This is a genomic window from Dechloromonas sp. ZY10, from assembly GCF_041378895.1.
GTDB lineage: Bacteria > Pseudomonadota > Gammaproteobacteria > Burkholderiales > Rhodocyclaceae > Azonexus > Azonexus aquae.
On record NZ_CP144212.1, the window covers coordinates 275001 to 331711 of the forward strand.

Below are 56711 nucleotides of genomic sequence, written 5' to 3' on the forward strand. Positions count from 1 at the left end.
GATCGGTGAGAAATTCAATAATGAATCGGCTGAGCAGGTGGTGCACCGCTTTGCCCGGATCGGAACCATCGACTTGCGCGTTGATTACCTGCGTCCTGGCGTTGGCGACCGCTTCGAGGCCACTGCGCAGGTAACCCGCCTGGGCGGACGGATTGCCTCCACGCAAATGTCCCTGCTCGATCAGGAAGGCCTGGTGATTGCCACCGGTGCTGCTGCCTACGTGGTCAGCTGAGGGCGCTTAAAGCAGGTCAGTCGGCAGGGCGGCGCGTAACACAGTCTGGGTTTCGCCACGGCGAACCCGGTTGCTCAGCCACCACAGCGCGCCCTTCTTGATGCTCCAGTCGGCTTCCGCTCCTCCCAGGAGCAGCGCGGCAAGGCGGCCCAGGCTGGGTTGGTGGCCAATGATCAAGGTGGCACCTGCGGCGGTTGGCCAACCCGAGGCAGCGATCAATTCTGAAACGCAGGCTTCGGGGCCGATGCGGCGGATGGTTTCAAAAGGCAGGCTGAGGGCTGCCGCAGTCTGTTGGGTGCGTACTGCCGGGCTGACCAGAATGCGCATGTCCTTGGGGGCATTGTGCTTGATCCATTCCGCCATTTGTCTGGCCTGACGCTGGCCGCGCTCGGTCAGCGGGCGGTTCAGATCATCACTCCCTTCTTCAGCTTCGGCATGGCGCCACAGCAGCAATTCCATCGCAAGACTCGCAAAAAAGCGGCATCTTAGCGCGATGAAATTACATTGAGATTAAATTTTCTACTGCTGCCAGTACCTGCACGGCCAATCATCGTCTCCAGGCCGGAACCGTCGACAGCCAAGGGTATAATTCCCGGCCAACGATTAGAACGTCTCTGGATAGACCATGCTTTTTTCTCCCCGCCGAATTCTTCCCCTGTGTTTTCTGATGCTTGCCCCGCTGCACGCAGTGCTGGCGCAAACCCCGGCCGCTGTGCAAATGCCGGTGCCGCCGACGGTCGCCGCCAAGTCCTGGTTGCTGCTGGAAATGGGCTCCGGGCAGACCCTGACGGCTGAAAAGCCTGATGAACGCCTGGAGCCAGCCTCACTGACCAAGCTGATGACGGCCTACCTGACCTTCTCGGCGATTCGTCAGAAGACGTTGGGGCTGCAACAGCCTTTGCCGGTTTCCCAGAGGGCCTGGAAGACCGGCGGCTCGAAAATGTTCATCAAGGTCGACACGCAAGTGCCGGTTGAAGATCTGATCAAGGGGATGATCGTTCAGTCTGGCAATGATGCTTGTGTTGCGCTGGCCGAGGGGATTGCCGGTAGCGAAGAAAACTTTGCCCAGTTGATGAATCGCGAGGCTCAGCGGTTGGGCATGAAGGCGTCGAGCTTCCGCAATTCGACTGGCCTGCCTGACCCCAATCACTATACGACTGCCCGTGATCTGTCGCTTCTCGCCGCTGCGCTGATTCGCGATTTCCCCGAGGAGTACAAGAAGTACTACTCGATGAAGGAATTCCGCTACAACAACATCACCCAGCCCAACCGCAACCGTCTGCTTTTCATTGATCCCACGGTTGATGGTGTCAAGACCGGCCATACCGATGCCGCCGGTTATTGCCTGATTTCTTCGGCATTGCGCGACAAGCGTCGCCTGTTGTCGGTGGTGCTTGGCACCAGTTCCGACAGCGCCCGCGCCTCCGAGTCGCAGAAGCTGCTCAACTGGGGCTTCCTCTCTTTCGACGGCGTGCCCCTGTACGCCAAGGATCAGGCTGTGGCCACGCCGCGTGTCTGGAAGGGCGCGCAGAGTCTGGTCAAGGCCGGGTTCAGCAGCGATCTGCTGGTCGCCTTGCCCAAGGGCTATGCTGACAAGGTCAAGAGCGAATTTGTCGCCAGCGGCCGGCTGATTGCACCGATCCAGGCCGGGCAGCAGGTTGGTACGCTCAAGGTCAGCGTCGATGGCAAGCCTTATGCCGACTATCCGGTCGCTGCGCTGGAAAGCGTGCCGGCAGCTGGCATCGTTGGGCGGACCATTGACGGCGTCAAACTCTGGTTTAACTAAGCTTACCCTCAGCCGGGAGTCCCCATGAGCCCCTACGTTGCCGATCCGATTTACCTCAATGGTCGCTTCCTGCCCCTGGCAGAAGCCGGCGTCTCGCCGCTCGACCGGGGCTTTCTCTACGGCGATGGGGTCTATGAGGTGATCCCGGTCTATTCGCGGCGCGCTTTCCGTCTCGACGAGCACCTCGCGCGTTTGCAGGCGACGCTGAAGGGCATTGCCTTGCCCAACCCGCTCCCGCTCGACGCCTGGCGCGGGGTGGTTGAACAACTGATCGCCGCCGCGCCCTGGGACGATCAGTCGATCTACCTGCAGGTCACGCGCGGCGCTGACAACAAGCGCGACCACGCCTTTCCGTCGCCCGCAGTGCCGCCAACGGTCTTCGCCTACGCCGGCCCGCTGGTGACGCCCGATGCGGCCACCCGCGCCAGCGGCGTGGCGGCGATCACGGTGCCTGATCTGCGCTGGTCGCGTTGCGACCTCAAAGTCATCTCCCTGCTGCCCAATGTGCTGGCCCGCCAACTGGCGGTGGCACAGGGCTGTGCCGAAGCCTTGCTGATTCGCGACGGTTACCTCAAGGAAGGTGCGGCATCGAACATTTTCGTCGTGCGCGACGGTGTGTTGCTGGCCCCACCCAAAACTCACCTGATGCTACCCGGCATCACCTACGACGTGATCCTCGAACTCGCCGAACGCCACGGTCAACCGCTGGAAATCCGCGAAATCAGCGAAGCGGAACTTCGCGGCGCCGACGAGGTCTGGATGACGTCTTCGACCAAGGAAGTCCTGCCGATTGTCACGCTTGACGGCCGGCCGGTCGGCTCCGGCGTTCCCGGGCCACTCGCCGCCCAGATGTGGCAGTACTACCAGGACTTCAAGAACTCCGTAATGCGTCAGGCCTGAACCCTGGCGGAACAGAAAGACCCATGGCTGAACAACCTGAAACCCTGCTCGAATTTCCCTGCAACTTCCCGCTCAAGATCATGGGCAAGGCCGATGATCAACTGGCGCAAGTCGTCCTTGAAATCGTCACCCGGCATGCCCCGGGCTTTGACGGCGCGACCATGGAAATGCGCGCCAGCTCGGGCGGCAAGTACGTCGGTTTGACCTGCACCGTGGTGGCCACCTCCAAGCCGCAGCTCGATGCGCTGTATCTGGAGTTGACCGCGCATCCGCTGGTCAAGGTCGTTCTCTAAGCCGGCCCGGCCAGCGTGGAGCAGCCAGCCGCCGGCGGCCCGCCGCCATTGATCGTCAAGCGCCTCGGGCGGGTTGAGTACGAGCCGACCTTTGCCGCGATGCAGGCGTTCACCGCCAGTCGCGACGAGCACACCCCGGACGAGTTGTGGATCGTCGAACATCCGCCGGTCTATACCCTGGGCCAGGCCAGCAAGCCCGAGCACCTGCTGCGCGATAACGGCATCCCAAGAGTCCAGATCGACCGGGGCGGCCAAGTCACCTACCACGGCCCCGGCCAAGTAGTGATTTACCTGCTGCTCGATCTGCACCGGCGCAAGATCAAGGTGCGCGAACTGGTGACCGCCATCGAGCAGGCGGTGATCGACCTGCTCGCCGTCCACGGCGTCAGTGCCGAGCGCCGAGACGGCGCGCCCGGCGTCTATGTCGGCGCCGCCAAGATCGCCGCCCTCGGCCTGCGCATCCGCAACGGCCGCTCCTACCACGGGGTCTCGCTCAACGTCGATATGGACCTCACCCCCTTTGCCGCAATCAATCCCTGCGGCTACCCCGGTCTGCAGGTCATCCAGACCCGCGACCTGAATCTTCCGCTCACCGCTCACGAGGCCGGCGAGCAGCTTTGCCAACACCTGCTACAGCAACTGGAACCCCATCATGGCTGACGACAACTCCGCAGACCGCAGCGCCAAACCAAAGACCGCCAAGGAAGCCGGCGTCAAACAAAAAGGCGAACTGAAGACGGCGCGTATCCCGATCAAGATCGTCCCGGTCGACACCCCGCTGAAAAAGCCGGACTGGATTCGGGTCAAGGCCGGCAACAGCGCCGGCCGCTTCGGCGAAATCAAGTCGATGCTGCGCGAGAGGAAGCTGCACACTGTCTGCGAAGAAGCCACCTGCCCCAACATCGGCGAGTGTTTCGGGCGCGGCACCGCCACCTTCATGATCCTCGGCGACATCTGCACCCGCCGCTGCCCCTTCTGCGACGTTGGCCACGGCCAGCCGCTGCCGCCCAACCCCAACGAGCCGCAGGAACTCGCCGAGTCGGTTGCCGCGCTCAAGCTGCGTTATGTGGTGATTACCAGCGTCGACCGTGACGATCTGCGCGACGGTGGTGCCCAGCACTTCGTCGACGTCATCCGCGCCGTCCGCGCCGCCTCGCCGACCACCACCATCGAAACCCTGGTCCCCGATTTCCGTGGGCGCATGGACGTGGCACTCGACATCCTCGGCCAGGCCCTGCCCGACGTGCTCAACCACAACATGGAAACCGTGCCGCGCCTCTACAAACAGGCCCGCCCCGGCGCCGACTACGCCCACTCGCTGGAGTTTCTCAAGCAGTTCAAGGCCCGCTACCCGCAGGTCAACACCAAATCCGGCCTGATGGTCGGCCTCGGCGAAGAAGACCCCGAAATCCTCGACGTCATGCGCGACCTGCGCGCCCACGACGTGGACATGCTGACCATCGGCCAGTACCTCGCCCCCTCCGGCCACCACCTGCCGGTCAGCCGCTACGTCCATCCCGACGTGTTCAAGATGTACGAAAACGAAGCCAAAGCCATGGGCTTCTCCGGCGCCGCCTGCGCGCCGATGGTCCGCTCGTCGTATTGGGCAGATCAGCAGGCGCACAACGCCGGAGTTTGATTGCTTCGATCAAGGCCGCTGCCGGGCTCGTTCCGGTCCCGGCTTGAGGAAAAAAGCCTGTTTTCACGGTCGACCGTGGAAATGGGCTTTTTTGCTGTTGGCGGGGTTGCCGGTAGGCCTTGAGCCTGGGGTCCCGGCTGTGGGCTGGTGCGATTGCTTTGAGGCTGTTTTCCGCCGTTGACCGGCGGGCGTACTTTTCTTGTCTTGCCAAGAAAAGTAGCCAAAAGAAGGCGCGCCCACTGCGGCGCCCGGCTGCGCCGGGTGCTCTGCGCTGCTCGACGCCGCAGAGGGCCGGGGAAACCGTCGCGAATTTACGGTCGACCGTAAAAATGGGCGGTTTTCAGGTTGACCGTGGGAATGGTTTTTTGCGGGTTTCGGTTTGCGGGAGTGGCGGTAGGGCCTGACCTTGGCGGTCGGCTTGTTTGATTGATTTGAGGCCGCTTTCCGCCGTTGACCGGCGGGCGTACTTTTCTTGTCTTGCCAAGAAAAGTAGCCAAAAGAAGGCGCGCCCACTGCGGCGTCCGGCTACGCCGGGTGCTCTGCGCTGCTCGGGAGTGCGGGCGGTTCGCATGAACTCGCCTGCGGCTCAAACAATGCGAACCGACACCCCCCGCCCGCCCTGCGCTGCTCGACGCCGCAGAGGGCTGAGGGAAAAACGTCTCGAATTCACGGTCGACCGTAGAAAATAGCGTTTTTGCCGGTCGACCGTAAAAGTCGATATTTTTTTGAGCAAACTAATCCGTTGCGACGCCTTTGGGTCCCATGTGGAGCGCCGAGCAACGCAGGCGGGCCGGGGGGGCGGCGAGGACTGTTTGAGGCCCGCAGGGCCGAGTTCCGCAGCCGCCCGGCTCGGCGAGTAGCGCAGGGGAGTCGGCGCAGCCGACCGCGTAGCCTGGGTCGCCTTTTAGCTGCGCTAGCAATAGCCTTTGGCTACTTTCTTTTGGCGAAGCACAAGAAAGTACGCCCGCGCGTCAGGCGCGGAACCCAGCGGTAAAGCCAACGGCAAAAAACTGCCACCCTGGCTGACGAAACCCACATGACTGATCCTGCCCGGCAGGCGAGCGATCAGCCGTGAGCTCTCGCCAAACGACTGGCGAGCCACCCCTCCGTCAATACGCCCGCAAAGTCCTGACCTTGCCTCGGCAAACCTCATCCAGACATTCCCGCAGTTCCTCGATATCCGGCTTGCGCCGGGAGTGGAAGCGCAGGGTCGGGTAGCCGGCGCTGCGGGTGATGGCGTCGCGGGCGAGGTCGCGTTCGAGGCTGTGGGTACGGTCGTCGAGTTCGACGATGGCGATGATTTCCAGCGTGTCGGCGGCGCAGAGCAGGAAGTCGACGTGTTTTTGCGCGAAGGTGGCGCGGGCGGCGGCGTAGCGTTTGCCAGTTTCACCGGGACCGGGCTTGATGAATGCGTTCATCGCGACTTGCGGCAGGACGACGATGCCGTCGTCGGCAAAGGCGGCGCACAGGGTGTGGTAGAAGCCGAGTTCGTTGTCGGTGAGGATGGGTTTGCCGGCGTAGCTGTAGCCGTCGCTGCGTAGTAGCCAGTAGGCGAGCAGGAGCAGTAGCGGCAGTGCGAGCAGGGCCAGTTGTTGCGGCGAGAGGTCGAGGGGCATGCGGCGAGTGCGGCGGGCACCGGACCGAGAGCGGCGGCCCGGCTGGCTGCCGGGCATTGGCCGGGGTGAGCCCGGGGTTAGCCCATTTCGCAGCGGTTGCGGCCGTTTTCCTTGGCGCGGTAGAGGTTGGCGTCGGCAGTACGGAAGAGGTCGGCGATTCTACCCGAAGCCTGGGCCAGCCAGGCGCCGCCGAGCGAGGCAGTGACGATGCCCCAGTCGCCGTTTTTCTCGTGCGGCAGGCGGCGTGCGCGCAGTGTCGCCAGGACTTGTCCGGCGACCCGCTGGCAATCGTCCGCCGTGTAGCCGGGCAGGACGATGGCGAATTCCTCCCCGCCGTAGCGAGCGACGATACGGGCCGGGTTTTCGTTGCGGGTGCCGGCTTCGAGTGCCGCAGCGACGGCGCGCAGGCAGTCGTCGCCGGCCTGGTGGCCATAGTGGTCGTTGTAGCGCTTGAAATTGTCGACATCGAGCATCAGCAGACCGAATGGGGCCTGCTGCTGATTGGCTTGCGCCCAGGCTGCATCGGTCAGGCTATCCATGCGGCGGCGGTTGGCAAGGCCGGTGAGGCCGTCGCGATGGGCCATCGCCTGCAATCGCAGGTTGGCCTCGGCCAATTCGCGGCGTAGCGCGGCGATCCGGTTGAGCGCCCTCATCTTGGCCTGCAGCACGTTCTCGGGAACGGTCTTGGAGAGAAAGTCGTCAGCGCCGGCGTCGATGGCCATGACCAGATTGTCCGGGGTGTCGGACGCGGTCAGGAAGATGATCGGGGTCCATACCTGGCCGGCTTCGAGTGCCCGAATCCGGCTGGTGGCCTCGATCCCGTTCATCACCGGCATTTCGAGGTCCATCAGGACCAGGTCGGGGGCCTCGCGGCGAAAGGCTTCGACCGCCAGCTGGCCGTTTTCGGCGTGGCACACCTCGTAGCCAAAGGCGATCAGACGCGCGGTCATCAGCGCAGCGACCGCGCGCATGTCTTCTACCAGCAGGATTTTCATGGGAGGCAAGCGGCTGTTTCTTATCCCGCCCACGATAGCCGAAATGCTCCTAGGCGGAAAGCCATACCTCGGTAGGGGGTAAGCTTATTGGCGCTCGCCTTCCGGCTTGCGCGTTGGCGCCGGCGGAGCGGGCGGCTTGCCCGGCGGTGGTGGCGGGATGCCCAGTTCGGCGGCACTGCGGGGGGCGCTTGGGGGTTGGGCAGAGACGGTGGCTTTGCCTGCCGGTGCTGGAGGTTTGGCGGCAGAGGTCGGTGGAGGGGGGGGCATGGCCGGGGCGGGTGGTTGGACATAGCCGCCGGCCACCGGTTGTGCCTGCGTTTGCAGGGAACGGGCGGTTTCTGCTGCCATCGGCACGCGATGGCCTTTGGCGTACATGCACTGGATATAGGCTTGGTCGTACTGGCGTTGTGAGCCATAGCCGCTTTGCCGCGCCTGCTCGCTGCCGCTGGCGCCGCCGGCCAGCAGGCCGACGCCGGCGCCAACGGCGGCGCCGTCGCGGCCGCCGAGGGCAGCGCCGGCGACCGCACCAATCGCCGTGCCGACTGCAGCACTGCTGACTGCGGCCTCATTGGCGCGTTGCTCGGCCGATTTGCCGCCGATCAGGCGCAGTGCTTCCTCGCGGCACCAGGCATCGTCGCTGCGGAAACTGTTGAGGGTCTGGCCGCTGCCGGGCAGCGCCATCACGCTCGGTCCACTGGGCAGGCTGCTGCAGGCCCCGAGGGCAAGTACCACGGTCAACAGCGCTAACAGGCGTTTTTTCCCGGCCTTCATCTCATTGCTCCTGCGGCAGCACGCGCAACCATTCTTCCGGGCAGTTCGGCACATGCGGGTAATAGGCCTTGCTGCTCGGGCAGTAGTACCAGTATTGCTGTACCGGTGGTGCAGGTGGTGCGCTGACTGGCGGGGTGCGCTCGACATAGACCGGCGGCGCCTCCTGGCGAATCACGATGGGCGGCTGATAGATCACCGGCGGCGCGGTGTACCAGGGCTGCCAGAAGGGGTTGTAGTAACTCGGGCCGTAATACGGGCCAAAGGCGGGGCCGACATTGACCCCGATGCCGAACTGCACGCGCGGGCGATGCGCCCAGGCGGGCGTGGCTGCCGTTACGGCCAAGAGCAGGGCGCAAAGGCCCAGGCGACAGAGGTGCCGGGCGGAAGGAACAACAGAAAAGAGAGGCATGAGACGGCTCGCAAAAGCGGTGGAACCGTCTTCAAGATAGCCGAAAGTTCGGCCTTGCGGCCGAACTCTTTTGCTACAAGATGTATCGGCTGCTTACAGCAGGTTCATCTTCTTGGCGGCTTCGCGCAGTTCGGCGCGGAAGTTGGGGTGGGCAATCGCGATCAGTGCTTCGCAACGCTGCTTGGCGGTCTTGCCGCGCAGCTGGGCGACACCATGCTCGGTGACGACGTAGTTGATGTCGTTCTTGCTGGTACTGACGTGGGTGCCCGGGGTCAGCGTCGGCACGATGCGGGAAATGGCGTCGTCCTTGGCGGTCGAGGGCAGCACGATGAAGGCCTTGCCGCCGTTGGAGCGGTTGGCGGCGCGCACGAAGTCGGCCTGGCCACCGGTGCCGGAGTAGGGCTTGGAACCCAGGCTCTCGGAGCCGCACTGGCCGAGGAAGTCGATCTGCATGGTGGCGTTGATGCAGTGCAGGTTGTCGTTCTGGCCGGCCAGGTAGGGGTCGTTGGTGACATCGACCGGGTGCATTTCGAGCGACGGATTGCGGTGCATGAAGTCGTACAGTTTCTTCGAGCCGAGCGCGAAGGTGGCGAGCATCTTGCCGCGATTGACGTTCTTCTGCGAGTTGTTGACCACGCCGGCTTCAACCAGGGTCATGATGCCGTCGCCAACCATTTCGGTGTGGATACCGAGGTTGTGCTTGTTGGTCAGCTGCATCACCACTGCGTCGGGGATGCCGCCGTAGCCGATTTGCAGGGTAGCGCCGTTGGGGATCATTTCGGCGACATAGCTGCCGATGGCTTCCTGCACGGGGCCGATCTTGGGCAGGCCGACTTCGAGCAGCGGATCGCTGCTTTCGGTCAGGGCATCGACTTCGGAGATGTGGATGTGGCAGGCGCCGAAGGCGAAGGGCACGTTCGGGTTGACTTCAAGGACCACGGCACGGGCTTTTTCAATCGCGGCCATGGTGTAGTCCGGCGCCAGCGCCAGCGAGAAGTAGCCGAATTCGTCCATCGGCGATGCCATCGCGAAAACCACGTCGGCGGGGGTCAGACCACGGCGGATCAGTTGCGGCAGTTCCGAGAAGTAGGCGGGAACGAAGTCCACCCAGCCCTCCTGGCCGCCCGGACGGGTCGCGCCGCCGAAGAAATAGGCGTCGTGACGGACATGCGAGACGGTTTCCGGGTCAAGGTAGCCGTACTTGCGCAGCGGCAGGATCTGCGAAACCTTGACGTCGCGGTATTTGCGGCGGGCGTCGGACAGGGCGGTCAGCAGCGCGGGCGGCTCGCCGACGCCGGTCGGGATGACGATGGTGTCGCCATCCTTGACCACGTGAATGGCGTCGGTCGCGGACATACGCTTCTGCTGATAAAGAGCCTGGACGGACATCTTGCTTTCTCCTTGTTTTGTTTTATAAAAATCTAATATTGGCACGTCGGGTCAGCATGATAGCTGACCAAGATCAAATCTCAATGCTTGTTGCATTGCAGCAATGTCAATCGCCTGAAGCGGTCGGTGCGGCCCCCTTGCGGTTGCTGCCGGCGACCATTTCGAAACGGAACAGGCGGCATTCGAGCGGGCCGTTGTAAAGCGGCGTCTTGCGGCTTGGCTGCAGGCGGATCAGTTTGGGCAGGCGCAGGTCGGCGGTAAAGAACAGGCAGTGCCAGCCAGCCCAGTGGCGCTTCAGGGCGCTGCCCAGTTGCGGGTAGAAAGCGGCCAGTTCTTCCTGCTCGCCGATGCGCTCGCCGTAAGGGGGATTGGCCAGCAGTACGCCGGGGGCGCCGGCCGGCGGCTCGATTTCCAGCACATTGCCGTGGTCGACCGTGGCAAATTCAGCAAAGCCGGCTTCCTGCAGGTTGCGGCGGGCGGCGCGCACGGCGCGCTCGTCGAGGTCGTAACCGCAGATGGCCGCTGGCAGCGACTTCTTGACGCGAGCTTCGGCGGCACTGCGCAGGGTTGCCCATTCGAGCGCCTGGAAGGAGCGCAGGCGTTCAAAGCCGAAATGCCGGTCGAGGCCGGGGGCGCGGTCGAGCGCGATCTGCACTGCTTCGAGCAGGAAGGTGCCGCTGCCGCACATCGGGTCGACCAGCGGCTGCTCGGGCTGCCAGCCGGAGAGTTTGAGGATCGCGGCGGCGAGGTTTTCCTTGAGTGGTGCCTCGACGCTGGCACGGCGGAAACCGCGCTGCCACAGCGGCTGCCCCGAGGTGTCCAGGTAGAGTGTGCACTCACGCTCGCTGAGAAACAGGTGGATACTGACATCGGGGTGACGGGTGTCGACATTCGGGCGTTCGCCAAGGTCTTCGCGGAAGCGGTCGCAAACGGCGTCCTTGACGCGCAGGGTGACGAAATCGAGCGACTTGAGCGGTGACTTGATCGCGGTGGTGACGACGCGGATGGTGCTGCTGACCGCGAAGTGATTGGGCCACAACTGGCGCACCGCCAGCCGATAGACATCCTCTTCGCTGGTGTACGGGCCTTTGACGATGTGCCACAGGATGCGGGTGGCGAGCCGCGATTCGAGGTTGGCGCGGTAGCAGGTCGCCCATTCGCCGGAAAAGAAGACGCCGCCGTGGGTCGGCGCCACGTCTTCGCCGCCGAGGGCGGTCAGTTCGTCGGCGAGCAGGGGTTCGAGGCCGCGCGGGCAGATGGCAAAAAATTTCATGGCGTAGGCCTTCAGAAGGGCTTGAGAACAACGAGGAAGAGAACGGCGAGCAGCACCAGCACCGGGACTTCGTTATAGAAGCGGAACCAGACGTGCGAACGGGTATTGTGGCCGTTGCGGAAGGCTTGCAGCAGACGGCCGCAATGCCAGTGATAGGCGATCAGGCCGGCGACCAGCGCGGTCTTGGCGTGCAGCCAGCCGCCGCCAAAGCCGTAGCCGAACCACAGCCAGAGGCCGAGGAGCACGGCGAAGGCGGCGAGCGGGGTCATGAACTTGTAGAGCTTGCCGGCCATCAGCAGCAGGCGGTCGCGCTCGGCGACGCTGTCGGCGGGGACCATCGCCAGATTGACGAAAATGCGCGGCAGGTAGAACAGGCCGGCGAACCAGGAAATCACCATCCACAGGTGCAGGGTTTTGACGATCAGCATGGGCGAGTCGCTTGTTGAAAGATTAATCGGATGAGTTGGCTGCGGGGGCGGCGCTCAGCGCGGCGCGGGCGGCGGCAATGCCGGCCTCGACCGTCGGATAGCGCAGGCGCAGGCCGAGTTCGCGGGTCAGCCGGCGGTTGCCGATGCGCCGCGATTCGCGCATGAACGACAACTGGACTGGCGACAACTGTTGCTCGGCCTCGGCACGGCTCAGGCGCGGCGGCGGCGGCAGGGAGAAAGCGGCAGCGACGCGGTCGAAATATTCGGCCATTTTCATCTCCGAGGCATCGACCACGTTGTAGGCGCGGTTGGCGCCGCCCCGGCGCAGGGCGGCGACGCAGGCGGCGGCGAGATCGTCGGCATGGATGTGGTTGGTATACACATCGTCACGGTCGACCAGCGCTGGCGTGCCTTTTTGCAGACGTTCAAGCGGCAGGCGGTCGGCCGCGTAAATCCCGGGGGCACGCAGGATGCTGACGCTGATGCCGCAGGCCGCGCCCCATTGGCGCAAGGCCTGCTCGGCATCGACGCGGCGGCGGGCGCGGGCATTCTCCGGGCGGCAGCGCCGGGTTTCGTCGATCTCGGCGCCGGCGCAATCGCCGTAAACCCCTGTCGTGCTTACGTAAATCAGGCGCCGTGGTAGACTTTCGCGCTGCTTTTTCCCGCCGCTCAAGGCGGCCAGCAGGTTGCGCGTACGCGGGTCACGTTCGCCGTGGCCGGGCGGTGGCGCCAGGTGCAGCACGCAGTCGGCGAGGCCGGTCAGGCGCTGCAGGCTGCGCCGGTCGTCGAGGTCGCCGCGCAGCGGCATCGCGCCGGCGGCCCGCCAGGCTGCGGCCTGGGCCGGATCGCGCACCAGCGCATAAACGCGGGCGCGGCGGTGAAGCAGGGAGAGGATGCGGCGGGCAACGTCCCCGCTGCCGACGATCAGGATTTTTTGCATCTCGGCATTTTAGCCGAGCCTATAGGGGAACAAGAGGAAGCCATGAGCTATCAAGTCACTGTCCAGCCAAGCGGCCGCCAGTTTACGGTTGAGGCCGAAGAAACCCTGCTCGATGCCGCCCTGCGCCAGGGCCTGACGTTGCCCTACGGCTGCAAGGACGGCGCTTGCGGCGCCTGTCGCGGCAAGGTGCTGTGCGGCGAAGTCGACCACGGCAAGGCGCAGCCGCACGCGCTGAGCGATGCCGACAAGGCCGCAGGGACCACACTGTTCTGCTGTGCGACGGCGCGCAGCGACCTGAGCATCGAATGCAAGCAGGTCGGCGCCGCCCGCGACATCCCGGTCAAGACCCTGCCGGCGCGGATCGAGCAGCTCAACCGGCTGGCCGCCGACGTGATCGAACTCAAGCTGCGCCTGCCGGCCAACGAGCGCCTGCAGTTCTGGGCCGGCCAATATGTCGACATCCTGCTCAAGGATGGCAGGAAGCGCAGCTTCTCGCTGGCCAACGCGCCGCACGACGACGCCCTGCTGCAACTGCACATCCGCCACGTGCCGGGCGGTGCCTTTACCGATCCGCTGTTCTCGACCATGAAGGTCAAGGACATTCTGCGCCTCAACGGGCCGCACGGCAGTTTCTACCTGCGCGAGGAATCGACCAAACCGGCGATCCTGCTGGCCGGTGGCACCGGCTTTGCGCCGATCAAGGCCATTGTCGAACACGCGCTGGCGGAAAACTGCCAGCGCCCGCTCTACATCTACTGGGGCGCCCGCGCCCGTGCCGACCTCTATCTGCCGGAGCTGCCGGCGAGCTGGGCGACAGCGCACGCGCACGTCAGCTACGTGCCGGTACTCTCCGAGCCGGCGGCTGGCGATGCCTGGGATGGCCGCACCGGTTTCGTGCACCGCGCGGTGCTCGCCGATTTTGCCGACCTCTCGGGCTTCCAGGTCTATGCCTGCGGCGCGCCGGTGATGATCGACGCCGCCCGCCAGGACTTCGTCGCCGCCGGCTTGCCGGAAGAAGAGTTTTTCGCCGACTCCTTCACCTTCGCCGCCAACTGATTTTCTCTCTGCTCCCGGTCCTTGCACCGGGGGGGCAGGCAAAAAAGCCGGAATTCACGGTCGACCGTGAATTCCGGCTTTTTCTCATTCAGGAAAGAACAGGGGCTTGCCCGTGGCGAGAGCGATGCTGGCCTGTCGGCGAAGGGCGGATGGCTCGGTAGCGAGCGGCGAGGCGTTGGCGTCAGGAGCGGGAGCTCCCGGCAGGTGCGTCGGCAACGCCAGTCCAGGCGCTGGGCCGGTCCGGGGCCGCGTCGAGGCTGCGGACCGGGCCGCTTCCCGTCGGCTTCCCGCTGGTGCCCCGTGGTGCGGGGCGGGGTGATACGGTGCTGCGGGCCGCTTCAGCGCCGCTGGCCGAGGGCGGCGAGGAACTCGTTGCGCAATTGTTCGCTGGTGGCGAATTCGCCGGCAAAGGCCTGGGTCACCACCCGTTCGTCGCCGCGCCGGTCTTCGCCGAGCAGCAGGCACAGCTGCTCGGCCTCGATCACGCAGGCGGCACCGGCAGCCTGGCCGTGGATGACCAGCGCGTCGGCAATGTCGCGGGTCATCCATTCCTGGTAGGTGAAGCGGTGGCCGATCGCGTCGACCATCCGCGCGATGCGGCCGAAACCATGCAGGCGGCCGCCGGGCCGGTAGGCAACGTGGGCAACGCCGCGAAACGGCACCAGATGGTGCGGGCAGACGCCATGCACGGCGATGCCGCGAATCACCACCAGATCCTGGCGTTCGTCGGCGAAACCTTCGCCGAGCGCGGCGGCCGGGTCGAGGTCGTAGCCGCCGAGCAGGCGCTTTTGCCATAGCTCGCGCACCCGCTGTGCGGTGCGCCCCATGTGCGGTGAATCGGCGGCAATGCCGCAGGCTGCGAGCAGGTCGCCGATGGCGGTTTCGAAGGCGCCCGGGTCGAAGCTGCCGGCGCGGGGAATGCCGATCTCGTCGCGGGGGCGGGGCTGGTCGTGGTCGTCGCAGATCATGGGCGGAGGCTCGGGTGGGGGCGGGAAAAAGGCCAAACGGCGGGGTTGACCGTGGCCATGGCGAAAGGTTTGGGCGGGCGGGGCAGTCCGGGCGGCGCCGCCCTCAAGCAGCGCCCCCGGGCTGACGAGTTTAGCGGTCCTCGCCCTTCTCTGTCTTTTCTGCCTTGTTTTCCTGCAGCTGCCGGCGGTAATGCGCCGGGGCCATGCCGGTCCAGTCGACGAAGGCGCGGTAGAAGGCCGAGGTGTCGGCGTAGCCGAGGTCGGCGGCGAGCTGGGCAATCGAGTCGTCGCTCTTGGCCAGCCGCGCCAGTGCCAGATCGCGGCGCAGCGCGTCCTTGATCCCGCGGAAGCTCGAACCTTCTTCTTCCAGCCGGCGGTGCAGGCTGCGCCCGGAAAGATGCAGGCGGCCGGCAATTTCTTCCAGCGACAGGGTCGCCGGCAGGGCGGCGCGCAGCAGGTCGCGGACGCGGATCACCATTTCCCGGTCGCGCCGGTAGAGCGTGGTGATCTTGCCCGGCGCGCCGTCGAGAAAGGCGGTCAGCGCCGCTTCGTCGCGGCGGATCGGCAGTTCGAGCAGATTGGCGTTGAAGCTCGCAACCAGCGTACCCATGCCGCCCGGCACGGTCGGCGCAAAGCGCGAATCTTCGGTGAAGATCAGCGGATAGTCGGCGGCATGCGGCGGCCGCCGGTAGGGGAAGACCACGCTGTCGAGGCCGAGGCCGCGCCCGGCCAGCCAGCAGGCCAGGCCGTGCAGCAGGCGCAGCAGCCATTCAAAAGCGAAAACCCGCCCGGGATCGTCGGGGTGCTCGGCAAGATGCCGGGTTTCGGCAATCACCAGTTCGGCGCGGCCTTGCTGGCGGCGAATGCTGACCGCCAGATCGGGCAGGACCAGTTTCAGGAAACGGCAGGCGCGGGCCAGCGCTTCGGCCAGGGTCGGTGCGCTGAGTACGCTGCGGCAGAGAAATTCAAAGCTTCCCGGCGGCATTGGCTGCGAGAACAGGGCGAAGCCTTCGTCATGCAGCTGGCCGGTCGCGCGGTTGTACAGCGCGGCATAACTGGCAATCGGTACGCGGCTGGCGGGGTCTGCAAGGTCGATCCCGCTATTACGCAGCAAGGCGGTGCAATCCTCGCCACGGCGCTGCATTCCGGCGAGCATTCCGGTCACGAAGCCCATCGAAACCGTTGCTTTGGTGCGTTGCAGCATTTTTTGCCCTGTAAACAAGTTGACCGTGGCAGCTTAACAGGTTGGCGGAATTTGCACGATGGGCGGCATTCGCCACAATGGTGCAAGGGATAAAGCGGCCTAACATGCGGTTCTGCTTTCAACTCATCTCTCTCGACTGGAGTTGCCATGACCGATCTTTCCGTTGCCAAGAAACTGGCGCCGTACAAGCCCAAGAACAAGGTCCGTTTCGTTACCGCCGCTTCGCTGTTCGACGGTCACGATGCGTCGATCAACATCATGCGCCGCATCCTGCAATCGACCGGCTCCGAAGTGATCCACCTCGGCCATAACCGCTCGGTGCAGGAAATCGTCAACGCCGCGCTGCAGGAAGACGCCCAAGGCATCTGCATCACTTCCTACCAGGGCGGCCACGTCGAGTTCTTCAAGTACATGATCGACCTGCTGAAGGCCAACGGCGGCGAGAACATCAAGGTCTTCGGCGGCGGCGGCGGTGTCATCGTGCCGGCCGAAATCCGCGAACTGCACGCTTACGGCGTGACCCGCATCTACGCGCCGGAAGACGGCGTCAAGATGGGCCTGCAAGGGATGATCAACGACGTCGTCGAGAAGTCCGACTACAACGTCGCCAACGAAGGCGTGCCCAGCGCCGAGCAAGTGCTGGCCGGGCTCAAGGCCGGCGACCGCCGCCTGCTGGCGCGGGTCATCACCCTGCTCGAAAACGGCGCCGCGCCGGAACTCAAGGAGCCGCTGCTCAAGGCCGCTGCCGCGACCGAAATTCCGGTCCTCGGCATCACCGGCACCGGCGGCGCCGGCAAGTCCTCGCTGACTGACGAAATCGTCCGTCGCTTCCGCCTTGATCAGGAAGACAGCGTCAAGATCGGCCTGATTTCCATCGACCCGTCGCGCAAGCGCACTGGCGGCGCCCTGCTTGGCGACCGCATCCGGATGAACGCGATTGAGCATCCGAACGTCTTCATGCGTTCGCTGGCCACCCGCGACACCGGCTCCGAAATTTCCGCCGCGCTGCCGGAAGTGATCGCCGCCTGCAAACTGGCCGGCTTCGATCTGGTGATCGTCGAAACCTCCGGCATTGGCCAGGGCGACGCCGCCATCGTGCCCTTCGTCGATGTCTCGATGTACGTGATGACTCCCGAATTCGGCGCTGCCTCGCAGCTGGAAAAGATCGACATGCTCGACTTTGCCGACTTCGTCGCGATCAACAAGTTCGACCGTAAAGGCGCAGAAGATGCGCTGCGCGACGTGCGCAAGCAATACCAGCGCAACCGCGAAGCCTTCAACCAGCCGACCGATGACATGCCGGTCTTCGGCACCATGGCTGCCCGCTTCAACGACGACGGCGTCACCGCGCTGTACCAGGCGCTGGTTCCGGCGCTGACCGCCAAGGGGCTCAAGCTCAAGGGCGGCAAGCTGCCGCTGGTCACCGTCAAGCAGTCGTCGGCCAGCCGCGCCATCGTCCCGACCGCCCGCGTCCGCTACCTGGCCGAGATCGCCGACAGCGTCCGTGGCTACCACGCGCACACTGAACAGCAGGTCAAGATTGCCCGCGAACGTCAGTCGCTGCGCATCGCCAAAAACATTTTTGCCGGTTGCGACAAGTCGACCGTGGATTTCGACGAAATGCAGGCCTACAAGGATGGCGAGCAGGATGCCAAGGCCAAGAAGCTGCTCGACATGTGGCCGCAAACGCTGGAAGCCTATTCCGGCGACGAATACGTGGTGAAGATCCGCGACAAGGAAATCCGCACCAAGCTGACCACCGAATCGCTGTCCGGCACCAAGATCCGCAAGGTGATCCTGCCCAAGTACACCGACGACGGCGAAATCCTGCGCTTCCTGATGAAGGAAAACGTCCCCGGCTCCTTCCCCTACACCGCTGGCGTCTTCGCCTTCAAGCGCGAAGGCGAAGACCCGACCCGGATGTTCGCCGGCGAAGGCGATGCCTTCCGCACCAACCGCCGCTTCAAGAAGGTCTCCGAGGGCATGCCGGCACACCGCCTGTCGACTGCTTTCGATTCGGTCACGCTGTACGGCTGCGACCCTGACGAGCGCCCGGACATCTACGGCAAGATCGGTAACTCCGGCGTCTCGATTGCGACGCTGGACGACATGAAGGTGCTTTACGACGGTTTCGACCTGGTTTGCCCGACCACCTCGGTGTCGATGACCATCAACGGCCCGGCGCCGATCATCCTGGCCTGCTTCTTCAACACCGCCATCGATCAGCAGATCGCCAAGTTCAAGGCCGACAACGGTCGCGAGCCGACCGAGGACGAAGCCGAAAAGATCCGCGAATGGGTGCTCAAGTCGGTGCGCGGCACCGTCCAGGCCGACATTCTCAAGGAAGATCAGGGCCAGAACACCTGCATCTTCTCGACCGAGTTCGCGCTCAAGATGATGGGTGACATTCAGGAATTCTTCGTCCATAACCAGGTGCAGAACTTCTACTCGGTGTCGATCTCCGGCTATCACATTGCCGAAGCCGGTGCGAACCCGATCAGCCAGCTCGCCTTCACGCTGGCCAACGGCTTCACCTATGTCGAGTCCTATCTGGCGCGCGGCATGCATATTGACGATTTCGCGCCCAACCTGTCCTTCTTCTTCTCCAACGGCATGGACCCGGAGTATTCGGTGATCGGCCGCGTTGCCCGCCGTATCTGGGCGGTGGCGATGAAGAACAAGTACGGCGCCAACGAGCGCAGCCAGAAGCTGAAGTACCACATCCAGACCTCCGGCCGTTCGCTGCACGCGCAGGAAATGGACTTCAACGACATCCGCACCACGCTGCAGGCGCTGATCGCGATCTACGACAACTGCAACTCGCTGCACACCAACGCCTACGACGAAGCGATCACCACCCCGACCGAGGAATCGGTGCGCCGCGCGATGGCGATCCAACTGATCATCAACCGCGAATGGGGTGTCTCGAAGAACGAAAACCCGAACCAGGGCGCTTTCGTGATCGATGAGCTGACCGATCTGGTCGAAGAAGCCGTGCTCAAGGAATTCGAAGCCATCGCCTCGCGCGGCGGCGTGCTCGGCGCGATGGAAACCGGCTACCAGCGCGGCAAGATCCAGGAAGAGTCGATGTACTACGAGCACAAGAAGCACGACGGCTCCTACCCGATCATCGGCGTCAATACCTTCCTCAACCCGAAGGGCATGGCGCAGCAGGAAATCGAACTGGCCCGTTCGAGCGAGGAAGAAAAGCAGTCGCAAATCCAGCGTCTGCGCGACTTCCAGGCCCGCAATGCGGACCAGGCACCGGCCATGCTGGACAAGCTGAAGCAGACCGTGATCGACAACGGCAACGTCTTCGCCGTGCTGGTCGAGGCGGTGAAGTACTGCTCGCTCGGCCAGATCAGCTCGGCGCTGTACGAAGTCGGTGGCCAGTATCGCCGCAGCATGTAAGCGACAATAAAGGAGCGCAGCAACCCGAACCCTAAGGGGTGGAGGAGCCAAAACGACGGCGGGGCCAAGACCCCGCCGTTTTCTTTGGGATTGGCTCCGCGAGCCAGTCGGCGCAGTCGGCCATTTCGGTCCGCGAGGGGAGTGGACCGTGGTCATCGCGATCAGAAAGCCGTATTTCGGCAGGTATGCCGAGTGGTCATGCGGAAAGCATTTTCTACGGCAGTATTACTTTTGTACTATGATGCTGAATCATGGGGGGCGATGGACGGTTTCCATTGCATCCTGCCCGAATTGCCGGAGCCTGGTGCGTGCGTCTGATTGCTGATGAAAAAACGGTTCCTCGTATCCATCTGATCGGAACCTTGGTCATTGTGCTGCTGCTGACCCTCGGGTTGGGGGCCTTCTTTTCCTGGCAAAGCCTGGAAGAGCAGCGGGCGTCGCTGGCGCGGATCGAGAAGACGGCGCGCGAGCAGGTGCAGGCGCGGCTCAAGGCGGAAACCGAGAATGCGGTCAGCTTTGTCGAATTCAACCGTTTGCGGACCGAGAGCGTGCTGCGGCGCAGCCTGGTCGAGCAGGTCGATACCGCATTCCAGATTGTTGAAGCGATTTACCAGCGCGAGTCGTCGCGCCGGCCACCGGCCGAGGTCAAGCGGTTAATTGTCGAGGCGCTCCGCCAGGCCCGTTTTTACGACGGGCGCGGCTATTACTTCATCGACAGCATGCAGGGCGAGTTCATTCTGCTGCCGACCGCACCGCAGTTCGAGGGCAAGGTGATCCTCGATAACCGCGACGATACCGGGCATTACATCATGCGCGGCCTGATCGAGGCGGCCCGCCGGCCGCAGGGAGAGGGCTTTTCGCGCTACCGTTGGTATTCGCCGGACAATCCCAAACAGATGTCGGACAAGCTGGCTTATGTCCGTTATTTCGCGCCTTTTGACTGGCTGATCGGCACCGGCGACTATCTCTACAAGTGGGAGCAGTTGCAGCAGCGCGAAACCCTGGAGCGCCTGCGCTCGTTGCGCTTTGGCGAAAGCGGTTACGTCGGGGTGTTGGGTATGGACGGGACCAGCCTGCTATCGCCTTCGGACGAGGGGCTGGAAGGAACGCATTTCAACCGCATGGCCGACCTGCAGAAGGCGGGGCTGGAAGTGATCCACCGGCAGGCCCAGGCCGGGGGCGGTTATGTCAGCTATCCCTGGCCGCATCCGAAAACCGGACTGCCAGAGATCAAGCAGGCGCTGATCACCGTGGTTCAGCCGTGGAACTGGGTGCTGGTGGCGACCGTTTTCGAGGATGAGTTCAGCAATACCGTCGAGCGCGAGGTGGCAGCCTATGCCTCCGGCGGAGGTGGCCGCCTGTGGCGCCTGTTTTGGGTCGGGCTGGGGGCGCTGGCGCTGGGGTTGCTGGCTTCGGCACTGTTTTCCTATTGGTCGCAGGCGTTGTTCCGGCGCTATCACGCGCAAAACCAGCAACAGGCCGAGCAGTTGCTGGCGCAGGCTGAACAGTTGCAGACCCTGTCGCTGGCCATCGAACAGAATCCGGCCTCGATCATGATGACCGATACCGAGGCGCGGATCACCTATGTCAATCCCAAGTTCGAGTCGCTGACCGGTTATCCGCGCAGCGAGGTGCTTGGCCACAATCCGCGCTTCCTCAGCGGCGGCAACCTTGCCCCGGAGAGCTACCGCGCGATGTGGCAGGCACTGGTGGCGGGCGAAACCTGGCACGGCGAATTCCTCAACCGGACCAAGGACGGCCGCTTGTTCTGGGAGCGGGCCTCGATTTCGCCGATTGTCGATGCCCAGGGTCAGATTCGCCAGTACATCGCGATCAAGGAGGACATCACCCAGCGCAAGCAGGACGAGGCTGCGCTGCGGGCCAGCGAGTACAAGATGGCGACGATTCTCGACACGGTCGATGCCTTCATCTACATCAAGGGTCCGGATTATTGCTACCAGTACGCCAATCGCCGGGTGCGCGAACTGTTTGGCTGCGAGCTGGAGGAAATCATCGGCCAGCCCGACGAATGCTTCTTCGATGCGGCGACGGTGGCCAATCTGCGGCACAACGACCGGCGTGTGCTGGAAAACGGGGAGCGGGTGGTCGAGGAGGAGGTGAATACCAGCACCGATGGGCAGATCACTTCGGCCTATCTGTCGATCAAGATTCCCTTGCGCGATGATCACGGGCAGGTTCAGGCTTTGTGCGGGATTTCGACCGACATCACGACGCGCAAGCAGGTTGAATCGGAGCTGGAGCAATACCGTCATCATCTGGAGGCGCTGGTCGAGTCGCGCACCACCGAACTGTTGCAGGCCAAGGAAGCCGCCGAGGTGGCCAGCCGGGCCAAGAGCGCCTTCCTGGCCAACATGAGCCACGAGATTCGCACACCGATGAACGCGATCATCGGCCTGACCCATTTGTTGCAGCGCGATGTGCCGGACGCGGCAGCACAGGATCGCCTGGGCAAGATCGCCTTTTCGGCCCAGCATCTGCTGAACGTGATCAACGACATTCTCGATTTCTCGAAAATCGAGGCCGGTCACCTCAGTCTCTGCGAGCAGGTTTTCCGCCCGCGCGAAATGCTCGATCAGGCCTTGAGCCTGTTGCAGGAAAAAGCCGAGGCCAAGGGACTGCGCTTGCGTGGCGAGGTTTCCGGGCAGGTGCCGCAAAGCCTGTATGGTGATTCTTTCCGCCTCGGGCAGGCCTTGCTCAATTACCTCGGCAATGCGGTCAAGTTCTCCGAGCAGGGGGAAATTGTGGTGTCGCTGACGGTCGACCGTGAACTGGCCCCCGGTCGGGTGCTGTTACGCCTCGCCGTGCGCGACCAAGGGGTGGGTATTGCCCCTGACAAGCTGGGTCGCTTGTTCCAGCCTTTCTCGCAAGCCGACGATTCGACCACCCGGCGTTATGGCGGTAGCGGTCTGGGGTTGGCGATCAACAAGCGGCTGGCCGAGTTGCTGGGGGGCGAGGTCGGAGTCGAGAGCGACCCCGGTCAGGGGAGTTGTTTCTGGCTGACAGCGGCTTTCGCGGTCAGCGAACCGATGCCCGAGGACAGCGCCAATGCCGGAGCGGCCGGTTCGCCACTGGAACAACTGCTGCAGCAAGCAAGCGGTTGTCGGGTGCTGCTGGTCGAGGATGAGCCGATCAATCAGGAGGTTGCCCGCGAATTGCTCGAAATGGCCGGTTTGCGGGTTGAGCTGGCCAGTGACGGTGCCGAGGCCGTGGCGCGGGTGAGGGATGAGGCGTTCGCGCTGGTACTGATGGACATGCAGATGCCGGTGATGAGCGGGGTCGAGGCGACGCGGGCGATTCGCGCCTTGCCCGGACGGGCTGAGCTGCCGATCCTGGCGATGACCGCCAACGCTTTCGAGGAAAACCGCCGTGAGTGCCTGGCGGCCGGGATGAACGACCATATCGGCAAGCCGGTCGATCCCGACCTGCTCTATCAGGTCTTGTTGCGCTGGTTGCCGACGACGCCGTCTTGAGCCGTTGTCGCACTCCGGCGCCAGGCGCGCAGGAAATTCAGCGAATGACCATAGGCGTGGGCGATCTGGGCTTGCGGGTAGCGATGCTGGCGCCCGACCGGGCAAGCCTCGCGGGCGTGGCAGGTGACGGCGCAGGGCGAGTCCGCTTGCAGCCGGTAATCGAGGCAGGTCGCCAGTTGCAGTTCGCCGCTGGTTAGCGCGCCGGCTGGGCAGGCATCCAGGCAGGGGCGCTCGCGGCAGGCGGCGCAGGGATGTTCACGGTCAACCGGCGGCGTCGGCAAAAAGCCGCCGGCAGTCAGCAGCAGCGCGCGGTAGGCAAACCAGGTGCCGTATTCGGCGTCAATCCCGACCATGAACGGTGCTGCCCGGTGCCAGCCGGCCAGTTGCCCGAGCGCCTGCAGGCCGGGAGCCTGCGCGCCGGGATAGAGAATCTGGCGCAGGCAGCCGGAAAATAGCCGCTTGACGCAGTCGACCGTGTAAGCGTCGATCGGATCGTCGCCGCCGACGGTGCCGGCCTGCTGTGCTGCGCTCACCTGTTGCCAGAGCAAAGGTCCGGCATGCGCCAGCAGCACCAGTTCCTGCCAGTCACTGGCCGGCAATTGCGCCAGTAGCGCGGCCGGCAGTTCGCTGCGGCGGAAGATCGCGTGCCGGTTGAGCCCGGCGGCGGCCAGCCCGGCGGCAGGGAAGGGCTCCGGGGGATGGGCAGCGGCGGCTATTTCAGTCGCCACGCCGGCCCGTCTCGGCTTTGTCGCGCCGTTGCGCCAGCCACAGCAGCAGCGCGTCGATCGCGGTACTGCCGGCCTGGGCCTTGGGGTGATTGATCAGGAAGCTGACGCTGTAACGCCGGCCTTGCGCGTCGAGCGCGTAGCCGGCGGCGGTCTTGACCCCGTCGAGGGTGCCGGTCTTGATGTGGGCGCGGCCAGTCGCAGCGCTGTCCTTGAGCCGCCGTTTCATCGTCCCGTCGATGCCGACAATCGGCAGGCTGGCGATGAACTCGGGCATGGTCGGGCTGCTCCACGCCGCCAGCAGCAGCCGGTTGAGGCTGTCGGCGCTGATCCGTTCCTGGCGCGACAGGCCGGAGCCGTTATCGACTACCAGTTCGGGAAAGTCGAGCCGTTGCTGGCGCAACCAGTCGTCGAGACGCTGGCGCGCACGCTCGGTGGTGGCCGCTTCGCCGTTGCCGTTGCCGAGCGCCAGGTAGAGATGGCGGGCCATCACGTTGTTCGAGAACTTGTTGATGTCGCGCACCGCATCGGCCAGCGGCGCCGATTCGTGTTCGCTGAGCAGGCGGGCGCCGGGCGCCAGCGTGCCGCTGCGGACACGGCCGCCGAGGCTGCCGCCGAGTTCGCTCCACAGTGCGCGGAGCAGGCCGTCGGCCTGGGCGTCGGCGGCGAGTGGGGCCAGATTGAGCGTCTTTTCGCCGCACTGGCGGCTGTAGCTGCCGGTGAACACCAACCGCCAACCGCTGCCGCCCGGCTCGGCCTGCAGCTTGGTCAGAATCTGGTCCGGCCACTGGCGCGGACAGGGGCCGTCGCCGTAGCGCAACTGGTTGTCGAGGCGCAGGCCTTCGCTCGGGGTTTCCTGCAGCAGGCGCGGTTGCGGACCGCCGTCGGCGATAAAGCTGAAGCGCAGCGCGCGGAAGTTGAGCAGCAGCGCGTCGGGGCCGACGTTGTAGGGGCGCATCGGCTTGTCGTCGAACGCGCCGGGGTCAGTCTCGGGAAGGGCAAAGGCGCTGCGGTCGAGCACGATGTCGCCGGCGATGTGGCGGATGCCGCGAACCCGCAGCTGGCGCAGCAGCGACCACAAATGCTCGATGGCAAAGCGCGGGTCGCCACCGCCCTTGAGGGTCAGATTTCCGTTCAAAACGCCGTCGACCGTGGACGCCTCGCTCCAGGCGCCGGTTTTCCAGGTATGTGCCGGGCCGAGCAGTTCGAGCGCGGCATAGGTGGTGAGCAGCTTCATCACCGAGGCCGGATTCATCGCGGCGCGGGCATTGTGACTGAGCAGCGGCGCGCGGCCATCGACCGGCTGGACGACGACGGCGACGTGGCTGGCCGGTATTTGCGCTGCCTGCAACGCTTGCTGTACCGGGGGCGGCAGTTCGCCACGGGCACCGCTGGCGAACAAGGCCAGCAGCAGCGCCGCCGTTTTCAAGCTGAAGCGCTTCATGCCGGGCTTTGCGCCAAGGTCGGGTAGTCGAGATAGCCGTGTTCGCCGCCCTGGTAGAAGGTGTCACGGTCGACCGGGTTGAGCGCGGCATTTTGCCGGAAACGCTCGACCAGATCGGGGTTGGCGATCCAGGCCGTACCGTAGGCCACGGCATCGCACAAGCCGGCCTGCAGCCGGGCTTCGCCCTTGTCGCGGGTCATGCTGCCGTTGGTGATCAGCGGCATGCTGGCGAGCGGGCGGAAGTGGGCGCCGACATCGGCCAGCGCGCCCTCGGTATCGGCGATCTGCTTGGGATGCAGCGGTTCGGTCAGGTGCAGATAGGCAAGGCCGTAGGCATTGGCGTCGCGCACCACCTGTTCCCACATCGGCACCGTGTCGGCGTCGACGTGCAGGCCGTGGAAACGGTTGAGCATCGGATTGAGGCGGAAACCGACGCGGTCGGCCGGGATCGCGCTACAGATCGCATCCAGGGTTTCGCGGAAGAAGCGGGCACGGTTGGCGTGGCTGCCGCCGTATTCGTCGTCGCGCTGGTTGGACTGGGCCGAGAAGAACTGGTGGAAGAGGTAGCCGTTCGAGGAGTGGATTTCGACGCCGTCGAAACCGGCGGCCAGCGCATTGCGCGCGGCCTGCGCAAAGTCAGCGACGATGCCGCGAATCTCTGCCTTGCTCAGCGCCTGCGGAGTTACGGTATCCGGCTGGCCGCTCGGCGAGAACATCTGCCACAGCGGGTTGATCGCTGAAGGAGCGACCGGCGGCAGGCCGTCGTGGAATTCAGGCAGCGACAGGCGGCCGCAGTGCCACAGCTGGCAGACAATGCGCCCGCCGCGCTGGTGCACCGCGTCGGTAATCAGACGCCAGCCGGCAATCTGCTCGGCCGACCAGATGCCCGGGGTGTAAGGGTAACCACGGCCGCGCGGCGAAACGATGGTGCCTTCGGAAATGATCAGGCCGGCGCCAGCGCGTTGCGCGTAGTACTCGGCCATCATCGGCGTCGGGACGTAGCCGGGGTTGTCGCAGCGGCAGCGGGTGAGCGGGGCCATGACGATGCGGTTGGCCAGTTCGAGGGCGCCGAGCCGGACCGGCGTCAGCAGTTGCAACGGAGGGGAGGCTGTCATCGCAAATGAAAATGGGGAGCTCGAAAGCTCCCCATTCTACGGAGTGGTGCCGTTCAGCGGTAGAGGCGGAAGGTTGCGATCAGGCGATCGAGCTGGGCCGCCGTCTGCAGCAGTTCGTCGGCCGCCTGTTTGGCTTGCTGCGCCGAATTGGCGTTGCGGTTGATCAGGTCGCTGACCCGCTGCATGCTGTTGGCAACTTCGGCGCTGGCCGTGCCTTGTTGGGTTGCTGCATCGGAAATATGCACCGCCATGTCGGAAACCTGGCGCGACGATGCGGTGATGTCGGTCAGCCCTTCGACGCTGGCGCGCAGCTTGTCGATCCCGGTTTCGACCTCGCGGGCGGCGAGGTCCATGCTGTGCACCGCCTGCGCGGTGACCGACTGGATTTCGGCAACCGTGCTGTTGATGTCGCCGGTCGAGGTGGTGGTGCGTTCGGCCAGCTTGCGCACCTCGTCGGCCACCACCGCGAAGCCGCGCCCCTGTTCGCCGGCCCGGGCGGCCTCGATTGCGGCATTGAGCGCGAGCAGGTTGGTCTGGCTGGCAATGTCGGCAATCACCTGGGTCATGTCGCCGATCTTGGCAATCGACTGGTTGAGTTTTTCGATGGTTGCATTCGACGAATGCACGGCATCGACGACGCGCGAGGTCGCCGCCATGCTCTGGTTGATGTTCTGATTGCTGCGGTCGACCTGCTCTTGCGAGGCCCGGGCGGCGCCAGCCGTCTCCTGCGCATTGAGCGCCACTTCCTGTACCGACTGGCTGAACTCTTCAGTGGCGGCGGCGACGCTTTCGACGCTCGCCTGCTGTTCAAAGCTTTGCGCCGAAACCTGCTGCATCTGGTGTTCCAGCTGGTCGCAACGCTGGTCGATGCTGCGCGAGGCGGTGCTGATCTCGTCGAGCATGGCTTTCAGTGTCGCCTGCATGGTGGCCAGGTTGCAGAGCAGCAGGCCGGTTTCGTCGCGTCCGGAGATGTCGATGTTTTCGGTCAGGTCGCCCTCGCTGATCCGCTCGAAATGGCCGATCGCGGTACGGACCGAGCCGACGACGCTGCGGCTGACCAGGGTGCCGGCAATGCCGGCAATCGCCAAGGCCGCGAGGAGCAGGCCGAGATCGATATTGCGGGCTTGCTGGTAGGATGCTTCGGCGGCGACATAGGCCTGTTCAGCGTCCTTCGCCAATGCAGTGATCAAGGCCTCGCCATCCTTGCGCATTTCACCGTAAAGCGGGTTGATCTTCTGCAGCAGGGTCAGGTTGGCGGCGCCGAATTGCCCTGCCTTGAGCTGTTCGCGTGCAGCGTTAACCCCCTCGCGGGAAAAACGTTCGCGGGTTTCGCTGAACTTCGCGAGCAATGCCTGTTGGCTGGCGCTCAGCGGTATTTTTTTCAGCTCTTCGAGCAGGGTGTTGATTTCCTGGCGGTTGTTCAGCGTGTTCTGGATGTGCATGTCGAGCGGATGATCATGCATGCTGACAAACGGGCTGCCCGGGTCGTGCTGCAACGCGAGCATGATCTGCGAGCGGTTGTCCGAAAGCAGGAACATCATCCGGTTGACCAGGTTCGACGGCTGCAGTTGCTGCTGATACATCAAGCGCAGCTTGTCGTCGGTGCTGCTCATCTCGCTGAGGCCAAGCCCTCCGACCAGGATCAGCATCAGCACCAGCGCCGCCATCGCGGCCCACAGACGGGCGCCCAGCGACAGGATGCGGCGGCCGGTGGTCGGCAGCTTGCCGTCCAGTCCGCTTGCCTTGTAGAGGGCTTCGGCGGCCGCCTTGCGGTCTGCGCTGGGGGGCGTGCGTACCGACATGTAACCGGTGGTCTGGCCATTCTTCTTGATCGGCACGACAAATGCCTCGACCCAGTAGTGGTCGCCATTCTTGCAACGGTTCTTGACCAGACCGCGCCAGGGGGTGCCGGATTTGACGGTTTGCCAGAGGTCGGCAAACGCGGCCTTGGGCATGTCCGGGTGGCGGACGATGTTGTGGCTTTGACCGATCAGTTCGTCACGGGTGAAGCCGGAAATCTCGACAAAGGCATCGTTGCAGTAAGTGATGCTGCCTTTGAGATCGGTACGGGAAACCAGGTAGGTGTTCGGAGGAAAGGGAACTTCGCGTTGGGTGACCGGCTGATTGTTCTTCAAGGCATCGCTCCGCGCAGACCTTGGTGGCGGTCGCCACACAAGCGTCAGTAAATTGTAATAATCCCAGCGATTCTAGCCGGAACTATGTCTTTTGTGGCGGCTGAAAGCTCTTGAATTACTTGTGATTTTTGTTGTTTTTGTAAAATCCATGCTGTTCTTAATGTTTTTGTATTGGCTCAGTGGCGCTCTTCGCGGAAGCGTTGCCGGATTTCGGCAATTTCCGGTAGCAGCCCAAGAAACAGCTCAATCAACGTCGGGTCGAAATGCCGCCCAGCCTGCTCGCGCATGAAGGCCACCGCTTCGGCTTCCGGCCAGGCTTTTTTGTACGGCCGCTCGGAGGTCAGCGCGTCAAATACATCGGCAATGGCGGTAATGCGGCCAACCAGTGGGATTGCTTCCCCGGACAGACCGTTGGGATAACCGCTGCCGTCCCATTTTTCATGATGGGAGAGGGCAATGGTGTGCGCCATCTCCAGCAGTTTGTTGCCGCTGGCACTTGCCAGAATGTCGGCGCCGATACTTGCATGGGTTTCCATGACGGTCCGTTCTTCCGGACTCAGGCGGCCTGGTTTGAGCAGGATCAGGTCGGAAATCCCGATTTTCCCGACATCGTGCATCGGGCTGGCGTTGAGTACCAGTTCGCATTCGTCGCGTGCCATGCCGCAGGCCTTGGCCAGCAGTTCGGCAATGTGGCTCATGCGCATGATGTGGGCGCCGGTTTCGTTGTCGCGATATTCCGAGGCGCGACCGAGGCGGCGGACGATTTCCAGCTGCGATTCCTGCAAGGCGCGGGTGCGGGCCCGCACCATGTCTTCGAGTACGCTGTTTTGCTCATGGACGAAACGGTGGGCCATGTGGGCGTGCAGCATGTTGCGGACGCGGGCCAGCAATTCGTAACGGTCAAAGGGTTTGCCAAGGAAATCGCGGGCGCCGGCGGCGAAAGCACGCAGCATGATCTCGCTGCGTGCCTGGGCGGTCAGGATGATGATCGGTGGTAGCAGCGGGTCGTTGAGCGCGGCCAGTTGCTCCATCACCTGAAATCCGTCGAGATAGGGCATGTTGATGTCGAGCAGGATCAGGTCGGTGCGTGCCTTGCGATACAGCGGCAACACATTGCGCGGGTCGTCGATCAGTTCGAGATTCTCGTAGCCGTCGGTTTGCAGCATCTTGTTGAGCAGCTTGAGATTGGCCGGCTCGTCGTCAACGACCAGGATGCGGGCGGCTTTGGTTTCGATCATCATGGAGCGGGCAGGCATGGTGCTGGCAGAAGCTGGTTCACGGTCGACGCGCAGATATTAGCTTTTTTCCGAAGCTGCCGCTTGGCCCCTGCGGCTGGCAAAAGGGTGGGGCGCGAGTTTGTCGACAACCGGAGGCTAGTGGTGTCGTTGTACACTGACTTTGAGAGCCACTAGCACGCAACCATGGGGGTTTTGACACTCTCAATTTGTACCCGCCGTGCCTAGTTGTTCACTGAAAATGGGAGTTTCTGGACGATTGATCACTCAAGTTGAGAGTCTTTTGAAGCAACTGATGATCTCTTTATCGCGGGCGTGTAAGAATTTTTGTGTAAACGGTCATTTGGCAGGAAACTGCCACGCCCCAAGGAGCGATGATGGCCGTAGCAAGGAAAGCAGTACCCAAGGAGTTGCTGGACAGCCTGTTGGCTGACTATCGGAAGCCTGAAGACCTGATTGGCGAGAACGGCTTGCTCAAGCAGCTCACCAAGTTGCTGGTCGAGAAAGCGTTGGAAGCGGAGATGGCCGACCATCTCGGCCGCGGCAAGAATGAGCCGGTGGGGAATCCGGCGGGCAATACGCGTAACGGAAAGAGCCGTAAGACGCTCAAAGGGGAATTCGGCGAACTACCGATAGAAATTCCCCGCGACCGCCACGGCACCTTCGAGCCGCAGTTGATTCCCAAGCACCAGACCCGCTGGACGGGCTTCGACGACAAGATTCTGTCACTGTACGCTCGGGGCATGACGGTCCGCGAAATCCAGTCGCACCTGGAAGAGATGTATGGCGCCGAGGTCTCGCCAACACTGATTTCATCAATCACCGATGCCGTGGTTGATGAGGCCAAAGCCTGGCAGTCACGGCCGCTGGACAGCATCTACCCCATCGTTTATCTGGACTGCATCCACGTCAAAGTCAGGGATGGCAGCGTACGGGTCAAAGCCGTCTATCTGGCGATTGGACTCAACTTGGCCGGTGAGAAGGAAGTGCTGGGGCTGTGGATTGCCCAGACGGAAGGCGCCAAGTTCTGGTTGCAAGTCGTCACAGAACTCAAAAACCGGGGGGTGCAGGATATCTTCATTGCCTGCGTCGATGGCCTGAAGGGCTTTCCAGAGGCCATTGAAGCCGTTTATCCCCACGCCGCCGTTCAACTGTGCGTCGTCCATATGGTTCGGCATAGCCTGAACTACGTCTCATGGAAAATGCGCAAGGCTGTGGCCGCTGACCTCCGGCGGATTTACACCAGCGCTACTGCTGACGAAGCGGAGCAAATGCTCGGCGAATTCGAAGACAAATGGGACGATGCCTACCTGCCCATTAGCCAGTCCTGGCGCCGCAATTGGCCGCGAATCATCCCGTTCTTCGACTACCCGCCGGAAATACGTAAAGTCATCTACACGACCAATGCGATTGAGTCGGTGAACATGAGCCTGCGCAAAATCACCAAGAACCGAGGCTCGTTTCCTAGCGATGAGGCACTGATGAAATTGTTCTACCTGGCACTGCGCAACATCAGCCAGAAATGGACACTGCCTATTCGGGATTGGAAGGCAGCATTGACCCGATTTACTATCCAGTTCGAAGACCGGATGAACAACCTGTAACTCAAACCCCGTTTACACAAAATTCCAGACACGCCCTGCACCGGATCCTTAATTCTTTCCTCCTGAAATTCACGCATGCAAGTGTTGTGATTGAATTTCAGAATACGTACGCCTTGTTCGACAGCGAGATCCTCTGGTTAAAGTCTGCTGGTCAGCGGCCTATGCCCTCGCTTTCGCGAAGACCAATGCACGGGCGATGGCTTCGTCCAGTTCGGGCGAGCCGGGGTTGCTCCAGTAGTTGGCGTAGAGCGGCAAGGGCTGAAACTGGAGTTCGCTGGCAAGCAGTGTGATGTTGTGGCGCTTGCAAAGTTCCAGTGCTGCTGCGCGGGGCAGGGTGGCCAGGCCGAAGCCGCTTTCCACTAGCTTGACCAGCGCCGAGATGGACGAAATGGTATGCACGCGCTTTTCGCTGATCCCGGCATTGCCTAGCGATTCGAGTAAGGCGACATGAGGTTGCGAACCGCGCTGGAAGGTTAGCAGTTCGGTATTGAGCAAGGCCGAGATGCTCAGGGGATGCGTTTCATCCAGGCTGGCAGGCCCGACTAGAGTCATTTCCATGGGTGCTAGGGCCTCGTTGGCGATTCCCTGGCCAATGGCTGGCGAGGCCGAGAAAACCAGGTCGAGGCTGCCGCGACGGACCTGTTCGTTCAGCACATGAGTCATTTCGACATTGAGTTCGAATTCGATTTTCGGGTACTCGCCCTTCAGCGATTCCATGAGCGGAATGAGCCAGGTGTGCAATACCGTCTCGATGCCGCCGACGCGCAGCGACAGCGGCATCTGCTCAGGTGTGCCGAGCTCGCGCTTGAGGTCGAGCTGTAGCGCTAGGAAGCGTTCAGCATAGTTGAGAAAACGGTTGCCGGCGTTGGTCAGGCGGAATACCCGGTCGCGGCGGTCAATCAGCGGTGCGCCCAGCTCTTCTTCCAGGGCGCTGATCCGGCTGGAAACGGCGGATTGCGTCAGGAACAGCTTTTCCGCCGTGCGCGAAATGCTCTGCAGACGGGCGACCCAGACAAAGGCTTCGACGAAACGCAGATTCACGGACTCTCCTCGTGATTGGGCGATGGCAACGGGTGGTTGCCCTACAGTACAGCTTAGCGCCGAAAACGCCTTTGAGCAGAAATGTGACTCCAAAAAAATCGATGTACTCACAAAGAAATTTTTCGTTTGTGAGTGGCTAAAACGTCAGCGCATACTCGGCACAAATCAAAAAACAACCGGAGACAACCATGACGACAGAGACTTCTGCTGCGCCGACGCAGCTGATCGCCAAGACCGGCCTTGAGGCCCGTCTGGCCATTCGTTCCGGCCGCTGGTCGGGACATACCAGCGGTGCCGCACCGCATTTCGTCCAGGGCAACGTGGTCATCCTGCCCGCCGCCCTGGCCAACGACTTCCTCCGCTTCTGCCAGCGCAATCCCAAGCCGTGCCCGCTGCTCGCCGTTTCCGAGCCGGGCGCCCCGGGCCTGCCGCGCCTGGGCGCAGATCTCGACATCCGCACCGATGTGCCGCGCTACCGCGTCTGGCGCCAGGGCGAACTGGTCGACGAAGTGACCGACATCGGCGCCCTTTGGCGTGACGATCTGGTGACCTTCGTCATCGGCTGCTCCTTCTCCTTCGAGCAGCCGCTGATCGATGCCGGCATCCCCTTGCGTCACATCGAACAGGGTCGGAATGTGGCGATGTACCGGACCAATATCCAGACGGTACCGGCCGGTCCCTTCCGCGGCCCGATGGTGGTCTCGATGCGGCCGATGACGCCGGCCAACGCCATCCGCGCCGTCCAGGTCACGGCCCGCGTGCCGGCCGTGCATGGTGCGCCGGTGCACCTCGGCGATCCGGCATTGATCGGCATCGCCGACCTGGCCAAGCCGGATTTCGGCGACGCGGTCGACATCCTGCCCGGCGAGATGCCCGTCTATTGGGCTTGTGGCGTGACGCCGCAGGCGGTGGTCATGGAGGCCAAACCCGATTTCTGCATTACCCATGCGCCCGGCGCGATGCTGGTGACCGACCTGTTGGACAGCGAACTGGCTTTTTAAGAGAGAGCTTTTCCTCGCCGGATTTTGCCAAAGAGCGAAGGCGGCGTTTTTTAATCCACCCATCAAGGAGACAACCGTGTGGATATCCGAAACAAACAGCAATGAAAGGAAGACGCTGGTCGCCGCTTTTGCCGGCTACGGGGTCGATGCTTTCGATTACATGATCTACACCTTCCTCATCCCGACGCTGATGGCGGCCTGGATGATGAGCAAGGTCGAAGCCGGCTACATCGCCACCGGGGCGCTCGTTACCTCGGCCATCGGCGGCTGGGCGGCGGGCATCCTGGCCGACAAGTACGGCCGGGTCCGCGTGCTGCAATGGACGGTGATGTGGTTCACGCTGTTCACCTTCCTCTCCGGCTTCACCAACTCCTTCGAGCAGCTGTTCTTCACCCGTGCCATGCAGGGTTTCGGCTTCGGTGGGGAATGGTCGGTCGGTGCCGTGCTGATTGCCGAAATGATCCAGGCCAAGCATCGCGGCAAGGCGGTCGGACTGGTCCAGAGCAGTTGGGCCGTCGGCTGGGGCGCTGCCGCCATCGCCTTCTGGGCGGTCTATGCCGTGCTGCCGCCCGAGCAGGCCTGGCGCGTGCTGTTCTGGATGGGTATCCTGCCGGCTTTCCTGATCTTCTACATCCGTCGCAATATCAAGGACCCTGAAGTTTTCCGCGCTACCCAGGCCAAGAAGAAGGTCGACGGCGGCGGCAACTTCTGGGAAATTTTTTCGCCGCGCATGCTGAAGACCACCATCCTAGCCAGCCTGTTGTCCACAGGCATGATGGGGGCCTACTACGCGGTGACCACCTGGCTGCCGACCTTCCTCAAGGTCGAGCGCAAGCTGTCTGTACTCGGTACCAGCGGCTACCTGCTGGTGCTCATCCTCGGCTCCTTCATCGGCTACCTGACCAGCGCCTACCTCTCGGACAAGCTCGGCCGCCGCTATTGCTTCATGCTGTTCGCCGCCTGTGCCGGCACCTTGGTCTACATCTATACCCATATCCCGATCACCGACGGGCTGATGCTCTTCCTCGGTTTCCCGCTCGGCTTCTTCCTCTCCGGCATCTTCTCCGGCATGGGCGCCTATCTGGCCGAACTCTTCCCCAACGAGCTGCGCGGCTCGGGGCAGGGCTTCTGCTACAACTTCGGGCGTGCCGCCGGTGCCATGTCGCCCGCCCTGGTCGGCTACCTCAGTACCTCCATGCCGCTTGGCGAAGTGATCGGCGTTCTCGCTGCTGGCGGCTATCTGCTGGTCATCCTGGCCTGCCTGCCGCTGCCTGAAACACAGGGCCGCGATCTCGCCGCGCAGCCGGCCTAAAGCCTCCTCCTCATCACAAGTCAATGCAGTCTCCCCGGCGCACCTCTCGGTGCGGCCGGCGGGGCCCTGCGCGAAAGAAATTCATGGAAAACACCACCAAGATTCCGTCCTACCTGTCCCGGGAATCGCTCGGGCCGTGGGAAACCTACCTGGTCCAGATCGACCGCGTCGAACCCTACCTCGACAAGGCCCTGCTGCCCTGGGTCGAAACCCTGACCCGGCCGAAGCGCTCGTTGATCGTCGATGTCCCGATCCGTCTCGACAACGGCGTCATCGCCCACTACGAGGGCTATCGCGTCCAGCACAGCCTGTCGCGCGGTCCGGGCAAGGGCGGCATCCGCTTTCACCCGGAGGTCACGCTCACCGAAGTCATGGCGCTGTCGGCCTGGATGACGATCAAGAACGCCGTGGTCAATGTGCCTTACGGCGGGGCCAAGGGCGGCATCCGGGTCGATCCGAAAAAGCTGTCGGTCGAGGAGCTGGAACGCCTGACCCGGCGCTACGCCAGCGAGATCAACATCCTGATCGGGCCGGACAAGGACATCCCGGCACCGGACATCAACACCAACGAACAGGTCATGGCCTGGTTCATGGATACCTACTCGGTCAACCAGGGCAAGACGACGACCGGTGTGGTGACCGGCAAGCCGGTTTCGCTCGGCGGCAGCCTCGGGCGTCACGATGCGACGGGGCGCGGCGTGTTCATCTGCACCGTCGAGGCAACCAGGCACCTGGGCATATCCATTGCCGGTGCCCGTGTATCGGTACAAGGTTTCGGCAACGTCGGCGAAGCTGCCGCACGACTGTTCGCCGATGCCGGGGCCAAGGTGGTGGCCATTCAGGACGAAACCGGCTCCATCCATAACCGGCATGGCCTCGATGTGCGCAAGGTCCGCCAGCATCGCCTGGCGACGGGCAGCCTGGCCGGCGCGCCGGATTCCGAAACGATAGGCAGCGACCAGTTCTGGTCCTGCGAGGTGGACATCCTGGTCGCCGCCGCCCTGGAAAACCAGATCACCGAGAAAAATGCGCCGTCCATTCGCGCCCGGATCGTCGCAGAAGGCGCCAACGGACCGACAACTCCAGCTGCCGACCTGATCCTGAAGGAACGCGATGTGCTGGTCATTCCCGACGTGCTGGCCAACGCTGGTGGCGTGACCGTCAGCTATTTCGAATGGGTGCAGGACATCAGCGCCTTCTTCTGGTCCGAAGACGAGATCAATGCCCGTCTCGACAAGATCATGCGCGATGCCTTCGCCGCAGTCTGGGATGCCGCGCAAAGCAAGGGTATCCTGTTGCGGACTGCCGCCTTTGTGCTGGGTTGCGAGCGGGTTCTCCAGGCCCGCAAGCTGCGCGGCCTCTATCCCTGAGCGAACCTTACGGCCATGACCGCAGATTCCTCCGTTTTGCCCGTTCGCCTGCTCAGCGTTGGCGATACCGCCTGGACCGTCGAGTTCGGATCGATCATCGATCCGGCCATCCACGGCCGGGTGCTCGGCTTCTGCAGCCTGCTCGATACCTTGTCCGGCGACGGGCGCCTGGACGGTGTCGTCGAATGGGTGCCGACCTTCCGCTCGGTGACGGTCCATTTCAACCCGGAGCAGGCCGATGCCATGGCCTTGCATGATCGGCTGGGCGAACTGGCCACCAAGAGCGGCATCCTGTCGGCCGCCGGCTGCCGCTGGCACATCCCGGTTTGCTTCGATGCCGAGTGCGCACCGGATCTGGCCGACGTCGCACAGGCCAAGGGCATGACGCCGGAGGCGGTCGTCCAGTTGCTGACCGACAGCGTGTTTTCGGTCTACATGCTCGGCTTCCTGCCCGGTTTTCCGTACCTGGGCGGCGTTCCCGAAGTTCTCGATATGCCCCGCCTGGCCAGTCCGCGCAAGGTGGTACCGTCCCGTTCGATCGCCATCGCCGGGAGGATGTGCGCCGCTTACCCGTGGGAAAGCCCGGGCGGCTGGCGCCTGTTGGGGCGTACGCCGATTCGCCTGTTCGATGCGGCCAATGCGCGCCGTCCGGCCTTGCTTGCACCGGGCGATCAGGTGGTCTGGGAAGCCATCGATTCGGCCTCCTATGCCGAACTGGAGCACGCCTGCGCTGCTGGAGATTTCGATCTGAGCAGCCTGATGCGCGAAGGAGGGGCGTGATGGCTGCTATCGTCGAAGTCACCGAAGCCGGCCTCGCCGTTACCATCCAGGATCGTGGCCGCTACGGCTATCGCAATATCGGCGTGCCGGTTTCCGGGGCGCTCGATCCCTGCCTGATGACGGCGGCCAACGCCTTGCTCGGCAACGATCCGGATGCCGCAGTCCTTGAAGTCTGCCTGGGCGGTCCCTCGCTCAAGGCTCTGTCCGGTACGGTACGCATCTCGCTGGCTGGAGAGATCACGGCTCAGGTGGTCAATACCTGCGGCCGAGTACTCAAGGTAGAACCCTGGCAGACGGCAACGCTGTTCCCCGGTGATATCGTCCGCATCGGCAGCATCGCGCGTGGCGTCGGCTATGTCGGCATATCCGGCGGCTTCCAGGTGCCGCAGCAACTGAGCAGTCGTTCGACCTACCTGCGGGCGCGGCTCGGCGGCGTTGACGGGCGGGCGCTGGCTACTGGCGACCGCCTGCAATGCGATCCGCTGACCGGCAACCCCTGGGTGGAAGCCTGCGGAACGCTGCACTGGACGGTTGAGACGGGGCCCATCCGGGTGTTGCTCGGGCCGCAAGACGATTACTTCACGCCGGAAGCACTGGCTGCCTTTCTCGGCACGCCCTACCGCATTACCCGCAACATGGACCGCATGGGCATACGCCTCGACGGGGTGAAACTGACCCACAACGACCTCGGTGCGGAAATCGTCTCGGATGGCGTCGCGCCGGGCTCGATCCAGGTTCCGGCCAACGGCCAGCCCATCGTGTTGATGGCCGATTGCCAGACCTCTGGCGGCTATCCCAAGATCGCAACGGTCATCCGCGCCGATCTGGCGCGACTGGCACATGTCCGGCCGGGAGACGAGGTGCAGTTCGTCGCCGTTGATCATGCCCAGGCAGCGGCTGCATTGCGCGAGCAGGCCCAGCTGGTCGGCCGCTGGTGCGAGAGTCTCGGAACTTTCCGTCCGCCCGGCGTGATCGACGAGGCGGCACTTTACGAAGGCAACCTGATCAGCGGTGCCATTCGCGGCGACGAACTGGCCTGGTATTCGGTATAAGCGAGACGTTAGATACTATGCTTCACCTTTACGACCGTGAAACCTCTGGCAACTCCTACAAAGTTCGGCTTCTGCTGGCCTTCTTGAGAATTCCGTACGACAGAACTTTCGTTCCCTTGCAAAATGGAAAGAATCAAGTTGATCTCAGCTATTTCGAGCTAAATCCTCGTGGACAAATACCTACGCTGATGGATGGAGCCTCGACGCTCTGGGGGTCGACAGCCGCTCTTTGCTATGTCGCGTCTAAATACGATGCGTCACGAACTTGGTTGCCGCGAGAGCCTCTTCAGTTCGCTGAGGTAATGCAATGGCTTGAATTGGCACAGAACGAAATTCAGTCTGGCCTCTTCATGGCTCGCGCAATCACTAGCTTTGGCTATCCAGGCAATCTCGACGAGGCCAAAGCAAAAGCGACTACGGCACTTCAAACACTGGAGTGGCGGCTTGCCAAGAACTCATGGCTCGTCGGATCCACTCCGACCATTGCCGACATTGCTTGTTTCCCGTACGTCGCCCTTGCTAATGAGGGGCGAGTCGACGTTTCACCCTATCCCGGGATAAGTGCATGGCTGTATTCGGTCAAGTCAATCCCCAATTTCGTTCCAATGCCGGGGCTATGAGCACCGTGGCGAGGCATGCGATTTTCATTGCGCCCGTTTATGTCAAACGATATCAACAAAGAATTTTCCGAGAAGAGAATGTATATGAAGATCAACCTCAACGCCGATCTCGGCGAAAGCTACGGTGCCTGGGTCATGGGCAACGATGCCGACATGCTGCCGCTGGTCGGCTCGGCCAATCTGGCTTGCGGCTTCCATGGCGGCGACCCGCTGGTCATGCGCCAGACCCTGCAACTGGCCAGGCGCAACGGCGTCAGTGTTGGCGCCCATCCGTCCTACCCCGACCTGCAGGGCTTCGGCAGGCGCCGCATGGTCATGGCGCTGGATGAACTGGAGGCGGCCATCCTGTACCAGATCGCCGCGCTGGACGGCATGGCGCGGGCCGAAGGCATGCGGGTGAGCCATGTCAAGCCGCATGGTGCCCTGAACAACGCGGCCTGCGCGGACCGGGCGCTGGCTGACTCGGTGGTTCGGGCCATCCGCGCATACGATCCGGCGATGATCCTCCTCGCTCCGGCACTATCGGAACTGTGTGCGGCAGGCCATGCCGCCGGGCAGCCCGTCGTCGAGGAGATTTTCGCTGACCGGGCCTACATGGATGACGGGCAGCTGGTTCCTCGCAGTCGCCTGGATGCCATGGTTCATGGTGCAGAAGCCAGCTATGCCCACGTCCGGCGCATGCTCGATGAGGGTGCCATCGTCAGCGTGAACGGCAAGCGCCTGCCTTGCCGGATCGGCAGCATCTGCGTCCATGGCGATGGGGCGGAGGCCGTGGCCACCGCGCGCTATCTGCGCGAACGCCTGGCGGCCGAGGGCTGCAGGCTGGTTGCCTTGCCCGAGCTGTGTGACTGAGGGCGGGGCGTAATGGTAAGCACTGAACTATTCCCGGCAGCGGTAGACGCCGACACCGGCGCCGAGGCAGCATTACTGGCCGGCGCGGCTGCGAAGGCTCCTTCGACAGCCGCGCCGGGCGACAACGACCTGGACAGCGTCGCCGTGATGAGCAATAACTGATGGCGCAAGCTGCCGAAGGAGAGCGCCAGCACGCGCTGGCGGTCGCCTGCCTGGCGGAGGCCAGCGATCATCCGGCGCGCCACGATCTGGCCAACGAGGTTCATGCCCGGCCTTTTCTGCGTATCGCCGCGCCGGCACGGGTGACCCACCTGGCGGTGTTGGGGGACCCGGCTGCCCCCCCGGCGCAGCACCTTCAACTGGCGACCGAGTTTTGCGAAGCGCTCGGTATCGCGCCACCGGCCCCGGCTGCCCGTCACCTGGCGTACAACGGCGATGGTTTTACGCTCAAATGGGAACGCCATACGGAGTTTTCGACGTTTACCGTGGTCGGCTCCGGTCAGGCAGACGAACCCTTTGCCGACTGGATAGACGAGGGCCACCGCCTGCCCGCCGGATGGCGAACGCTGGTCGACAGGAAACGCCTGGTCGCCCTGCAGATCGAAGTATTGAAGGGCGAGCCGGCCCGGAATGCCCGGCGCGAGCGCAGCCGCTGGTTTGGCGACAGCGGCCAGGTCGGCAGCCGCGTTCTCGGGGGCGGCGAAGTCTGGTGCAACTGGCAGATCGGCGACGACGGTTTTTCACGCTTTCTGGTCCTCGACCTCGATTTTCGCGAGAACCAGGTGGGCCGGCTGGTGCAACGGCTGGCGGAAATCGAGACCTATCGGCTGATGGCCTTGCTCTCCCTGCCCGTAGCCCGTGAAATGCTCGGCCAGTTGGAGAATCTGGAGGCAAGGCTGGGCGAGGTGATACGCGGCATGGCGGCGGATCACGGCAGTGGCGGCGATGCCGACCGACTGCTGGCGCTCACCGAACTGGCCGGCCAGGTTGAAGCCCTGAGTGCCGGGGTCAGCCGGTTCAGCGCCTCGCAGGCCTACGACCAGCTAGTCCTTTCCCGTATCCAGGAACTGCGCGAGGAACGCATCGAAGGCGTGCCCACCATCGGCGAGTTCATGGAGCGTCGGCTGTCGCCGGCCATGGATACCTGTCGTTCCGTCCAGGCCCGCCAGGCTGCCTTGGCCGAACGCCTGTCGCGGGCCATCGACCTGCTGCGGACGCGGGTCGATATGGTCCAGGAACGCCAGATCACCGAACTGCTCAGCGGCATGCACAGCACTGCTTCCACGCAGCTCAAGCTGCAACACGCCGTCGAGGGGCTCTCCGTCGTCGCCATTTCGTACTACGCGATCTCCCTGCTGTCGCACCTTCTGCGCGGCGCGGAAGACCTTGGGCTGCACGTCAACACGCCTCTGCTGGAGGTGACGCTGGTGCCGGCCGTTCTGGTGATGGCCTTCCTGATGATCCGTGGCGTACGCAAGGGAATCGCCAGCGGACGCTGCTGATCCGGCCTGTCCATCTATCGTTTATTTAAGGAGTCATGACGTGGTGCTGCCAAGCTATCGCGTTTCCACGCGCATTTACATTTTGATCGGGCTGGCGCTACTCGGCCTCATGGTCCTCTGTTTGACCGCGCTCTACCAATTGAGGGAAGGCATGCTTGCGGATCGGAAGGCCAAACTTCGCAATCTGGTGGAGGTGGCGGTTGGCATCGTCAGTTACCATCACAAGCTGGCCTTGGAAGGGAAAATGCCGGATGGCGAAGCGCGCTTGGCAGCCCGGGAGGCGCTACGCAACATCCGCTACGAAGGGAAGGAGTACATTTTCATTCACTCTTTTCATCCGCAGATGACCTACCTCCTTCTTCCGCCCAAACCGGAATTGGAAGGGAGTGATTCTTCTGGGTTGAAGGATGTCAACGGCAAATACATCATTCGCGACCTGACCAAGGCAGCGCGTGAAGGAGGTGGGTATGTCGAATATTGGTATCCCCGCCCCGGGCAGCAGCAAGCCGAACCCAAACTATCCTATGCTGCCCAGTTTGCCCCCTGGAACTGGGTCATAGGGACGGGTATCTACATCGACGACATCGATAGCGAGTATCGAAAAAATGCACTGCTGCTGGGTGGCGTGTCTGCCGGCTTGCTGATACTGCTTGCCTTGTGCGGCTGGCAGACATCATCCAGCATCCTTCGTCGTCTGGGGGGCGAACCCCAGGTGGCAACCGAAATCATGCAGCGTGTGGCCGGCGGCGACTTGACGGCGCGGATTGACAATGTTCCGGCCAACAGCCTTCTCGGTGCCCTGGGAACCATGGTCGGCGCCCTGCGTGACATGGTCGGAGGCATCAATAGCGACGCCAATCGCGTGGTCGAAAATGCTGAGAAAATCGCATGTGCCTCCGGTGAAATCGCCAAGGCAGCCGAACTGCAGGCCGATTCGACTTCGGCCATGGCAGCGGCCATTGAGGAACTCACGGTGAGTTCCAGCCATATCTCGGACAGCGCCCGCGAGAGCACTCGCGAAACCACCGAAGCGGCGGAGCTCGCAGGGCGTGGCAGCGAGCGGGTCAATCAGGCTGCCGCAGCGATTGAAAAGATATCCAAAACTGTCTCGGGGGCCTCCGGCAGAATCCATGCGCTGGTGGAACGCGCCAAGCAGGTATCGACCATCGCTGGCGTGATCAAGGACATCGCCGGACAGACCAACTTGCTCGCGCTCAATGCCGCCATCGAGGCCGCCCGCGCCGGCGAACAGGGGCGTGGCTTTGCGGTCGTGGCCGACGAAGTGCGCAAGCTAGCCGAGAGAACCTCCTGTGCCACGCTGGAAATCGAGCAAATGATTTCTGGCATTCAGCTGGATACGGTCGGTGCAGTCGAGGCCATGAGCACCGCGCTGCCCGAAGTCCATGAAGGGGTCCATCTTGCTTCGTCGGCCTCGGAGTCGCTGCTGGCAATCGAGGGCAGTGCTCGAAGAACCCTGCAACGCGTTGGCGAAGTCGCCGATGCCACCCGTGAGCAAAGCGCGGCCAGCACTGCCATCGCTCAACGTGTCGAGCAGATTGCCAACATGGTCGAGGAAACGACGGAAACCATCCGTGGTACCGCCGCTGCTGCCCACGAACTGCAAAGCATTGCCACCAATCTGCGTCAGCTTGTAGGACGGTTCAAGACGGAGAGCTATAGCTGACGGCGATGTCCAAGGGGGCTCACACAATAGGGGGCTGATCCCTATTGTTCTTTGCGAATGTTCTTGGAGGCGATCATCGCGAGCAGGACGTCGATTTGTTCATGGCTATTCAAATCCAGCATGAAGCGTGCGGTTTTGCCCTATCCTCATAAATCTGTCCGTAGACCTATACAAAGCTGCAGTTACTAGTTGTGTGTCGAAAGACCGCTTCGGCCGAATAGCGGGAATGGGTGGGAGTGACGTCTATTGCTTTGTCGTGAGTCAAACGGGCTGAAAGGCGGATAGGCTCTCAGTTTGAGTGATCATTCCTCCCAAATTGAGTGATCAACGACAAGTGGTTTTGTCGTCAGGGTCTTGAAATCACTCGGCCTCGTCCCTATTATTAGCACTCGTTGCGGTTGAGTGCTAATAGCCTTGCCGTACCGCCGCTGCAATCGATTGCGCGGCCCGTTTTCTTATCATTGGTTGTAAACCAGCTTTTTAGGAGTCAGTTCAATGAATATCCGTCCTTTGCACGACCGTGTGATCGTCAAGCGCGTCGAAGCCGAGCGCACCACTGCTTCCGGTATCGTCATCCCTGATTCCGCCGGCGAGAAGCCGGATCAGGGTGAAATCCTGGCCGTTGGCCCGGGCAAGCGCGACGATAACGGCAAGCAGATCGCCCTCGACGTCAAGGTCGGCGATCGCGTCCTGTTCGGCAAGTACGCCGGCCAGTCGGTCAAGGTTGACGGCCAGGAAGTCCTGGTCATGCGCGAAGAAGACATCATGGGTGTCCTGCAGAAGTAATTTCTGCGGTCGACTTCTCAACAGATCAAATTTCAGGAGTTTTAAATGGCAGCTAAAGACGTCAAATTCGGTGATTCCGCCCGCGCCCGCATGGTCGAAGGCATCAACATCCTGGCCGACGCGGTCAAGGTTACCCTCGGTCCCAAGGGCCGCAATGTCGTGCTCGACCGTTCCTTCGGTGGCCCGACCGTGACCAAGGACGGCGTTTCCGTCGCCAAGGAAATCGAACTCAAGGACAAGTTTGCCAACATGGGCGCCCAGATGGTCAAGGAAGTTGCTTCCAAGACCTCCGACATCGCCGGTGACGGCACCACCACCGCCACCGTGCTGGCCCAGGCCATCGTCCGCGAAGGCATGAAGTACGTCGCCGCCGGCATGAACCCGATGGACCTCAAGCGCGGCATCGACAAGGCTGTCGCCGCCACCATCGAAGAACTGAAGCAGATTTCCAAGCCGTGCACCACGACCAAGGAAATCGCCCAGGTCGGTTCCATCTCCGCCAACTCCGACGCCGACATCGGCAACATCATCGCCGAAGCGATGGAAAAGGTCGGCAAGGAAGGCGTCATCACCGTTGAAGACGGCAAGTCCCTGAACAACGAACTCGACGTCGTCGAAGGCATGCAGTTCGACCGTGGCTACCTGTCCCCGTACTTCATCAACAACCCGGAAAAGCAGATCGCCCTGCTCGACAACCCGTTTGTTCTGCTCTTCGACAAGAAGATCTCCAACATTCGTGACCTGCTGCCGGTGCTGGAACAAGTCGCCAAGGCTTCCCGCCCGCTGCTGATCATCGCTGAAGACGTCGATGGCGAAGCGCTGGCCACCCTGGTTGTGAACAACATCCGTGGCATCCTCAAGACCGTTGCCGTCAAGGCCCCGGGCTTCGGCGACCGTCGCAAGGCCATGCTCGAAGACATCGCCATCCTGACCGGTGGTACCGTGATCTCCGAAGAGACCGGTCTGTCCCTGGAAAAGGCTACCCTGAAGGATCTGGGCCAGGCCAAGCGCGTTGAAATCGCCAAGGAAAACACCACCATCATCGACGGTGCCGGCGACGAAGTCGCGATCCAGGCCCGCGTCAAGCAGATCCGCATCCAGATCGAGGAAGCCACCTCCGATTACGACCGCGAAAAGCTGCAGGAACGTGTAGCCAAGCTGGCTGGCGGTGTCGCCGTGATCAAGGTGGGCGCTGCCACCGAAGTCGAAATGAAGGAAAAGAAGGCTCGTGTCGAAGACGCGCTGCACGCTACCCGTGCCGCCGTTGAAGAAGGCATCGTTCCTGGCGGTGGCGTTGCGCTGCTGCGTGCCCGCGCTGCGGTCAAGGGCCTCAAGGCCGACAACCACGACCAGGACGCTGGCGTGAAGCTGATCCTCAAGGCGATCGAAGCCCCGCTGCGCGAAATCGTCAGCAATGCTGGCGACGAGCCGTCCGTGGTGGTCGACAAGGTCGTTCGTGGCAAGGGTAACTACGGTTACAACGCCGCCACCGGCGAGTACGGTGACATGGTTGAGATGGGCGTGCTCGATCCGACCAAGGTCACCCGCACCGCGCTGCAAAACGCTGCTTCCGTGGCCGGCCTGATGCTGACCACCGAGTGCATGGTCGCCGAACTGGCTGAAGACAAGCCGGCTGGTGGCATGCCTGACATGGGCGGCATGGGTGGTATGGGCGGCATGGGCGGCATGGGCATGTAAGCCTTCCCCGTCTTCTGTTTTACCCGGCAAGGGCTCCGCGCAAGCGGGGCCCTTGTTTTTTTATGTGTTTTCACGGTCGACCGTGAAAATGCCGGGTTTTGTTTTGTGACATCGTTTGTGCTTTTCGTAACGCCTGTAAGCTGACTGTAAGAACAGGCGCCTAAATTAGGCTCTGCAGCAATGCCTCTATAACCAAAAGTCTGAGGAGCAAATCAATGCAAGGCAATGTTTACGAGAAGATTCGGGCCAACCCGAAGTATCAGCAGTTGAAAGATACTCGTAACACCTATGGCTGGATCATGACGATCCTGATGCTGGTGGTGTACTACGGGTTCATCGCGCTGATCGCCTTCAATAAATCCTTCCTGGCCACGCCGTTGGGCAGCACCGGGGTGACGACGGTCGGGATTCCGATCGGTGTCGGCGTGATCCTGTTTACGATCATCATCACCGGCATCTATGTCCGTCGCGCGAACACCGAGTTCGACGCGCTCAAGGAAGAAATCATTCGGGAGGCCAAATAATGGCGAAGACCTTCAAGCAACTGGCGGCCCTGGTCGCCATGCTGGCCGCCGCTGGTGCCGCAGTCGCTGCTGGCGCTGACCTCGGTCAGGCAGAAAAGCAGGCGACCAACTGGACCGCGATCATCATGTTCGCTCTGTTCGTGGCGGGTACCCTGTACATTACCAAGTGGGCCGCCGCCAAGACCAAGTCGGCTGCTGACTTCTACACCGGTGGTGGCGGTATCACCGGCTTCCAGAACGGTCTGGCGATTGCCGGCGACTACATGTCGGCCGCGTCCTTCCTCGGTATTTCCGCTGCGGTGATGGCCAACGGCTACGATGGTCTGATCTTCTCGATCGGCTTCCTCGTCGGCTGGCCGATCATCACCTTCCTGATGGCAGAGCGTCTGCGCAACCTCGGCAAATTCACCTTTGCTGACGTGGCCGCCTACCGCTTCAAGCAGACCCCGATCCGCGCCTTTGCCGCGACCGGTACGCTGGTGGTGGTTGCCTTCTACCTGATCGCCCAGATGGTCGGTGCCGGCCAGCTGATCAAGCTGCTCTTCGGTCTGGAGTACTGGATGGCGGTGGTCATCGTCGGTGTGCTGATGATGATCTATGTGCTGTTCGGCGGCATGACCGCGACGACCTGGGTGCAGATCATCAAGGCCATCCTGCTGCTGGCCGGTGCGTCCTTCATGGCCTTCATGGTGCTGGTCAAGTTCGGCTTCAGCCCGGAAGCGATGTTCGCCAAGGCCGTCGAAATCAAGGCTGCGCTCGCTGCCAAGGATGCCAAGCTGATCGAAGAAGCTGCTGCCAAGGGTGTTGAAGTCACGACGCTGGCTGCTACCAAAGGTCTGTCGATCATGGGCCCGGGTACCTTCGTGAAGGATCCGATCTCCGCCATCTCCTTCGGTATGGCCCTGATGTTCGGTACCGCCGGTCTGCCGCACATCCTGATGCGCTTCTTCACCGTGCCGGATGCCAAGGAAGCCCGCAAGTCCGTGTTCTGGGCAACCACCTGGATCGGCTACTTCTACATCCTGACCTTCATCATTGGCTTCGGCGCCATCTGCTTCGTGCTGACCGACCCGACCTTCCTGGACGCCAAGGGTGCCCTGAAGGGTGGCGGTAACATGGCGGCTATCCACCTGGCCTCCGCTGTTGGCGGCAACGTCTTCCTCGGCTTCATCTCCGCAGTTGCCTTCGCCACCATCCTGGCTGTGGTTGCCGGTCTGACCCTGTCCGGCGCTTCTGCTGTGTCGCACGACTTGTACGCTACCGTGTTCAAGAACGGCAATGCCGACTCCGCTTCCGAACTGCGTGTTTCCCGCATCACCACCATGGTGCTGGGCGTGATTGCCGTAGTCCTGGGGATCGCCTTCGAAAAGCAGAACATTGCCTTCATGGTCTCGCTGGCCTTCGCGATTGCTGCTTCCGCCAACTTCCCGGTTCTCTTCATGTCCGTGCTGTGGAAGAACTGCACCACCAAGGGTGCCGTGATCGGTGGTTTCCTGGGTCTGATCTCCTCGGTTGGCCTGACCGTGGTTTCCCCGTCGATCTGGGAAGCGGTTATGGGCAATCCGAAGGGCTCCGCCTGGTTCCCCTACACCTCCCCGGCTCTGTTCTCGATGACCATCGGCTTCGTCGGTATCTGGCTGTTCTCGATCCTCGACAACAGCGAGCAGGCCAAGAAGGAGCGTGCTGACTTCGCGGATCAGGAAACCCGTTCCGAAACCGGTGTCGGTGCCGCTGCTGCCAGCGCTCACTAATTGACAAGCTGTTTCTGAAAGCAAGGCCCGGGCGAGTCCCGGGCCTTTTTCATTGTGGTGGCGGTAATGTGCGCACTGGCCAACGAAGTTCGCCCGGGGCGCAGGCGTGCGCGCAGGGGAGTGCCTTGTGGCTCAGGTGAATCCAGGGAAAGGGGAGGCTGTCGCTGCGACCGGAGGTCGAAAAAAACGGTAGGGGATCGCCGAGTGCAGGATCGGGCAATCCCCTGAGCTTCGCGGACGAGCCGCGGGCTCCAAAGACCATAAAAGGAGAACAGCGTGCGCATTATACCTGCGAACGGCTTACAATTGACTTACGTTGAAGCCGGTCTTTTCAGGGGTTTGAAGGATAAATGCGAATTTTGCTCGCCGAGGATGACCCGATTATCGCCGATGGGTTGGCCCGATCATTGCGGCAGGGGGGGTATGCAGTAGATTGGGCGGCGAATGGTCTGGATGCCGATACGGCCTTGATCACCTCGTCGTATGATTTGCTGATTCTTGATCTGGGCTTGCCGAAGTTGCCCGGGCTTGAGGTGCTCAAGCGTTTGCGCGGCCGTAATTCCCAGTTGCCGGTCCTGATTCTTACCGCGCTGGATGGTACCGGGGACCGGGTTCGCGGTTTGGATCTGGGCGCTGATGACTACATGGTCAAGCCTTTCGAACTGGCCGAACTGGAGGCGCGGGTTCGTGCCTTGACCCGTCGTTCGGCGGGTACCGTCCCGACCATTGTCTGTGGCGCCCTGACGTATGATCAGGTTGGTCGGGTGGCGCAGATTCACGGTCAGGCGCTTGAGCTTTCGGCGCGCGAGGTCGGGCTGCTCGAGGTCTTGTTGATGCGCATGGGGCGTCTGGTCAGCAAGGATCAGCTGGTTGAGCATCTGTGTGGCTGGGGCGAAGAGGTCAGTCACAATGCAATCGAAGTCTATGTGCATCGCCTGCGCAAGAAGCTTGAGGCTGGCGGGGTGAAGATTGCCACCGTGCGCGGTTTGGGATATTGCCTTGAGCGTCCTGCCGTCGAGTGAGCGGACGGCGGGCGATAGCGAGCGCTCGCTGTTTGGCGAGATTCTCGACTGGATGCTGGCGCCGCTGTTATTTGTCTGGCCGCTCTCGATCGCCTTCACCCACTATTTTGCCAACAACGTCGCCAATTTCCCCTATGATCAGTCGTTGCGCGAACACGTGGTTGCGGTGGCTCGTCAGGTCAAACTGGTCGGTGGCAAGCCGGTGTTGTCTCTGCCTGCGTCGGCGCGGGCGATGTTGCGCTCGGATGAGACCGATACCGTTTATTTCCAGGTGACGACTTTCGACGGCCGCTTGCTGGCAGGGGATCGGGGTGTCGATCTGGTTTCCGGGTTGGCTTCGCCGGAAGGGGTCTCGGGGGAAGTTTATCTGCGCGACGGCGAGTCGCACGGACAGGACTTGCGAGTGGCCTACACCTATCTCAGCGAGCCACAGCAGCCGCGTGATCGCTGGGTGATTGTCGCCGTGGCTGAAACAACCGAGAAGCGGACGCAGTTGGCAAACAAGATTGTTGCCAGCGTGATTCTGCCGCAGTTCGTGATCATTCCGCTCGCGGTGATGCTGGTCTGGTTTGGCTTGTCGCGTGGTTTGCGACCGTTGACCCGCTTGCGACAAACCATCGAGGCGCGGGAGCCTGCCGATTTGTCTCCGATTGCGACACGGCGAGTGCCAGAGGAGTTGGAGCCTTTGGTCGAGGCTTTTAACGCGATGCTTGAGCGGATGAAGAAAAACGTCGAGGTGCAGCAGCGTTTTGTCGCCGATGCTGCACATCAGATGCGGACGCCGCTGACCGGCCTGAAAACGCAGGCGCAGCTGGCCATTCGCGAAACCGATCCGGAGGCCTTGCGGCATGCTTTGCGTCAGATCGGCTCCGGGGTTGACCGCGCCGGGCGTCTGGTCAATCAGTTGCTGACTTTGGCGCGTACCGAGGGGAATGAGGCGCAGCAAGCGCATCAGCCGTTGGACCTCGCGCAGCTGGTGCGTGAACAGGTCGAAGATTGGGTGATGGTGGCGATGGGGCGTGATATCGATCTCGGCTACGAGCATGCTGGGGCCTCGGTGATCGAAGGAAATGCCTTTCTCTTGCGCGAACTGGTGAAAAACCTGATCGACAATGCGTTGCGCTATACCCCGCCCGGTGGTCATGTCACTTGTCGGGTCCTGGCTGCTGGCGAATGGGTGCGTTTCGAGGTTGAGGATGATGGGATCGGGATCAGCGAGGAGCAGGCGGAACTGGTTTTTGAGCGTTTCTACCGGGTCGACGATTCTGCCGGCGAGGGCAGTGGTCTGGGTTTGGCCATCGTGCAGGAAATCGCTTTACAGCACGGCGTTCGCGCCAGTCTGCGGCCAAATCCCAGGGGCAAGGGGGCTGTAGCCAGCGTGGCCTTCGCTGCCTGGCGCCCTCCTGAGCCACCCAAGCCCCCGGATGATTATGCCGAGCTCTATCGCCAATCCCCACCGATAGGCACGTGAATACTCCGTAAACAAATAATTTCATTTTTGTGCGATTTCTCTTGCCAAGATTCAAAACGATGTCTATAATGCGGTCTTCGTTGGCCAAGTAGCTCAGTTGGTAGAGCAGCGGATTGAAAATCCGCGTGTCGGTGGTTCGATTCCGCCCTTGGCCACCAGGTTTTCGAGGCCCGGCTTTTGCCGGGCCTTTTGCTTTTGCAGGCATGAATTTCATGGGGCTGGGTTGGCGGCCAAGGCGGCGTGTATTCCCGTGAGTCCCGGTTTCACTTGGCCTGGCGACCCGGTGCCACAAGATTTTTCCAGTGCCTGATGCCCCTGTTCTCGGACTCGTCTTGCTTATGGCACAATTCCCCACTTTGCTGTGTTGTGCATAAAAAACGCTGGCAGATTCATAACCGATAGGCAAAGGGAGTAATGAAGCGCTTCTTTGATCTGATGTTGGCCTTGCTGGCCATTCTGCTTCTTTCTCCCTTGCTGTTGCTGCTGATCCTGGCTGTCCGTATTACCTCTCCAGGGCCGGCAGTTTATTGGAGCGACCGGGTCGGGCGTTACAACCGGATTTTTCGCATGCCTAAGTTCCGCAGCATGCGTATCGATACTCCGGCGGTGGCAACGCATCTGCTGGAAAATCCGGCCAGTTGGTTGACCCCGATCGGTTCCTTTCTGCGCAGGACCAGTCTCGATGAGTTGCCACAATTGTGGAGCATCCTGGTTGGCGACATGAGTTTTGTTGGCCCTCGTCCGGCACTGTTCAATCAGCACGATTTGATTGCCTTGCGCAGCGAGCATGGCGTCGACGCATTGTTGCCGGGTTTGACCGGCTGGGCCCAGATCAACGGTCGGGACGAGTTGCCGATCCCCGAAAAAGTCCGTCTGGATAGCGAGTATTTGCAGCGCCAGTCATTTCTTTTTGACCTGCGAATCATTTGGCTGACGGCCTTGAAAGTCCTGCGGCGGGATGGGGTCAGCCACTGATGTCGAGGTGCGCATGCCTTTGAGACGCTTGGCGCTCCCGGTCCTGGCGCTGCCCCGAGTTGCCAAGCGTCTGATCGTTTTGGCGCTGGACAGCGCGCTTTGTGTGTTCTCGGTGCTGGCCGCTTTTTTTCTGCGGCTGGGTGAATGGGTGCCTGTTGCCGGAGACGCCTATTGGCAGCCTTGGCTGGCTGTGCTGGTTTCGTTGTTGCTGGCGTTGCCGGTCTTCATCACTCACGGCTTTTATCGGGCCATTTTCCGTTACACCGGCTGGTCGGCGCTGATGACCGTAGCCAGAGCCTCGATGCTGTACGGTATTTTGTATGCCGGAGTCCTGACTCTGGTCGGTTTGCCTGGCGTGCCCCGCACTATCGGCATCATTCAGCCGATGCTGCTGTTGCTGCTGGTTGGCGGGTCGCGCGCGGTGGCGCGGTTCTGGCTGGGGGGGCTCTATCATTCCCAGTTGCGCCAGGCCTCTTTGCCGCGGGTGCTGATTTATGGCGCGGGGAGTGCCGGCCGTCAGCTGGCGGCGGCACTGGCCAATAGCCACGAGATGCGGGTAGTGGCCTTTCTTGACGACGATCGGAAACTGCAGGGGCATGTGATGAATGGTCTGCCGATCCATGCTCCGGCCAGGTTGCCCGAACTGGTCCTGGCAGAGAACATTTCGACGGTGCTGCTCGCTTTGCCATCGGCTTCGCGCAAGCGGCGCAATGAGATTCTGGCCCAAATGCTGGGTGCACATGTCAGCGTCCGGACCTTGCCCAGCGTGGCCGAGTTGTCGCAAGGCAAGATCGGGGTCTCGGATTTGCGCGAACTGGATATCGACGACTTGCTCGGTCGGGAACCGGTGGTTCCCGACCCCGAACTATTGGCGCGCAATATTCGCGGCAAGGTGGTGCTGGTTACCGGTGCCGGTGGCTCGATTGGCAGCGAACTCTGCCGGCAGATTCTGCAAGCCGGCCCGGCTGCCTTGTTGCTGGTCGAGCAAAGCGAGTTCGCGCTTTATGCCATCCATCAGGAACTGCAGTCGGAATTGGGGGGGGGCGCAGACATTGGCCTGATTCCGCTGCTGGCGTCGGTGCAGGATGCGGTCAGGATGCACGGCATCATGGCCACCTGGCGGCCGCACACGGTCTACCATGCGGCGGCCTATAAACATGTCCCATTGGTTGAGCACAACCCGATTGAGGGGGTGCGCAACAATGTATTCGGTACCCTGGTTGCGGCTCGGGCGGCCCGGGATTGCGGCGTTGCCGATTTTGTCCTGATCAGTACCGACAAGGCCGTGCGTCCAACCAATATCATGGGGGCCAGCAAGCGTTTGGCCGAACTGGTGCTGCAAGCGCTGGCAGCGCAGGAGGGCGGCCGAACCCGGTATGCGATGGTGCGTTTCGGGAATGTGCTCGGATCCTCCGGTTCGGTGGTTCCCAAGTTTCGTCAGCAGATTCGCGACGGCGGTCCGATCACCCTGACGCATCCCGAGATTACCCGTTATTTCATGACCATTCCGGAGGCTGCGCAACTGGTGATCCAGGCCGGGGCAATGGGGCAAGGGGGGGATGTGTTCGTCCTGGATATGGGGCAACCGGTGCGGATTATCGATCTGGCCTTGCGGATGATCGAACTATCGGGGCTGGAGGTGCGGGATGCGACACACCCGGACGGCGACATCGCCATCGAAATCACGGGTTTGCGGCCGGGGGAGAAACTCTACGAGGAGTTGCTGATCGGAGATAACCCATTGCCCACCCGCCATCCCCGGATCATGAAGGCGCACGAGGATTTTCTGCCCTGGGGTAGCCTGCAGCAGCAGCTTGAAGTCCTCGAGGCCGCGTTGCAAGTTAACGATGTCGCGGGGTTGCGGCAGTTGCTGCAGTGCCTGGTCGTGGGGTACGTCCCGAACGACGAAATTGTTGACTGGCTCCATCTGGCCGCCAACCCGAGCGATGAAGCGCGCGCGGATGGTGTCCTGCCGGTAGCTGCTGCCCCTGGGGCTACAGCGGCTTAGGCCAGTAATTCCGCTAGCGCGTTGCTGCTGGTGGCGCAAACCTCGACTACCTTGCGGCGCGAGGTCTGGCCATTCTTGAGCTTGACTGAAGCCTTGCTCAGGCCGAGGCGGTCGGCGATGAATTCGAGCAGGGCGGCGTTGGCCTTGCCGTCCACCGGTGGGGCGGCGAGGCGGATTTTCAAGGCATCGCCGTGCAACCCGGCGCACTCGCTTTTCTTGGCGCCGGGCTGGATATGCAGCGTCAGGCTGAAGCAGCCGGGGCTGCTTTCACGAAACCATGCGGACATTTCGGCTTACAGCAGCATCAAGACCACTTGCAGCAGCAGGATTGCAACCAGCGGCGACAGGTCGATACCGGAGATGCTCGGGATCAGCCGTTGCAGTGGCTGCAGCAATGGCCGGGTCAGCTGGTAGGCCGGTGCGGCCAGCGGCGAATATGGGTTGATCCACGAGAGGACGGCTTGCAGGATCAGCGCTCCAATCAGGATGTAGACCATCTGGCGGAGCAGCGCGCGTACGGCAAACCACAGAATCATCAGCGGCAGGCTGCCGTCGTCGGCCAGCGCCAGTGGCGACAGTGAAACGAGAAAACCGGCCAGGGCCAGTTGCAGCAGTAGCGCTGCGACTACGCTGGCCCAGTCGAGCCCGCCGACTCCCGGAACGATCCGGCGCAAGGGTTTGACCCCCCAGTTGGTCAGCTTGATCACGAAATCGCCAATCTGGCCGGCAAACGAAACGCGCATCGCCTGCATCAGGAAGCGCAGCAGGAACAGCGTGCAAAAAAAACCGACGACGGCATCCAGCAGGAAAACGATCGCCTGCATCTCAGGCCGCTCCGAGCAGTTTGCCCAGTTCGCGGCCACGTGCGGCGGCGGCGTGGCAGCCGGCGACGATGCCGTCCTTGACGCCGCGCTCGGCCATCGTCTTGAGCGCCGCCTCGGTGGTGCCGCCCTTCGAAGTGACGCGCTCACGCAAGATGCTCGCCGGTTCCTCCGATTGAGCGGCGAGGGCGGCGGCGCCCTGCACCGTTTCAATCGCCAGTTGCCGCCCCTGTTCCGGGGTGAAGCCGAATTCGGCAGCCGCCTGCTGCAAGGCTTCGATGAACAGGAAAACATAGGCCGGGCCGCTGCCCGAGACAGCGGTAACGGCGTCGATCTTGTCCTCTTCGGTCCACACCGTGGTGCCGACGGCCTTCAGTACCCGGTCGGCGATTTCGCGTTCGGAGCCGGTGACTTCCGGCAGGGCGCACAGGCCGGTGATCCCGGCACCGATCAATGCCGGGGTGTTCGGCATGCAGCGGACGATCTTGCGGTGACCGCCGAGCCAGCGCGACAGCGCGGCCATGTCGAGGCCGGCGGCAATGCTGATCACCAGCGTCTGGCGTTCGCTGGCGGCCAACTGGCCGGCCAGCGGGGCGACTGCGTCTTTCATCTGCTGCGGCTTGACGGCCAGCACCAGGACATCGGGAACGGCCGGGGCACTTTTCGCATCGGCATGGCAGTTGACCGTGTAGGTCGTGCGCAAACGCTCCCGTTGCTCGGGGCTGGGGTCGATCACGTGAATGTCGGTTGCGGCAAAGCCCTGCTTGACCATGCCACCGATCAGCGCGTTGGCCATGTTGCCGCCGCCCAGGAATAGGATCTTCATGCGTAGTTTCTTTCACCAAAAATGGCCGTGCCGATGCGGACAATGGTTGCGCCTTCGGCAATCGCGGCTTCGAGATCGTGGGACATGCCCATCGACAAGGTGTCGAAGGACGGGAGTGAGAGCGTGCTGCGAATGTCAGCGAACAGTTCGCGCAGACGGGCAAAGGCGGCCTGTTGTGCGGCCGGGTCGTCGCTGGCTTCGGGAATCGCCATCAGGCCCCGCAGCGTCAGCCGGGGCAGGCTGGCGACGGCGGCGCACAGTGCGGCGGCATCGGCCGGGGCGCAGCCGCTTTTGCTCGCTTCGCCGGATACATTGACCTGCACGCAGATCTGCAGCGGCGGCAATGCCTCAGGGCGCTGCGCCGACAGGCGTTCGGCGATCTTTTCACGGTCGACCGAGTGCACCCAGGAAAAATGCTCGGCCACCGGGCGCGTCTTGTTGCTTTGCAGCGGGCCGATGAAATGCCATTCGAGGCCGAGCGTGGAAGTTGCCTGGGCTTTTTCGACGCCTTCCTGGACGTAGTTTTCACCGAAGGCGCGTTGTCCGGCGGCGGCTGCGATGAGCACGCTGGCCAGCGGCCAGGTTTTGCTCACCGCGAGCAGTCGCACCGTGTCGGGCAGCCGGCCGGCGCGGTCGGCAGCGAGGCGGATGCGTGCCTGCACGGCTTGCAGGTTGTCGGCGATGTCGCTCATAATCGTTTGGGAATTTTTCGGGATCCGGTCTGGCGCGCCTGGGCGCGCCCCGGCGGGAAAGTATACACGCGCCGCCGGGGCGGCAAGGACGATCATGGATATTACCGAACTGCTGGCTTTCAGCGTCAAGAACAAGGCTTCCGATTTGCACCTTTCGGCCGGGTTGCCGCCGATGATCCGGGTGCACGGCGACGTGCGCCGGATCAACCTGCCGCCGCTGGAGCACAAGGAAGTGCACGGCATGGTGTACGACATCATGAATGACGCCCAGCGCAAGCACTACGAAGAGACGCTGGAATGCGACTTCTCGTTTGAAATCCCCAACTTGGCGCGTTTCCGGGTCAATGCCTTCAACCAGAATCGCGGTGCCGGCGCGGTGTTCCGGACCATTCCGTCGAAGGTCCTGACGCTGGAGGAACTCAACTGCCCGAAAATCTTCAAGGATATTTCGGAAACCCCGCGCGGCATTGTGCTGGTCACCGGGCCGACCGGCTCGGGCAAGTCGACCACGCTGGCGGCGATGGTCAACCACATCAACGAAAACGACTACGGCCACATCCTGACCGTTGAGGATCCGATCGAATTCGTGCATGAGTCCAAGCGCTGCCTGATCAACCAGCGCGAAGTCGGGCCGCATACGCTGTCGTTCAACAACGCCTTGCGCTCGGCCTTGCGCGAGGATCCGGACGTGATCCTGGTCGGTGAAATGCGCGACCTGGAAACCATTCGTCTGGCCCTGTCGGCGGCCGAAACCGGTCACCTGGTGTTCGGTACCCTGCATACTTCGTCGGCGGCCAAGACGGTGGACCGGATCGTCGATGTGTTCCCGGCGGCGGAGAAGGAAATGGTCCGTTCGATGCTCTCCGAGTCGCTGCGTGCGGTGATTTCGCAAACCCTGCTCAAGACCAAGGATGGCAACAGCCGGGTCGCGGCACACGAAATCATGATCGGCACCCCGGCGATCCGCAACCTGATCCGCGAAAACAAGGTGGCACAGATGTATTCGGCGATTCAGACCGGTCAGGGCTTCGGCATGCAGACCCTGGACCAGAATCTGCTCGACCTGGTCCGGCGCAATGTCGTCTCCAGCGTCGAGGCCCGCAGCAAGGCGGCCAACAAGGACAACTTCCCCGGTTGAACCCGGTGGTTGAAAGACGAGAAAGCAGACGATGGAACGCGATCAGGCGATGAAGTTCATGCATGACCTGCTGCGCCTGATGGCGCAGAAAAAGGGGTCGGATCTGTTTGTGACTGCCGGCTTTCCCCCGGCGATCAAGATCGACGGGCGGATCACGCCGGTCTCGAATCAGGCGCTGAGTCCGCAGCACACCGCCGAGCTGGCGCGTTCGATCATGAACGATCGCCAGGCGGCCGAATTCGAAGCCAGCAAGGAGTGCAATTTCGCGATTTCGCCCGCCGGGATCGGGCGTTTCCGGGTCAATGCACTGGTTCAGCAGGGGCGGGTGGCGATTGTCTGCCGTACCATCAACATGAGCATCCCGACTCTGGACGAACTGCAGTTGCCGCCGGTACTCAAGGATCTGGCGATGACCAAGCGCGGGCTGATCATCTTTGTCGGCGGTACCGGCACCGGCAAATCAACCTCGCTGGCGGCGCTGGTCGATTACCGTAACAGCAACTCCTATGGTCACATCATCACCATCGAAGACCCGATCGAGTACGTGCACGAGCACAAGAACTGCATCGTCACCCAGCGCGAGGTCGGGGTCGATACCGATGACTGGGGGCCGGCGCTGAAGAACACGCTGCGCCAGGCGCCGGACGTGATCCTGATGGGCGAGGTGCGCGACCGCGAAACCATGGATTACGCGATTGCCTTTGCCGAAACCGGCCACCTGTGTCT

Annotated in this window: 50 protein-coding genes, 1 tRNA gene and 1 pseudogene (2 of these 52 cut by a window edge); 31 read left to right on the plus strand and 21 right to left on the minus strand. The window is 62.6% G+C overall.

Translation table 11 applies throughout. From position 1 onward, the window contains the following. Positions 1–232 carry the final stretch of a thioesterase family protein gene (locus VX159_RS01355; protein ID WP_371324195.1) on the plus strand. The gene continues 284 nt to the left of window position 1, outside the view, so 232 of the gene's 516 nt are visible here — the last part of the coding sequence; its start codon lies beyond the left edge, outside the window; it ends in the stop codon at positions 230–232. Positions 233–238: 6 nt separating this feature from the next. Here the strand turns inward: VX159_RS01355 and VX159_RS01360 are convergent, their stop codons facing one another. Next, positions 239–691 (minus strand): histidine phosphatase family protein, encoded by a 453-nt coding sequence (locus tag VX159_RS01360; RefSeq protein ID WP_371324196.1) that lies wholly within the window; start codon positions 689–691, stop codon positions 239–241. A 208-nt stretch (positions 692–899) separates the two neighbouring features. Here VX159_RS01360 and VX159_RS01365 point away from each other — a divergent pair, with 208 nt between their 5' ends. From VX159_RS01365 to lipA, 5 genes are read left to right on the plus strand one after another with little or no spacing between them, the layout of a single operon-like run. Continuing rightward, positions 900–2018, plus strand: coding sequence for a D-alanyl-D-alanine carboxypeptidase family protein (locus VX159_RS01365; protein ID WP_371324197.1), 1119 nt, complete (start codon positions 900–902; stop codon positions 2016–2018). 24 nt (positions 2019–2042) lie between these two features. After that, positions 2043–2918 (plus strand): D-amino acid aminotransferase, encoded by an 876-nt coding sequence (locus VX159_RS01370; RefSeq protein ID WP_371324198.1) that lies wholly within the window; start codon positions 2043–2045, stop codon positions 2916–2918. Between the two features lie 23 nt (positions 2919–2941). Next, on the plus strand, positions 2942–3211 hold the full coding sequence (locus tag VX159_RS01375; RefSeq protein ID WP_371324199.1) for a YbeD family protein: 270 nt from the start codon (positions 2942–2944) through the stop codon (positions 3209–3211). A gap of 15 nt (positions 3212–3226) precedes the next feature. Further along, positions 3227–3871, plus strand: a complete 645-nt coding sequence (gene lipB, locus VX159_RS01380; protein ID WP_371324200.1) for a lipoyl(octanoyl) transferase LipB — start codon at positions 3227–3229, stop codon at positions 3869–3871. Next, on the plus strand, positions 3864–4850 hold the full coding sequence (gene lipA / locus VX159_RS01385; RefSeq protein ID WP_371324201.1) for a lipoyl synthase: 987 nt from the start codon (positions 3864–3866) through the stop codon (positions 4848–4850). Before lipB ends, lipA begins: the two co-directional genes overlap by 8 nt. A gap of 1109 nt (positions 4851–5959) precedes the next feature. Here lipA and VX159_RS01390 read toward each other — a convergent pair. The 8 genes from VX159_RS01390 to VX159_RS01425 form a co-directional block, all read right to left on the minus strand. Then, positions 5960–6466, minus strand: a complete 507-nt coding sequence (locus VX159_RS01390) for a DUF2726 domain-containing protein (RefSeq protein ID WP_371324202.1) — start codon at positions 6464–6466, stop codon at positions 5960–5962. A 77-nt stretch (positions 6467–6543) separates the two neighbouring features. Next, on the minus strand, positions 6544–7461 hold the full coding sequence (locus tag VX159_RS01395; protein WP_371324203.1) for a diguanylate cyclase domain-containing protein: 918 nt from the start codon (positions 7459–7461) through the stop codon (positions 6544–6546). An 84-nt stretch (positions 7462–7545) separates the two neighbouring features. Then, positions 7546–8232, minus strand: coding sequence for a YMGG-like glycine zipper-containing protein (locus VX159_RS01400; RefSeq protein WP_371324204.1), 687 nt, complete (start codon positions 8230–8232; stop codon positions 7546–7548). Between the two features lies 1 nt (position 8233). Beyond that, on the minus strand, positions 8234–8641 hold the full coding sequence (locus tag VX159_RS01405) for a hypothetical protein (protein WP_371324205.1): 408 nt from the start codon (positions 8639–8641) through the stop codon (positions 8234–8236). Between the two features lie 93 nt (positions 8642–8734). Further along, a complete protein-coding gene (locus VX159_RS01410) occupies positions 8735–10030 on the minus strand; it encodes an acetyl-CoA hydrolase/transferase family protein (protein ID WP_371324206.1) in 1296 nt (431 codons plus the stop codon). Between the two features lie 106 nt (positions 10031–10136). Continuing rightward, entirely contained in the window at positions 10137–11303 is a 1167-nt protein-coding gene (locus VX159_RS01415; RefSeq protein ID WP_371324207.1) for a class I SAM-dependent RNA methyltransferase, read from the minus strand. A gap of 11 nt (positions 11304–11314) precedes the next feature. Beyond that, complete coding sequence (locus VX159_RS01420; protein WP_371324208.1) at positions 11315–11731, minus strand: CopD family protein; 417 nt, start codon at positions 11729–11731, stop codon at positions 11315–11317. 22 nt (positions 11732–11753) lie between these two features. Next, on the minus strand, positions 11754–12671 hold the full coding sequence (locus tag VX159_RS01425) for an SDR family oxidoreductase (RefSeq protein WP_371324209.1): 918 nt from the start codon (positions 12669–12671) through the stop codon (positions 11754–11756). Between the two features lie 42 nt (positions 12672–12713). Here VX159_RS01425 and VX159_RS01430 point away from each other — a divergent pair, with 42 nt between their 5' ends. Further along, positions 12714–13727, plus strand: coding sequence for a CDP-6-deoxy-delta-3,4-glucoseen reductase (locus VX159_RS01430; RefSeq protein WP_371324210.1), 1014 nt, complete (start codon positions 12714–12716; stop codon positions 13725–13727). A gap of 338 nt (positions 13728–14065) precedes the next feature. Here the strand turns inward: VX159_RS01430 and folE are convergent, their stop codons facing one another. After that, positions 14066–14695 carry a GTP cyclohydrolase I FolE gene (folE, locus tag VX159_RS01435; RefSeq protein WP_371324211.1) on the minus strand — a complete coding sequence of 210 codons (630 nt, stop codon included), beginning with the start codon at positions 14693–14695 and terminating at the stop codon, positions 14066–14068. A 130-nt stretch (positions 14696–14825) separates the two neighbouring features. After that, a complete protein-coding gene (locus VX159_RS01440; RefSeq protein WP_371324212.1) occupies positions 14826–15899 on the minus strand; it encodes an AraC family transcriptional regulator in 1074 nt (357 codons plus the stop codon). A gap of 147 nt (positions 15900–16046) precedes the next feature. Here VX159_RS01440 and icmF point away from each other — a divergent pair, with 147 nt between their 5' ends. Next, the gene (gene icmF / locus VX159_RS01445; protein WP_371324213.1) at positions 16047–19310 is read left to right on the plus strand and encodes a fused isobutyryl-CoA mutase/GTPase IcmF; all 3264 of its coding nucleotides are present in this window, start codon (positions 16047–16049) and stop codon (positions 19308–19310) included. A 308-nt stretch (positions 19311–19618) separates the two neighbouring features. After that, positions 19619–22801, plus strand: a complete 3183-nt coding sequence (locus VX159_RS01450) for a cache domain-containing protein (RefSeq protein ID WP_371324214.1) — start codon at positions 19619–19621, stop codon at positions 22799–22801. Here VX159_RS01450 and VX159_RS01455 read toward each other — a convergent pair. The 5 genes from VX159_RS01455 to VX159_RS01475 form a co-directional block, all read right to left on the minus strand. After that, positions 22762–23529, minus strand: coding sequence for a hypothetical protein (locus tag VX159_RS01455; RefSeq protein ID WP_371324215.1), 768 nt, complete (start codon positions 23527–23529; stop codon positions 22762–22764). The two genes, VX159_RS01450 and VX159_RS01455, sit on opposite strands and share 40 nt — an antisense overlap. Continuing rightward, positions 23519–24970 carry a D-alanyl-D-alanine carboxypeptidase/D-alanyl-D-alanine-endopeptidase gene (gene dacB, locus VX159_RS01460; RefSeq protein ID WP_371324216.1) on the minus strand — a complete coding sequence of 484 codons (1452 nt, stop codon included), beginning with the start codon at positions 24968–24970 and terminating at the stop codon, positions 23519–23521. Before dacB ends, VX159_RS01455 begins: the two co-directional genes overlap by 11 nt. Continuing rightward, the gene (locus tag VX159_RS01465; protein WP_371324217.1) at positions 24967–26085 is read right to left on the minus strand and encodes an alkene reductase; all 1119 of its coding nucleotides are present in this window, start codon (positions 26083–26085) and stop codon (positions 24967–24969) included. The genes dacB and VX159_RS01465 overlap by 4 nt, the downstream gene beginning before the upstream one ends. Before the next feature lie 53 nt (positions 26086–26138). Further along, complete coding sequence (locus VX159_RS01470) at positions 26139–28220, minus strand: methyl-accepting chemotaxis protein (protein WP_371324218.1); 2082 nt, start codon at positions 28218–28220, stop codon at positions 26139–26141. Between the two features lie 176 nt (positions 28221–28396). After that, positions 28397–29476, minus strand: coding sequence for an HD-GYP domain-containing protein (locus VX159_RS01475; protein ID WP_371324219.1), 1080 nt, complete (start codon positions 29474–29476; stop codon positions 28397–28399). A gap of 356 nt (positions 29477–29832) precedes the next feature. Between VX159_RS01475 and VX159_RS01480 the strand changes: the two genes are divergently transcribed. Next, on the plus strand, positions 29833–31059 hold the full coding sequence (locus VX159_RS01480; RefSeq protein WP_371325481.1) for an IS256 family transposase: 1227 nt from the start codon (positions 29833–29835) through the stop codon (positions 31057–31059). 159 nt (positions 31060–31218) lie between these two features. Here the strand turns inward: VX159_RS01480 and VX159_RS01485 are convergent, their stop codons facing one another. Continuing rightward, positions 31219–32100 (minus strand): LysR family transcriptional regulator, encoded by an 882-nt coding sequence (locus tag VX159_RS01485; protein WP_371324220.1) that lies wholly within the window; start codon positions 32098–32100, stop codon positions 31219–31221. Positions 32101–32288: 188 nt separating this feature from the next. On the opposite strand from VX159_RS01485, the gene VX159_RS01490 reads away from it, so the two are divergent. From VX159_RS01490 to VX159_RS01580, 19 genes and pseudogenes are all read left to right on the plus strand, one after another. Next, positions 32289–33101 (plus strand): putative hydro-lyase, encoded by an 813-nt coding sequence (locus tag VX159_RS01490; RefSeq protein ID WP_371324221.1) that lies wholly within the window; start codon positions 32289–32291, stop codon positions 33099–33101. Between the two features lie 49 nt (positions 33102–33150). Beyond that, positions 33151–34413: pseudogene (locus VX159_RS01495) on the plus strand (MFS transporter); the annotation flags it as partial. A gap of 83 nt (positions 34414–34496) precedes the next feature. Further along, positions 34497–35783 carry a Glu/Leu/Phe/Val dehydrogenase gene (locus VX159_RS01500; protein ID WP_371324222.1) on the plus strand — a complete coding sequence of 429 codons (1287 nt, stop codon included), beginning with the start codon at positions 34497–34499 and terminating at the stop codon, positions 35781–35783. A gap of 15 nt (positions 35784–35798) precedes the next feature. Further along, the gene (gene pxpB / locus VX159_RS01505; protein ID WP_371324223.1) at positions 35799–36563 is read left to right on the plus strand and encodes a 5-oxoprolinase subunit PxpB; all 765 of its coding nucleotides are present in this window, start codon (positions 35799–35801) and stop codon (positions 36561–36563) included. Next, positions 36563–37615, plus strand: coding sequence for a biotin-dependent carboxyltransferase family protein (locus VX159_RS01510; RefSeq protein ID WP_371324224.1), 1053 nt, complete (start codon positions 36563–36565; stop codon positions 37613–37615). The genes pxpB and VX159_RS01510 overlap by 1 nt, the downstream gene beginning before the upstream one ends. Positions 37616–37632: 17 nt before the next feature. After that, a complete protein-coding gene (locus tag VX159_RS01515) occupies positions 37633–38235 on the plus strand; it encodes a glutathione S-transferase family protein (RefSeq protein WP_371324225.1) in 603 nt (200 codons plus the stop codon). 84 nt (positions 38236–38319) lie between these two features. After that, positions 38320–39087 carry a LamB/YcsF family protein gene (locus tag VX159_RS01520; protein ID WP_371324226.1) on the plus strand — a complete coding sequence of 256 codons (768 nt, stop codon included), beginning with the start codon at positions 38320–38322 and terminating at the stop codon, positions 39085–39087. A gap of 12 nt (positions 39088–39099) precedes the next feature. Beyond that, the gene (locus tag VX159_RS01525; protein WP_371324227.1) at positions 39100–39249 is read left to right on the plus strand and encodes a hypothetical protein; all 150 of its coding nucleotides are present in this window, start codon (positions 39100–39102) and stop codon (positions 39247–39249) included. Further along, positions 39249–40589, plus strand: a complete 1341-nt coding sequence (locus VX159_RS01530) for a DUF3422 family protein (protein ID WP_371324228.1) — start codon at positions 39249–39251, stop codon at positions 40587–40589. Before VX159_RS01525 ends, VX159_RS01530 begins: the two co-directional genes overlap by 1 nt. 151 nt (positions 40590–40740) lie before the next feature. Next, complete coding sequence (locus tag VX159_RS01535; RefSeq protein ID WP_371324229.1) at positions 40741–42273, plus strand: methyl-accepting chemotaxis protein; 1533 nt, start codon at positions 40741–40743, stop codon at positions 42271–42273. A 495-nt stretch (positions 42274–42768) separates the two neighbouring features. Beyond that, positions 42769–43059: a co-chaperone GroES gene (locus VX159_RS01540; protein ID WP_226441447.1), complete on the plus strand. Its 291-nt coding sequence runs from the start codon at positions 42769–42771 to the stop codon at positions 43057–43059. A 45-nt stretch (positions 43060–43104) separates the two neighbouring features. Continuing rightward, the gene (groL, locus tag VX159_RS01545) at positions 43105–44757 is read left to right on the plus strand and encodes a chaperonin GroEL (RefSeq protein ID WP_371324230.1); all 1653 of its coding nucleotides are present in this window, start codon (positions 43105–43107) and stop codon (positions 44755–44757) included. A 215-nt stretch (positions 44758–44972) separates the two neighbouring features. After that, on the plus strand, positions 44973–45281 hold the full coding sequence (locus VX159_RS01550; protein ID WP_371324231.1) for a DUF485 domain-containing protein: 309 nt from the start codon (positions 44973–44975) through the stop codon (positions 45279–45281). Next, the gene (locus tag VX159_RS01555) at positions 45281–47032 is read left to right on the plus strand and encodes a cation acetate symporter (protein ID WP_371324232.1); all 1752 of its coding nucleotides are present in this window, start codon (positions 45281–45283) and stop codon (positions 47030–47032) included. The genes VX159_RS01550 and VX159_RS01555 overlap by 1 nt, the downstream gene beginning before the upstream one ends. Positions 47033–47382: 350 nt before the next feature. Then, entirely contained in the window at positions 47383–48054 is a 672-nt protein-coding gene (locus tag VX159_RS01560; RefSeq protein WP_371324233.1) for a response regulator, read from the plus strand. Then, entirely contained in the window at positions 48032–49525 is a 1494-nt protein-coding gene (locus VX159_RS01565; protein WP_371324234.1) for a sensor histidine kinase N-terminal domain-containing protein, read from the plus strand. Before VX159_RS01560 ends, VX159_RS01565 begins: the two co-directional genes overlap by 23 nt. A gap of 82 nt (positions 49526–49607) precedes the next feature. Further along, a tRNA-Phe gene (locus tag VX159_RS01570) sits at positions 49608–49683 on the plus strand. 256 nt (positions 49684–49939) lie between these two features. Further along, positions 49940–50500, plus strand: a complete 561-nt coding sequence (locus VX159_RS01575) for a sugar transferase (protein WP_371324235.1) — start codon at positions 49940–49942, stop codon at positions 50498–50500. Positions 50501–50513: 13 nt separating this feature from the next. Beyond that, a complete protein-coding gene (locus VX159_RS01580; RefSeq protein WP_371324236.1) occupies positions 50514–52508 on the plus strand; it encodes a polysaccharide biosynthesis protein in 1995 nt (664 codons plus the stop codon). Here VX159_RS01580 and VX159_RS01585 read toward each other — a convergent pair. Genes VX159_RS01585 through VX159_RS01600 form a run of 4 tightly spaced genes read right to left on the minus strand, consistent with a single transcriptional unit; the run spans position 52505 to position 54847 of the window. Continuing rightward, the gene (locus VX159_RS01585) at positions 52505–52795 is read right to left on the minus strand and encodes a DUF167 domain-containing protein (RefSeq protein ID WP_371324237.1); all 291 of its coding nucleotides are present in this window, start codon (positions 52793–52795) and stop codon (positions 52505–52507) included. The two genes, VX159_RS01580 and VX159_RS01585, sit on opposite strands and share 4 nt — an antisense overlap. A gap of 6 nt (positions 52796–52801) precedes the next feature. After that, positions 52802–53332: a YggT family protein gene (locus tag VX159_RS01590; protein WP_371324238.1), complete on the minus strand. Its 531-nt coding sequence runs from the start codon at positions 53330–53332 to the stop codon at positions 52802–52804. A gap of 1 nt (position 53333) precedes the next feature. Then, complete coding sequence (proC, locus tag VX159_RS01595; RefSeq protein WP_371324239.1) at positions 53334–54155, minus strand: pyrroline-5-carboxylate reductase; 822 nt, start codon at positions 54153–54155, stop codon at positions 53334–53336. Then, the gene (locus VX159_RS01600) at positions 54152–54847 is read right to left on the minus strand and encodes a YggS family pyridoxal phosphate-dependent enzyme (protein ID WP_371324240.1); all 696 of its coding nucleotides are present in this window, start codon (positions 54845–54847) and stop codon (positions 54152–54154) included. Before VX159_RS01600 ends, proC begins: the two co-directional genes overlap by 4 nt. A 94-nt stretch (positions 54848–54941) precedes the next feature. On the opposite strand from VX159_RS01600, the gene VX159_RS01605 reads away from it, so the two are divergent. Beyond that, entirely contained in the window at positions 54942–55985 is a 1044-nt protein-coding gene (locus VX159_RS01605; protein WP_290898210.1) for a type IV pilus twitching motility protein PilT, read from the plus strand. 31 nt (positions 55986–56016) lie between these two features. Further along, positions 56017–56711, plus strand: partial view of a PilT/PilU family type 4a pilus ATPase gene (locus VX159_RS01610; RefSeq protein WP_371324241.1) — the 5' portion only. It continues 442 nt past the right edge of the window; the window shows 695 of its 1137 coding nt (coding positions 1–695); it begins with the start codon at positions 56017–56019; its stop codon lies beyond the right edge, outside the window.

What these genes read in the sequence shown, in the direction of transcription:
- VX159_RS01585 (WP_371324237.1), bottom strand. Translation starts at nt 52,795, where the DNA reads ATGTCCGCATGGTTTCGTGAAAGCAGCCCCGGCTGCTTCAGCCTGACG.
- VX159_RS01540 (WP_226441447.1), top strand. Translation starts at nt 42,769, where the DNA reads ATGAATATCCGTCCTTTGCACGACCGTGTGATCGTCAAGCGCGTCGAA.
- VX159_RS01440 (WP_371324212.1), bottom strand. Translation starts at nt 15,899, where the DNA reads ATGCTGCAACGCACCAAAGCAACGGTTTCGATGGGCTTCGTGACCGGA.
- VX159_RS01420 (WP_371324208.1), bottom strand. Translation starts at nt 11,731, where the DNA reads ATGCTGATCGTCAAAACCCTGCACCTGTGGATGGTGATTTCCTGGTTC.
- VX159_RS01425 (WP_371324209.1), bottom strand. Translation starts at nt 12,671, where the DNA reads ATGCAAAAAATCCTGATCGTCGGCAGCGGGGACGTTGCCCGCCGCATC.
- VX159_RS01575 (WP_371324235.1), top strand. Translation starts at nt 49,940, where the DNA reads ATGAAGCGCTTCTTTGATCTGATGTTGGCCTTGCTGGCCATTCTGCTT.
- VX159_RS01475 (WP_371324219.1), bottom strand. Translation starts at nt 29,476, where the DNA reads ATGCCTGCCCGCTCCATGATGATCGAAACCAAAGCCGCCCGCATCCTG.
- VX159_RS01480 (WP_371325481.1), top strand. Translation starts at nt 29,833, where the DNA reads ATGGCCGTAGCAAGGAAAGCAGTACCCAAGGAGTTGCTGGACAGCCTG.
- VX159_RS01360 (WP_371324196.1), bottom strand. Translation starts at nt 691, where the DNA reads ATGGAATTGCTGCTGTGGCGCCATGCCGAAGCTGAAGAAGGGAGTGAT.
- VX159_RS01580 (WP_371324236.1), top strand. Translation starts at nt 50,514, where the DNA reads ATGCCTTTGAGACGCTTGGCGCTCCCGGTCCTGGCGCTGCCCCGAGTT.
- VX159_RS01535 (WP_371324229.1), top strand. Translation starts at nt 40,741, where the DNA reads ATGCTTGCGGATCGGAAGGCCAAACTTCGCAATCTGGTGGAGGTGGCG.
- VX159_RS01490 (WP_371324221.1), top strand. Translation starts at nt 32,289, where the DNA reads ATGACGACAGAGACTTCTGCTGCGCCGACGCAGCTGATCGCCAAGACC.
- VX159_RS01370 (WP_371324198.1), top strand. Translation starts at nt 2,043, where the DNA reads ATGAGCCCCTACGTTGCCGATCCGATTTACCTCAATGGTCGCTTCCTG.
- VX159_RS01515 (WP_371324225.1), top strand. Translation starts at nt 37,633, where the DNA reads ATGCTTCACCTTTACGACCGTGAAACCTCTGGCAACTCCTACAAAGTT.
- VX159_RS01590 (WP_371324238.1), bottom strand. Translation starts at nt 53,332, where the DNA reads ATGCAGGCGATCGTTTTCCTGCTGGATGCCGTCGTCGGTTTTTTTTGC.
- VX159_RS01465 (WP_371324217.1), bottom strand. Translation starts at nt 26,085, where the DNA reads ATGACAGCCTCCCCTCCGTTGCAACTGCTGACGCCGGTCCGGCTCGGC.
- pxpB (WP_371324223.1), top strand. Translation starts at nt 35,799, where the DNA reads ATGACCGCAGATTCCTCCGTTTTGCCCGTTCGCCTGCTCAGCGTTGGC.
- VX159_RS01430 (WP_371324210.1), top strand. Translation starts at nt 12,714, where the DNA reads ATGAGCTATCAAGTCACTGTCCAGCCAAGCGGCCGCCAGTTTACGGTT.
- VX159_RS01410 (WP_371324206.1), bottom strand. Translation starts at nt 10,030, where the DNA reads ATGTCCGTCCAGGCTCTTTATCAGCAGAAGCGTATGTCCGCGACCGAC.
- VX159_RS01520 (WP_371324226.1), top strand. Translation starts at nt 38,320, where the DNA reads ATGAAGATCAACCTCAACGCCGATCTCGGCGAAAGCTACGGTGCCTGG.
- VX159_RS01395 (WP_371324203.1), bottom strand. Translation starts at nt 7,461, where the DNA reads ATGAAAATCCTGCTGGTAGAAGACATGCGCGCGGTCGCTGCGCTGATG.
- proC (WP_371324239.1), bottom strand. Translation starts at nt 54,155, where the DNA reads ATGAAGATCCTATTCCTGGGCGGCGGCAACATGGCCAACGCGCTGATC.
- VX159_RS01415 (WP_371324207.1), bottom strand. Translation starts at nt 11,303, where the DNA reads ATGAAATTTTTTGCCATCTGCCCGCGCGGCCTCGAACCCCTGCTCGCC.
- VX159_RS01530 (WP_371324228.1), top strand. Translation starts at nt 39,249, where the DNA reads ATGGCGCAAGCTGCCGAAGGAGAGCGCCAGCACGCGCTGGCGGTCGCC.
- VX159_RS01550 (WP_371324231.1), top strand. Translation starts at nt 44,973, where the DNA reads ATGCAAGGCAATGTTTACGAGAAGATTCGGGCCAACCCGAAGTATCAG.
- VX159_RS01605 (WP_290898210.1), top strand. Translation starts at nt 54,942, where the DNA reads ATGGATATTACCGAACTGCTGGCTTTCAGCGTCAAGAACAAGGCTTCC.
- VX159_RS01390 (WP_371324202.1), bottom strand. Translation starts at nt 6,466, where the DNA reads ATGCCCCTCGACCTCTCGCCGCAACAACTGGCCCTGCTCGCACTGCCG.
- VX159_RS01405 (WP_371324205.1), bottom strand. Translation starts at nt 8,641, where the DNA reads ATGCCTCTCTTTTCTGTTGTTCCTTCCGCCCGGCACCTCTGTCGCCTG.
- groL (WP_371324230.1), top strand. Translation starts at nt 43,105, where the DNA reads ATGGCAGCTAAAGACGTCAAATTCGGTGATTCCGCCCGCGCCCGCATG.
- VX159_RS01600 (WP_371324240.1), bottom strand. Translation starts at nt 54,847, where the DNA reads ATGAGCGACATCGCCGACAACCTGCAAGCCGTGCAGGCACGCATCCGC.
- VX159_RS01400 (WP_371324204.1), bottom strand. Translation starts at nt 8,232, where the DNA reads ATGAAGGCCGGGAAAAAACGCCTGTTAGCGCTGTTGACCGTGGTACTT.
- VX159_RS01500 (WP_371324222.1), top strand. Translation starts at nt 34,497, where the DNA reads ATGGAAAACACCACCAAGATTCCGTCCTACCTGTCCCGGGAATCGCTC.
- VX159_RS01525 (WP_371324227.1), top strand. Translation starts at nt 39,100, where the DNA reads ATGGTAAGCACTGAACTATTCCCGGCAGCGGTAGACGCCGACACCGGC.
- icmF (WP_371324213.1), top strand. Translation starts at nt 16,047, where the DNA reads ATGACCGATCTTTCCGTTGCCAAGAAACTGGCGCCGTACAAGCCCAAG.
- VX159_RS01375 (WP_371324199.1), top strand. Translation starts at nt 2,942, where the DNA reads ATGGCTGAACAACCTGAAACCCTGCTCGAATTTCCCTGCAACTTCCCG.
- VX159_RS01555 (WP_371324232.1), top strand. Translation starts at nt 45,281, where the DNA reads ATGGCGAAGACCTTCAAGCAACTGGCGGCCCTGGTCGCCATGCTGGCC.
- VX159_RS01510 (WP_371324224.1), top strand. Translation starts at nt 36,563, where the DNA reads ATGGCTGCTATCGTCGAAGTCACCGAAGCCGGCCTCGCCGTTACCATC.
- dacB (WP_371324216.1), bottom strand. Translation starts at nt 24,970, where the DNA reads ATGAAGCGCTTCAGCTTGAAAACGGCGGCGCTGCTGCTGGCCTTGTTC.
- lipA (WP_371324201.1), top strand. Translation starts at nt 3,864, where the DNA reads ATGGCTGACGACAACTCCGCAGACCGCAGCGCCAAACCAAAGACCGCC.
- VX159_RS01365 (WP_371324197.1), top strand. Translation starts at nt 900, where the DNA reads ATGCTTGCCCCGCTGCACGCAGTGCTGGCGCAAACCCCGGCCGCTGTG.
- folE (WP_371324211.1), bottom strand. Translation starts at nt 14,695, where the DNA reads ATGATCTGCGACGACCACGACCAGCCCCGCCCCCGCGACGAGATCGGC.
- VX159_RS01560 (WP_371324233.1), top strand. Translation starts at nt 47,383, where the DNA reads ATGCGAATTTTGCTCGCCGAGGATGACCCGATTATCGCCGATGGGTTG.